Raw genomic sequence first — 55957 nt, 5'->3', positions numbered from 1 at the left:
CTCTTTCTTCAGCGCCTCGAGCTGCGGCGAGACGGTGGTCAGGAGCTGGATGATGATCGAGGCGGAGATATACGGCATGATGTTCAGCGCGAAGATCGCCATGCGGTGGATGCCGCCGCCGGCGAACATGTTGAACATGCCGAGGATGCCGCCCGCCTGGGAGCGGAACACCTGCTCCCAGATGTTGGGATCGATGCCGGGCAGCGGGATGTAGGTCCCGAGCCGATAAACGAGCAGCGCACCCAGGGTGAACCAGATGCGCTTCTTCAGTTCGTCGGCCTTGGCAAACGCGCCGAAATTGAGATTGGCTGCCAGTTGTTCCGCTGCAGAGACCATCTTGGACTTTCTCCCGCCGCCTGTTGCGCCGTCATGCCCGCGGCCGGGCTAGTTTAGCGGACGCCGAACATTATCTGGGGCTCGGCTTCGATAAGTCCACGTCCCGCATGCGTAAAGGCCCGCGCGCCGCGGGCCAATGACGCAGTTGTTACGCCGCCTCGCCTTCTTCCGTAGGCTGGGCGAGGATCTTCACCGAGCCGCCGGCCTTCTCGACCGCGGCGATCGCGGTCTTGCTGGCGCCGTGCACTTCGATGTTGAGCTTGGACTTGAGCTCGCCGCGGCCGAGCAGCCGCAGGCCGGCCTTGGCGCGGCGCAGCACGCCGCCCTTCACCAGGGCCTCGACGTTCACGACGCTGCCGGCGTCGATCTTCTTGGCATCGACCGCGTCCTGGAGCCGGTCGAGATTGATCTCGGCGAACTCGACGCGGAAGATGTTGTTGAAGCCGCGCTTGGGCAGACGGCGATGCATCGGCATCTGGCCGCCTTCGAAACCCTTGATACGCACGCCCGAACGCGCGGTCTGGCCCTTGCCGCCGCGGCCGGACTGCTTGCCCTTGCCGGAACCGATGCCGCGGCCGACGCGCATACGCTTTTTACGCGAGCCGGCGTTGTCGGCGATATCGCTGAGCTTCATCGCCCTTCTCCTTGTGTCTTGCGCACGATCTTCACCGAAAACCGCTTCCCGCTTTTCGGGATCGTGCGCCTTTGCTTACTTCTCGTCGACGATGCGGACGAGATGGTGAACCTTCTCGATCATGCCGCGGACCGCCGGGGTATCCGGCAGTTCGCTGGTACGGCCGATCTTGTTGAGCTTGAGCCCGATCAGGGTCGAGCGCTGCGAGTGATGGCGGCGGATCGCGCTGCCGGTCTGCTCGACCTTGATCGTCTTTGCGGCCTTGGCCATGGGAGTCTACTCCGAAAAGCTTCCGTTAGTCGGCGGCCGCCTCGGCATCGCCGCCGATACGACGGGACTGGAGGGTGGACACCTTGATGTTGCGGCGGGCTGCGACCGAACGCGGCGAATCCTGATGCTTCAGCGCGTCGAAGGTCGCCCGCACCATGTTGTACGGGTTCGACGAGCCGATCGACTTCGCCACCACGTCCTGGACGCCGAGCGTCTCGAACACGGCGCGCATCGGGCCGCCGGCGATGATGCCGGTACCGGCCGGAGCTGCGCGCAGGTAGACACGGCCCGCACCATGACGGCCGGCAATGTCGTGATGGAGCGTGCGGCCCTCGCGCAGCGAGACGCGCGTCAGGTTGCGCTTGGCGGACTCGGTCGCCTTGCGGATCGCCTCAGGCACTTCGCGCGCCTTGCCGTGACCGAAGCCGGCGCGGCCCTTCTGGTCGCCGATCACGACCAGCGCTGCGAAACCGAAGCGCTTGCCGCCCTTGACGACCTTGGCCACGCGGTTGATGTGGACGAGCTTGTCGACGAACTCGCTGTCGCGCTCCTCGCGCTCCCTGCGTTCACGTCCGCCGCCGCGTTGATCGCGTCCACCACGTTGTTCGCGTTCAGCTGCCATGGTTTTTCCAATCCTTCAGAGGCTTACGCCTCAATCCTCAAATTCTGTTAGAAGCTCAGCCCGCTCTCACGCGCCGCGTCGGCAAGAGCCTTGACGCGCCCGTGGTAGAGATAGCTGCCGCGATCGAACACGACTTCCTTGACGCCCTTCTCGGCGGCGCGCTGGGCCAGCAGCTTGCCGACCGCCTTCGCCGCATCGATGTCGGCGCCGGTCTTGCCGCCGTCGCGCATCGCCTTCTCGAGCGAAGAGGCAGAGGCCAGCGTCTCGCCCTTCAGGTCGTCGATGACCTGGGCGTAGATGTGCTTGGACGAGCGGAACACCGACAGACGCGGACGACCACCACCGGAGCGGCGCAGCTTCAGCCGCACACTCCGCTTGCGCCGGGCATTCGTAACCTTGGCTTTGGACATGACCGGCTCCGTTACTTCTTCTTGCCTTCCTTGCGGAAGATGAATTCGCCAACATACTTCACGCCCTTGCCCTTGTAGGGCTCCGGCGGGCGATAGGCGCGGATCTCGGCCGCAACCTGGCCGACGCGCTGGATGTCGCTACCCGACACCGTGATTTCGGTCGGCTTCGGCACGGCGATCGTGATCCCTTCCGGGATCTGGTAGATCACGTCGTGGCTGTAGCCGAGCGCGAGCTGCAGGTTCTTGCCCTGCATCGCGGCGCGGTAACCGACGCCGGTGATCTCGAGCTTCTTCTCGAAGCCCTTGGTGACGCCTTCGACCAGATTCGCGACCTGGGCGCGAGCGGTGCCGTACAGCGCCCGCGCGCGGTTGGTCTCGGCCCGCGGCTTGACCTTGACCTGGCCGTTCTCGAGCTTCACCTCGACGTCGTCGTGGACGATGAACTGAAGCTGGCCCTTCGGACCCTTCATCTTGACGGTCTGGCCGTCGACGGTCGCGGTAACGCCCGACGGCACCGCCACAGGCTTTTTGCCAACACGTGACATGGATCGAAAATCCTTCTCAGAACACCGTGAAGAGGACTTCACCGCCCACATTCGCGTCGCGCGCGCTGTGGTCGGCCATGATCCCCTTCGGCGTCGACAACACCGAAATGCCGAGACCGTTATTCACCCGCGGCAGGTTCTTCACCGAGGCGTAGACGCGGCGCCCAGGCTTGGAAACGCGTTCAATCTCGCGGATGACGGGCTCGCCGTCGAAATACTTCAGCTCGATCTCGATCTCGCTGCGGCCCGAGGGATGCTCGAGCGTGGCGTAACCGCGGATGTAGCCCTCGGTCTTCAGCACCTCGAGCACGTTCTCGCGCATCTTCGAGCCAGGCGTGGAGACCTTGCTCTTGGAGCGCATCTGCGCGTTGCGGATGCGGGTGATCAGATCGCTGATTGGATCGTGCGTAGACATCTAAACGACCCTCCTTACCAGCTGGACTTCACAAGGCCCGGGACCATGCCCTTGGAGCCAAGGTCGCGCAGCGCGATACGGGACAGCTTGTTCTTGCGATAGTTCGAGCGCGGGCGGCCCGACAGCTCGCAGCGCAGGCGGATACGGGTCGCCGACGAGTTGCGCGGCATCTCCGCCAGCTTCAACGTCGCGGCGAACCGCTCTTCCATCGGCAGCGTCTTGTCGGCGATGATCGTCTTCAACCGCTCGCGCTTGGCGGCGGCGTTCCTCACCATCCGCTTGCGCCGGTTGTTCTTCTCGACTGAACTCTTCTTTGCCATGCTTGGCTCCTGGGTATCCGCGTTTGAGAGGCTCTAGGTCAGCGTCTCACTGCCGGAACGGGAAATTGAAAGCGGTCAACAAGGCCCTCGCCTCTTCGTCGGTCTTGGCCGTGGTGCAGACGGTGATGTCCATACCGCGGGCCTCCGCGACCTTGTCGAAGTCGATCTCGGGGAAAATGATGTGCTCCTTGATGCCGAGCGAGTAGTTGCCGCGGCCGTCGAAGCTCTTCGGGTTCAGGCCGCGGAAGTCGCGGACGCGCGGCAGCGCGACATTCACCAGGCGATCGATGAACTCGTACATGCGCGCCTTGCGCAGCGTGACCTTGCAGCCGATCGGCTGGTTCTCACGCAGCTTGAACGTCGCGATCGCGATACGCGAATAGGTCACGATCGCCTTCTGGCCGGCGATCTGGGTCAGCTCGGCAGCGGCAGTCTCGGCCTTCTTGCGGTCGTTGACGGAATCGCCGACGCCCATGTTCAGCACGACCTTGTCCAGGCGCGGAACCTGCATGACGTTCTCATAACCGAACTTTTCGGTCAGAGCCGTGCGGATCTTCGCGTCATATTCCGCGCGCAGGCGCGGCGTGTAAGCAGCCTCAGCCATCGATCTCAGCTCCCGAGCTCTTGGCGATGCGGACCTTCTTGCCGTCCGCCAGAATCTTGAATCCGATGCGAGTCGGCTTTCCGTCCTTGCCGAGATACGCGATGTTGGACAGTTGGATCGGCGCCTCTTTCGAGATGATGCCGCCCTCCTGCGCCTGCGTCTGCTTCTGGTGACGCTTGACCATATTGATGCCGCGCACCAGCGCGGTACCTGCATCGGGGCGAACCTCGAACACTTCACCGGTGCGGCCCTTGTCGCGGCCGGTCAGCACGACGACCTTGTCGCCCTTGCGGATCTTCGCAGCCATCACAGCACCTCCGGCGCGAGCGAGATGATCTTCATGTGGTTCTTGGCGCGCAGCTCGCGCGGCACGGGCCCGAAGATACGGGTGCCGACCGGCTCGGACTGGTTGTTGATCAGAACGGCGGCGTTGCGGTCGAAGCGGATGACCGAACCGTCGGCGCGGCGGATGTCCTTGCGGACGCGCACCACGACGGCCTTCATCACGTCGCCCTTCTTCACCTTGCCACGCGGAATCGCTTCCTTGATCGACACGACGATGATGTCGCCGATCGTGGCGTAGCGGCGCTTGGAGCCCCCGAGCACCTTGATACACATGACACGGCGTGCGCCAGAATTGTCGGCCACGTCGAGGTTGGTCTGCATCTGAATCATTGATGCACCTCGTCCTCTTTCTCTTTGCGCCAGCCCAGCCGGCGCTCAACATTTCCCTGAAGTCAGTCGGCTAAAGCCAACAGATCAGGCGCTTTTCTTGTGTTCGCCCCGGATCACGACCCAGCGCTTCAACTTCGAAATCGGCTTCGTTTCCTCGATCCACACCATGTCGCCCGGCTTGAACTGGTTGCTCTCGTCGTGCGCGTGGTAGTTCTTCGAACGGCGGATCGTCTTCTTGTAGATCGGGTGCGTGAAGCGGCGGTCGACGCGCACCACGATGGTCTTGGCTTGCTTGTCGCTGACGACCACGCCCTGCAAAGTACGTTTCGGCATCTTCGTAAGCCTCTTACTTCTTCTTCGCGCGCGTCTGCGCGGCGACGGTCTTGATCCGGGCGATGTCACGGCGAGCCTCGCGCAGGCGCGAGGTGTTCTCGAGCTGCCCGGTGGCGCGCTGGAAGCGCAGGTTGAAGCGCTCCTTCTTCAGGTTCAGGATGGCATCATCCTGCTGATCGGGGCTCATCGCGCGGATGTCTTCGATCTTCATCTGGGCCATGGCCATTACTCCGCAATGCGCTCGACGAAGCGCGTCTTGATCGGCAGCTTGGCGGCCGCCAGGGTCAGCGCCTCACGCGCCGTCTGGGTGTTGACGCCGTCGATCTCGAACAGCACCCGGCCCGGCTTGACGCGCGCGACCCACAATTCCGGCGAACCCTTGCCGGAGCCCATGCGGACTTCGGCCGGCTTCTTGGACACCGGAACATCGGGGAACACGCGGATCCAGACACGGCCGGCGCGCTTCATGTGACGGGTTAGCGCGCGACGGGCGGCTTCGATCTGGCGCGCGGTGACGCGCTCAGGCTCGGTCGCCTTCAGGCCGAACTGGCCAAACGCCAACGTCGCGCCCGAAGACGCAACGCCGTGGATGCGGCCCTTATGCGCCTTCCGGAACTTCGTTTTCTTAGGTTGCATCATGGCTTTAAGCCCTCAAATTCCTGTGCTGACTCAGGCCGCGGCCGTATCGCGGCGCTGACGGCCACCACGATCGCTACCACCGCCGGTCTCGCCTTCGGCCATTCTCTTGTCCTGGGCCATCGGATCGTGCTCGAGGATCTCGCCCTTGAAGATCCAGACCTTGACGCCGCAGGTGCCGAAGGTCGTGAACGCGGTCGCAACGCCGTAGTCGATGTCGGCACGCAGCGTGTGCAGCGGCACGCGACCTTCGCGGTACCACTCCATGCGCGCGATTTCCGCACCGCCGAGACGCCCCGAGCAGTTGATGCGGATGCCCTCCGCGCCGAGTCGCATCGCCGACTGCACGGCGCGCTTCATGGCACGGCGGAACGCCACGCGGCGCTCGAGCTGTTGCGCGATAGATTCGGCCACCAGCGTCGCATCGAGCTCCGGCTTGCGGATCTCGACGATGTTGATGACGACGTCGGACGAGGTGATGTCCGCGACCTTCTTGCGCAGCTTGTCGATGTCCGCGCCCTTCTTGCCGATCACCACGCCCGGACGGGCCGAGTGGATGGTGACGCGGCACTTCTTGTGCGGACGCTCGATCACGATGCGGGCGACGGCCGCCTGCTTGAGCTCCTTGTGCAGGATCTCACGGATCTTGACGTCCTCGTGCAACAGCTTGCCGTATTCCTGCTTGCCGGCGAACCAGCGGGAATCCCAGGTCCGGTTGATGCCGAGACGCAGACCGATCGGATTGATCTTTTGACCCATCGTGTTCTCCTGCGCCCTTAAGCGGCGGCTTCAGCTTCGACCTGACGAACGATGATCGTCAGCTGCGAAAACGGTTTGTAGACACGGCCCGAGCGGCCGCGGCCGCGAGCGGCAAAGCGCTTCATCACGAGGCCGTTGCCGACGAAGGCCTGCGCCACGACGAGATCGTCGACGTCGAGATCGTGGTTGTTCTCGGCGTTGGCGATAGCCGATTCCAGGCACTTCTTCACGTCGACCGCGATCCGCTTGCGCGAAAACTGCAGGTCGGCGAGCGCGGCAGACGCCTTCCGGCCGCGAATGAGCTGGGCGACCAGGTTGAGCTTCTGCGGGCTCACCCGCAGCATCCGGGCGACCGCCTTGGCCTCGTTGTCGGCGAGGCTCCGTTCGCGCTTAGGTTTGCTCATCGTTTAATCCTCAAGCCTTCTTGGCTTTCTTGTCGCCGGAGTGGCCGTGGAAGGTCCGGGTCGGCGAGAACTCGCCGAACTTGTGACCGACCATTTCCTCGTTGACGGCCACCGGCACGTGCTTCTGACCGTTGTAGACGCCGAAGGTCAGGCCGACGAACTGCGGCAGGATCGTCGAGCGACGGCTCCAGATCTTGATGACGTCGTGACGGCCGGACGCGCGCGCGGCATCTGCCTTCTTGAGCAGAGAACCCTCGACGAACGGGCCTTTCCAGACTGAACGAACCATGTCCGGCGTTCCTTACTTCTTCCGCTTGTGGCGGCTTAGGAGAATGAATTTGTTGGTCGACTTGTTGGTACGGGTCTTCTTGCCCTTGGTCGGCTTGCCCCACGGAGTGACCGGGTGACGACCGCCCGAGGTACGACCTTCACCACCGCCGTGCGGATGGTCGATCGGGTTCATCGCGACACCGCGGTTGTGCGGCCTGCGGCCCATCCAACGCTTGCGACCGGCCTTGCCGATCGAGGTGTTCATGTGATCCGGGTTCGACACCGCGCCGATCGTGCCGCGGCAACGGCCGTGCACCAGGCGCTGCTCGCCCGAGTTCAGGCGGATGATCACGTAGTCCTGGTCGCGACCGACGAGCTGGGCATAGGTGCCGGCGGAACGGGCGAGCTGGCCACCCTTCCCGATCTTGACCTCGATGTTGTGGATGATCGTGCCGACCGGCATGTTGCCGAGCGGCATGACGTTGCCCGGCTTCACGTCGACATAGTTGCCGGCGATGATGGTGTCACCCACGGCCAGGCGCTGCGGCGCCAGGATGTAGGCCTGCTCGCCGTCCTGATACTTGATCAGCGCGATGAAGCCGGTGCGGTTCGGATCATACTCCAGCCGCTCGACGGTCGCGGGAACGTCGATCTTCTCGCGCTTGAAGTCGACGGTGCGCAGCGTCTGCTTGTGACCGCCACCGCGGAAACGCACGGTGATACGGCCGGTGTTGTTGCGGCCGCCCGAGGACTTCTTGCCCTCGGTGAGCGCCTTGAGCGGCTTGCCCTTGTACAGGGCCGAACGATCGACCATGACCAGCTGGCGCTGGCCCGGCGTCGTGGGATTGAATGTCTTCAGTGCCATCGTCGTACGACCTTACAGACCGGTGGTGACGTCGATCCGGTGACCCTCTTCGAGGGTCACGATCGCGCGTTTGCTGTTCGACTGCGAGCCGATGGTGCCGCGGAAGGCCTTGACCTTGCCCTTGCGGACCAGCGTGTTGACGCTCTTGACCTTGACGTCGAACAGCTTCTCGATCGCTTCCTTGATCTGCGGCTTGGTCGCCTTGGCGGCCACCTTGAACAGCACCTTGTTGTGCTCCGAGGCGATCGTCGCCTTTTCGGTCACGACCGGCGACAGGATCACGTCGTAGTGGCGAGGCTCGATGTTCTTGCTCATTTGAAGCGCGCCTCCAGCGCATCGATGGCGGCCTTGGTCAGAACGAGCTTCTGACGGCGCAGGATGTCATAGACGTTGATGCCCTGGATCGGCAGCACGTCCACGTTCGGAATGTTGCGGGCCGCGGCGGCAAAACCGTTGTTGAGCTCGGCGCCGTCGATGATCAGCGCATTGGTGAGCCCGAGGCCCGAGAAGTGACCGAGCAACGCCTTGGTCTTGGCAGTCTCGAGCGCGGCCTTCTCGATCACGACGAGATCGCCGTCCTTGGCTTTGGCCGAGAGCGCATGCTTGAGCGCCAGGGCGCGGACCTTCTTCGGCAGGTCGGTGGCGTGCGAACGCACCACCGGACCGAAGGCGCGGCCGCCGCCACGGAACTGCGGCACGCGAGCCGAGCCGTGACGAGCACCGCCGGTGCCCTTCTGCTTGTACATCTTCTTGCCGGTGCGCCAGATTTCGGCGCGGCCCTTGGCCTTGTGCGTGCCGGCCTGGCGCTTGTTGAGCTGCCACTGCACGCAGCGCGCGATGATGTCCTCGCGCGGTTCCAGGCCGAAAATGGCGTCGGAGAGCTGGACCGAGCCGGCTTCCTTACCTTCGAGAGTGGTGACCTTCAATTCCATCTCACGCCTCCTGCGCAGCCGGAGCGGCTTCCGCATCGCCAGCAACCTTGAACTTGCCGGGCTTCGGGGCTTCCTTCGGCAGCGGCTTCTTGACGGCGTCGCGCACGCGGATCCAGCCGCCCTTGGAACCGGGAACGGCGCCTTCGACGAGGATCAGGCCGCGCTCGACATCGGTCTGGACGACGCGAAGGTTGAGCGTGGTGATGCGATCGACACCCATGTGGCCGGGCATCTTCTTGTTCTTCCAGGTCTTGCCGGGGTCCTGACGGCCACCGGTCGAACCGATCGAGCGGTGCGAGATCGACACACCGTGCGTGGCGCGCAGACCGCCGAAGTTCCAGCGCTTCATGCCGCCGGCGAAGCCCTTACCGACCGAGGTGCCAGTGACGTCGACGAACTGGCCGACGACGAAGTGGTCGGCCTGGATCTCGGCGCCGACCGGGATCATGGCATCCGCGGTGACGCGGAATTCCTCGACCCGGCGCTTCGGCTCGACCTTAGCGACCGCGAACTGGCCGCGCTCGGCCTTGGGCATGTAAACGGTCTTGCGGGTGCCAGAACCGAGCTGGAGCGCGACGTAACCGTTCTTCTCTTCGGTGCGGTGGCCTACGACCTGGCAATTGCCGAGCTTCAGCACGGTCACGGGGATATGTTCGCCGGCCTCCGTGAAGACCCGCGTCATCCCGACCTTTTGTGCGATCACTCCGGAGCGCATCGGCTTGCTTCCTGTTCTCTTTGTCCGCTTTTGGCGAACGGGATCCAAAATCTTAGAGCTTGATCTCGACGTCGACACCGGCGGCCAGGTCGAGCTTCATCAAAGCATCGACGGTCTGCGGGGTCGGATCGACGATGTCGAGCAGGCGCTTGTGAGTGCGCATCTCGAACTGTTCGCGGCTCTTCTTGTCGACGTGGGGCGAACGGTTGACGGTGAACTTCTCGATGCGGGTGGGCAGCGGAATGGGTCCGCGGACCTGCGCGCCGGTGCGCTTCGCCGTGTTCACGATCTCACGGGTCGACGTATCGAGGATACGATGGTCGAACGCCTTGAGACGGATACGAATGTTTTGGCCGTTCATTGCCGTGGTCTCTCTTCAGTGGGTGGCGAATAGCGAATAGCGAATGTCACCATTCGCTACTCGCCGTCCCTTTTCTCGTAATTACTCGATGATCGAGGCGACGACGCCGGCGCCGACGGTGCGGCCGCCTTCGCGGATCGCGAAGCGGAGCTTCTCTTCCATCGCGATCGGCACGATCAGGTGCACTTCCATCGCGATGTTGTCGCCCGGCATCACCATCTCGGTACCTTCCGGCAGGTGCACGACACCGGTCACGTCGGTGGTGCGGAAGTAGAACTGCGGACGGTAGTTGGTGAAGAACGGGGTGTGGCGACCGCCCTCTTCCTTGGTGAGGATGTAGGCCTCAGCCTTGAACTTGGTGTGCGGCTTGACCGAACCCGGCTTGGCCAGAACCTGGCCGCGCTCGACGTCCTCGCGCTTGGTGCCGCGGAGCAGCGCGCCGATGTTGTCGCCGGCCTGGCCCTGGTCGAGCAGCTTGCGGAACATTTCGACGCCGGTGACGGTGGTCTTCTGGGTCGCACGCAGACCGACGATCTCGATTTCCTCGCCGACCTTGACGACGCCGCGCTCGACACGGCCGGTCACGACGGTGCCGCGGCCCGAGATCGAGAACACGTCTTCAACCGGCATCAGGAACGGCTGGTCGATCGGACGCTCCGGCTGCGGGATGTACTCGTCGACGTTGCGCATCAGCTCGAGGATGGCGTCGTGGCCGAGCTTCTTGTCGGAGTCTTCGAGAGCGGCAAGCGCCGAACCCTTGATAATCGGGATCTTGTCGCCGGGGAATTCGTACTTCGAGAGCAGCTCGCGGACTTCGAGCTCGACGAGCTCGAGCAGCTCCGGATCGTCGACCATGTCGCACTTGTTGAGGAACACGACGAGCGCGGGCACGCCGACCTGGCGGGCGAGCAGAATGTGCTCGCGGGTCTGCGGCATCGGGCCGTCAGCGGCCGACACGACCAGGATCGCACCGTCCATCTGGGCGGCGCCGGTGATCATGTTCTTGACGTAGTCGGCGTGGCCGGGGCAGTCGACGTGGGCGTAGTGGCGGTTCGTGGTCTCGTACTCGACGTGCGCGGTCGAGATGGTGATGCCGCGCGCCTTCTCTTCCGGCGCCTTGTCGATCTGATCGTACGCCGTGAACGTCGCACCGCCGGTCTCGGCGAGGATCTTGGTGATCGCCGCAGTCAGCGACGTCTTGCCATGGTCGACGTGACCGATGGTGCCGATGTTGCAGTGCGGCTTGGTACGTTCAAACTTTGCTTTGGCCATTTGACTCTCCGTTCAATCGTCGGTTTGAGACCGACGACAATCAGGCAAACTTCTTCTGGACTTCTGCCGACACGTTGGCCGGCGCTTCTGCGTAGTGATCGAACTGCATGGTGAAGGTCGCGCGCCCCTGGCTCATCGAGCGCAGGTTATTCACGTAACCGAACATGTTCATGAGCGGCACCATCGCGTTGATGACGTTGGCGTTGCCGCGCATGTCCTGACCCTGGATCTGACCGCGCCGGGAATTCAGGTCGCCGATGACCGAGCCGGTGTAGTCTTCCGGGGTCACCACTTCGACCTTCATGATCGGCTCGAGCAGGACGGACTTGCCCATCTGCAGCGCTTCGCGGAAGCAGGCGCGCGAAGCGATTTCGAAGGCGAGCGCCGACGAGTCGACGTCGTGATACTTGCCGTCGACGAGCTGCACCTTGACGTCGACCACGGGGAAGCCCGCGACCACGCCGGACGACAGCACGCTCTCCAGGCCCTTCTCGACGCCGGGGATGTATTCCTTCGGCACCGCACCGCCGACGATCTTCGATTCGAACTCGAAGCCCTTGCCGGGCTCGTTCGGCTCGACGATGAACGACACGGCCGCGAACTGGCCGGTACCGCCGGTCTGCTTCTTGTGGGTGTAGCTGTGCTCCACCCGCTTGGTGATGCGCTCACGGAACGCGACCTGCGGTGCACCGATGTTGGCGTCGACCTTGTAGGTGCGCTTGAGGATGTCGACCTTGATGTCGAGATGGAGTTCGCCCATGCCCTTGAGGATGGTCTGGCCGGACTCATGGTCGGTCGACACGCGGAAGGACGGATCCTCCGCGGCGAGCTTGGCCAGCGCCACACCCAGCTTCTCCTGGTCGGCCTTGGACTTCGGCTCGATCGCGATCTCGATGACCGGCTCGGGGAACTCCATCTTCTCGAGGATGACCTGGTGGTCGGGATCGCACAGCGTGTCACCGGTGCGCGCTTCCTTCAGGCCGGCCAGCGCGACGATGTCGCCGGCATAGGCTTCCTTGATGTCCTCGCGGTTGTTCGCATGCATCAACAGCATGCGCCCGATGCGCTCCTTCTTCTCGCGGGTCGAGTTCACGACGCCGGTACCGCTCTGCAGAACGCCGGAGTAGATGCGGCAGAAGGTGATGGTGCCGACGAACGGGTCGTCCATGATCTTGAACGCGAGCAGCGCCAGCGGCTCCTTGTCGTCCGCCTTGCGCACGACCTCGTTGCCCTTGTCGTCGGTGCCCTTGATCGCGGGCACGTCGAGCGGCGACGGCAAATAGTCGACGACGGCATCGAGCAGCGGCTGCACACCCTTGTTCTTGAAGGCCGAGCCGCACAGCACGGGATAGAACGCGCCGGTCAGCACTGCCTTGCGGATCAGCTTCTTCAGCGTCGCCTCATCCGGCTCCTTGCCATCGAGATAGGCGGCCATGGCGTCGTCGTCGAGCTCGACGGCGGCCTCCACCATCTTCTCGCGGTATTCCTTGGCCTGGTCGACGAGATCTTCCGGAATGTCGACATAGTCGAACTTCGCGCCGAGCGATTCATCGTTCCAGACGACGCCCTTCATCTTCACGAGGTCGACGAGACCCTTGAAGTTGTTCTCGGCACCGATCGGCAGCTGGATCGCGACGGGCTTGGCGCCCAGACGATCGACGATGTCCGACAGACACTTGAAGAAGTCGGCACCGATCTTGTCCATCTTGTTGGCGAAGACGATGCGCGGAACCTTGTACTTGTCGCCCTGGCGCCAGACGGTCTCGGTCTGAGGCTCTACGCCCTGGTTGGAGTCGAGCACGCAGACGGCGCCGTCGAGCACGCGCAAGCTGCGCTCGACCTCGATGGTGAAATCGACGTGGCCGGGGGTGTCGATGATGTTCAGGCGCTTGCCGTTCCAGAAGGCGGTGGTCGCAGCCGAGGTGATCGTGATGCCACGCTCCTGCTCCTGCTCCATCCAGTCCATCGTCGCGGCACCTTCGTGCACTTCGCCGATCTTGTGGCTCTTGCCGGTATAATAGAGGATGCGCTCGGTCGTCGTCGTCTTGCCGGCGTCGATATGCGCCATGATACCGAAGTTACGGTAGTCCTCGATGGCATGTTGGCGGGGCATGAGGTGTTCCTTGCGAGTCCGTTTGTTTCGCCGTTACCAGCGATAGTGCGAGAAGGCGCGGTTGGCTTCCGCCATGCGGTGCACGTCTTCGCGCTTCTTGACGGCGTTTCCCCGGTTGTTCGATGCGTCCAGAAGCTCAGCCGAGAGCCGCTCGGTCATCGTCTTCTCATTGCGCTCGCGCGCAGCCGCGATCAGCCAGCGGATGCCCAAGGCCTGCCGGCGGGTCGAGCGAACCTCGACCGGAACCTGGTAGGTTGCGCCGCCGACGCGGCGGGAGCGAACCTCGATGGTCGGCATGACGTTCTCGAGCGCCTGCTCGAACACGCCGAGCGGGTTCTGCTTGGTCTTGGATTCGATGATGCCGAACGCGCCGTAGACGATACCTTCGGCGACCGACTTCTTGCCGGCGTACATCACCGAGTTCATGAACTTCGTGACGATGATGTTCCCGAACTTCGGATCCGGGAGAACTTCGCGCTTTTCCGCAGAGTGGCGACGAGACATAGGCTTGGTTCCCGCTTACTTCGGACGCTTGGCGCCGTACTTCGAACGACGCTGCTTACGGTTCTTGACGCCCTGGGTATCCAGAACGCCGCGGAGGATGTGATAGCGCACGCCGGGCAAGTCCTTGACGCGGCCGCCGCGGATCATGACGACCGAGTGCTCCTGGAGGTTATGACCCTCGCCGGGGATGTAGCCGATCACCTCGAAGCCGTTGGTCAGGCGCACCTTGGCGACCTTACGAAGTGCCGAGTTCGGCTTCTTCGGAGTCGTGGTGTAGACGCGGGTGCAAACACCACGCTTCTGAGGCGACTGCTGCAGCGCCGGCACCTTCTTGCGCGACTTCTGCACTTCCCGCGGTTGAGCGATCAGCTGGTTGATCGTCGGCATCCTGGCCTTACCCTTTGTTCTGCCGCGGCCCCTTGCGGGCCCGCTGTCTTGCCGCGGCCCGTTGCCGGGACCGCAAATTCTGTTCGGGCCACCCGCCCGACGAGGCCGCCTCAAGCGGAACAATCCGCGCAAAGCGAAATCGCGCCAACCGCTCCATCAACGAGCGGAAAGCGCTTCGACGCCACAGAGGACCGCAGTATTGAGGCCGACCAGCGTAAAGCTGCGGCCCGCGCACCGAGGTCATGCATCCGAGTTTGATCTCAAGAGAACGTGCTCAAGAGAACTAAAATCGCACTGGCATTGCCTAGCTATGATCGACAGCGTTTGAGCGGCATTCGTCGAGGCTGGTGCCCGCCTTTGCGACCCCTTATGGATCTAGTCCTTGGGGATCAACGGGTGGCCCGTTCCGACGCTGGCGATGCTCACCGCCTGTCGTTAAGTGAGGCGCTTTCTATAAGTGAGAATCGGTCAAGTCAAGGTGAAACGACAGACACAAAGCGCTTCAGGCGCCTGCAAAAATAGGCTCTTGGCCGCCTCCCCGCTCCTGCCTGACATGGGAACGAAGCGCTTGGTCGCCAAGTCCGAAAGACAATTGTACCCGGATTAAATGTAGTTTTATTATCAAACTGAGGGCTTTTTTCCCGCCCACGCACAAATCTGCCGGCTGGCGGCGGGCTTTCCAGCGTCCACGGCGCGCTGCATTGCCCGGTCTGGCGGGGCTTTCGATGGTGCGCATCGATTTGCGGGGGCCGATGCGCCGAAGCCAAGTGTCGAAAAAGTCAGAGGCTCCGCGTCGGCCGAGCGCCCTGCGTCAGAGAATCAATGAGTCGGTGCTAGACCGCGCGTGCTTGGGAGACGAGACATGGATCGGCGACGGCGGTTCCTCGGAGCCGAACGCCTCAGGTCACTCCTCCTCGTCGTCATCGTCGCTGTCGTCGTCGGCGTGAGCCGACACGCCATGCGGCTGGTGGATCTGGTCGTTCCACAGCTTGCGATAGGTGCCGTTCTTGGCGAGCAGCTCGGCATGGGAGCCGCGCTCGATCGCCCTGCCCCCTGAAATCACGATGATCTCGTCCATCTCGACCACCGAAGCCAGGCGGTGGGTCGACCAGATCATGGTGCGGCCCTTGGCGACCTTGAGCAGCGTGCGGTTGATCGCGGCCTCCGTGGTCTGGTCGAGCGCCGAGGTGGCCTCGTCCAGCAGCAGCACGGACGGGTTACGGATGATCGCGCGCGCGATCGCGATGCGCTGGCGCTGGCCCCCCGACAGCGTGTCTCCGCGCTCTCCGACCAGCGTGTCGTATCGCTGCGGCAGGCTCATGATGTAGCGGTGGATCTCGGCCTTCTTGGCCGCCTCCTCCACCTCCTCGTCGGTCGCCCCCTCCTTGCCGAGCCGGATGTTCTCGCGGATCGACATGTTGAACAGCATGTTCTCCTGGAACACCACCGCCATGCTCCGGCGCAGCGAATCCAGCGTCACCTTGCGGACATCGACGCCGTCGATGGTGACGCGGCCCTCGTCGGGCACGTAGAGCCGCAGGATCAGATTGAGCAGCGTGCTCTTACCGGAGCCGCTCGGACCGACGATCGCGATGCGCTTGCCGGCATTGAGCTTGAGGCTGAGATTGTCCAGCACCGGCGTCTGACTGCCCTCGTACTGGAAGGTGACGTGATCGAAAGTAATATCGTTGGTGATGCGCGGCAGATCGGGCGCACCGGGGCGATCGGCCGCGCGGGTCGGCTCGTCGAGCAGTTCCTGGATGTGGCGGATCGCGGCGGCCGAGGAGATCGACACCGGGATGAAATGCATCACATGGGCGATGTTGTAGGACACCTCCCAGAACGCGCTCTCGAAGGTGACGAAGGTGCCGATGGTGATCTGGCCCTTGGTCGCCAGATAGGCGCCGATCGCGAGCACCACGAGGTGCAGGAGGAGCACTGAGATGGTGACCGTCCGCTCCACCATGGTCGAGAGGAACGCGGCCGAGGCGATCCTGTTGCGGGTTTCGTCGTTGCGCAAGGTGAAGAAGCCGAACATCTTGCGTTGCAGGCTGAACGCCTTGATCACGGCCTGGGCCGCCACGTTCTCCTGCACCATGCCGAGCAGCGCACTCTCGTTGAGCTTCTGCTCGTAATTGGCCTGCACCGCCTTGGGCGTCAGAATGCGCGGGCCGATCAGTGTGATCGGGAACACCAGCAGCGCAACGACGGCGAGCTGCCAGTTCAGGAACACCATCAGGATGATACCCGCGATCAGTTCCAGGAACGGCAGCGCGGCACTATTGGCAAACGTCTTGACCGAACTTTCGAAGGCCGAGAGGTCGACCGAGAAGCGCGACAGGATCTCGCCGCGCTTGGTACGGCCGAAATAGGCCGCCGGCAGGTCCTGGACGTGCTCGAACAGGCGCTTGCGGACATCGGAGATAATGCAGGCGGCAAGCCGCGCGTCCCAGCGCTCGTACCAGACGGCAACGATCGAGGTGAAGATGCCGGCGGCGGCGAGCGCGCCGAGGATCTTGTAGAGCGCCTGAAAATCCTCCTCGCCGAGCGCGTCGTCGATCAGGAACTTGAGGCTTAGCGGCATGATGACGTTGAACAACGTCTCGACCACAACGCCGAATGCCACGAATGACAGCATCCGCTTGTAGTTGGAGAGATAGGGTTTGACGAACCCGACGATGGTCGCGAGCGCACCGGCAGCTTCACGCGCGGTAAAGACGACGAGGTCCTCGTCCTCATCGTCGTCGTCGAGCTCCAGCTCGTCATCCCCCTGGTCTTTGGCGTCCTCGTCGTCTTCGAGGTCCGGCTTGGCGAGGGCGAGCTTGTCGTCGAGCTCGACCGCCTCTTCCGCGGCGAGCTTCTGTTTGTCGGGCGGGAGGGGCTTGGACGCCATGAAACCAACCGATGCTGACGGCCGGCATGACCGCAGAGAGAAGCACAAATAGCGGCACCCGCTATCGCACCGATTCTATGCGATCAGGACGAATTCGGCAAAACAATTGGCGAATCGGGAGCCGCCCCGCGGCTAGTCCTCGTCCTCGACCTTGTCGAAGAAGGAATAGCGCAGGCTATCGGCGTCCGCGTACCACTGCCCCGGCCCCTTATTGGCGGCGAGCGTCGCCTCCCAGAGCGCATCGGCACAATCCTTGCGGTGCATCGACAGGTCGAAGCCGTTGCCGAAGAACAGTTCGGACCATTCCCACCAGGTGCCGAGCTTCTTGACCCCACGCAGGAGGTCGTAGCGGTCGATCAGGCCCGGCGCCATGTCTGAGGTGATCGAGCCGAACACGAGGCCGGTCTTGACCACGCGGTTGAGCTCGCGGATCGCGCGGACCACCTGCTTCGGGGAAACGTGGCAGAGGCTGGTTTCGAACACGAAGTCGAACGTGCCGTCCTTGAACGGCATGTCGGTGATCGAGCCGAGCTTGTTGTACTTCTTCAGTGCTTTCGGTGTTTTGGCATGGATGGCGCGGTTGTTCTCGATCCCCCATGCATCGATGCCGCGATCGCGCAGCGCGCCGACCAGTTCGCCGCTGGCAGAGCCCGCCACCAGCAGCTTGGCGCCCGCAGCCTTGCCCCAGACGATGCCGATCAGCCTGGTGAGGTAATCGGGATCGGTGAAGTGCCGCCACGCTTCATGATAGGGACCGAGGCCGCGATAGTTCTCGAAATAATCGCGATCGATCTTGTCCGAGAGCGGCTTGTCCTCCTGCGCGCGTTCGCGGCGCAGGCGCATCATCTCGGTCAGGATGATGTCGGTCGCCGCGTCCGAGGAGTCGAGTAGGCCATTCAGCGTCGAATCGAACAGATAGTCGCCGACCACCACGATGCCGGGATGCTCCTTCGGCTCGGGCCGGTGATTGGTCATGACGTCGCGTACGGGCAAGCCACCCGGCAGCCCGTTCACCGACGACAGCCAGCGGTGGATCTTGCCTTCGATGAAATGCAAACGCGCATCGCCGAGAGAAGCCGGCAGCGATTTCAGGGCGGCATCGATCAGCTCCTGGTCCGACAGATTGGCAAAAGCCAGCGCGTCGGAGCCGGGAATGAGCCAGTTCAAAACACCATGCCTGCCGACGTCGTGGCGCGCGCCCTCGTTGTAGACGCAGCAGCCGCCGAAGGCCTCCGACATGAACCAGGCGCCCGGAATCTTCTCGCCCCAGAACGGCTCGTCGAACAGGATCGAGACGCGCAGGTAGTGCGCGGGGCGGTCGAAATAGGCAACGTGCTTGACCATCGACTTGCGCAGCTGCTCGCCCTCCCAGCCGAGGGTGGCGAGCCAGGAATGCGGCAGGCAGACCAGCACGAGGTCGAAGTCGCGGGTCTCCGGTCCCTTGCCGTTCATCATCTTGAGCTGATAGCGGCCGGTCGGCGCCTTGCCGACGGTGAGCACGCGGTGATTGAGCTGGATGTCGGCATTGACCTCCGACTGCAGGCACTCGATCAGCTGCTCGTTGCCGTTCTGGATGGAATAGAGGCCGATATAGCCGTCGACGTCCATCAGATAGTTCTTGAGCGCGTTGAGACCGTTGGTGTTGTGGCTCTCGGTCGCGATGTCGGAGCGCGCCATCACCTTGAAGAATCGCTTTGCCGTCTCGTCCTCGACCTCCTCGTCGAGCACCTGCTCGGCGGTCTTGTAGGCCCAGGGATTCTCATTGTCGTGCGCGCCAACGCCCTCGTAATATTCGATCGGCGACATCACCTCGGTGCAGCGCTTGCGGAACGCCTCGATCGCGGCCGCGGTCTTGGCGCCGTATTTGCGGCGCATGCCCGGCACGTCATTCAGGAGCTCGCCGCCGAAATGTACCTGCTCGGCGTCCATCGGAATGGTCTGGAGGCCGAAATGCTGGATCAGCTCGCGCAGCGGATCGGGTCCGGTCATCGAGTAATCGTAGATTTCGGCAACGCCGGCCTCGTACATCGCGGGCGCAGTATCGAATTTACGCGTGACGATCTTGCCGCCGAGCCGGTCGGAGGCCTCGTAGATGGTGACGCGGCAGAGATCGCCGAGCTTGCGCTTCAGATACCAGGCGCTCATCAGCCCGCCAGGGCCGCCGCCTACGATTGCGAGATCAAGCATGAGAGTTCCGTGGTCTTCCGGCCCTGCCCCTTCACGGGACCCCCGGTCTAAGCTCTCCTAGCAGAAGCACTTTTGCGACTGAAGGAAAGATGAACAAAGGTTATCCCGCATCGCAGCAAGCAATGAAAGCAGCAAAAAAGGCCGGCAAAAGCCGGCCTTTTCATTGTCCCCAGTATTCCTACGGATGAACGGTCATTCCGCAGGCGGCAGCGCCATCGGCTCCGCTTCCGGCGCGGGCGACACGACGGCCGCCTGCTTCTCGCGCTCGTCCAGGATCAGCTTGTCGCGCTTCATGGCGACTTCGCGGATCTTGGCCATGGAGGCGCCGGTGCCCGCCGGGATCAGCCGGCCGACGATGACGTTCTCCTTGAGGCCTTCGAGTGGATCGATCTTGCCGTTGACCGCCGCTTCGGTGAGGACGCGGGTGGTCTCCTGGAACGATGCCGCCGAGAAGAAGGAGCGGGTCTGGAGGCTCGCCTTGGTGATGCCGAGCAGAACCGGCGTTCCCGTGGCGGGCTTCTTGCCCTCCTCCTTGGCCTTCGCGTTCAGCGCGTCGAACTCGATCTTGTCGACCTGCTCGCCGGAGATCATGTCCGTATCGCCCTGGTCGGTGATTTCCACCTTCTGGAGCATCTGACGGACAATCACCTCGATGTGCTTGTCGTTGATGAGCACGCCCTGCAGCCGGTAGACCTCCTGGATCTCGTTAACCAGATAGGCCGCGAGTTCCTCGATGCCCTTCACCGCAAGGATGTCGTGCGGCGCCGGGTTGCCTTCCACGATGAAGTCGCCCTTTTCGACGACGTCGCCGTCCTGAAGGTGGATGTGCTTGCCCTTCGGGATCAGGTACTCGCGCGGCTCGTCGGTCTTGTCCATCGGCTCGATCGAGATGCGACGCTTGTTCTTGTAGTCGCGCCCGAACCGGATGGTGCCCGCGATTTCGGCGATGATCGCCGCATCCTTCGGACGCCGAGCCTCGAACAGTTCCGCCACCCGCGGCAGACCGCCGGTGATGTCACGCGTCTTGGCGCTTTCGGTCGAGACACGGGCGAGGATATCGCCCGGCTGGACCTTGGCTCCGATGTCGACCGAGAGAATCGCGTCGACCGACAGCATGTAGCGGGCATCGCCGCCACGGCCGAGCTTGAGCACCTTGCCGTCCTTGCCCTTGACCACGATGGCCGGACGCAGGTCCGAGCCGCCGCGCGTCGAGCGCCAGTCGATGACCACGCGCTTGGCGATACCGGTGGCTTCGTCGAGCGTTTCCGAGATCGACTGCCCCTCGAGCAGATCCTCGAAGCCGATGGTTCCTTCGACTTCGGTGAGCAGCGGACGGGTGTAGGGATCCCACTCGACGATGCGCTGGCCGCGTTTGACCATGTCGCCCTCGTCGACATGCAGGCGCGAACCGTACTGGATACGGTGCGTCGCACGCTCGGTGCCGTCGGCATCGACGATCGCGACAACCATGTTGCGCACCATCGCGATCAGGTGACCTTCGCTGTTGCGGGCGATGGCCTTGTTCCTGATCACGATCTTGCCGTCGAAGTTGGCTTCGACGAAGGACTGCTCGTTGAGCTGCGCCGCACCGCCGATGTGGAAGGTGCGCATGGTGAGCTGGGTGCCCGGCTCGCCGATCGACTGCGCCGCGATGACGCCGACCGCTTCGCCGTGGTTGACCGGCGTGCCGCGGGCGAGGTCGCGGCCGTAGCACTTGCCGCAGATGCCGTTGACGAGCTCGCAGGTCAGCGCCGAGCGGATCTTCACCTCTTGGATGCCGGCTTGATGGATGGCGTCCACGTGGCTTTCTTCCATCAGCGTGTCGCGCTTGACGATCACCTTGCCCGAGCCGTCACGCACGTCTTCGCAGGCCGTGCGTCCGAGGATGCGCGAGCCGAGCGAGGCTACCACGGTGCCGGCGTCGACGATGGCGCGCATCTTGATGCCGAGCTTGGTGCCGCAGTCGCTCTGCGTGATGATGCAGTCCTGCGCCACGTCGACGAGACGACGGGTCAGGTAGCCCGAGTTCGCGGTCTTCAACGCGGTGTCCGCGAGGCCCTTGCGGGCGCCATGGGTCGAGTTGAAGTACTCGAGCACCGAGAGGCCTTCCTTGAAGTTCGAGATGATCGGCGTCTCGATGATCTCGCCCGACGGCTTGGCCATCAGGCCGCGCATGCCGGCGAGCTGGCGCATCTGGGCCGGCGAACCGCGGGCACCGGAGTGAGCCATCATGTAGATCGAGTTGATGTCGGCGTCGGCTCCGCTCGCCGTCTTCTTGGTGGCGGAGATCTCCTTCATCATCGCCTTGGCGATTTCTTCCGTGGCCTTCGACCAGGCGTCGACGACCTTGTTGTACTTCTCGCCATGCGTGATCAGACCGTCGTTGTACTGCTGCTCGAAATCCTTCGCCAGCGTACGGGTGGTATCGACGATCTTCCACTTGCCGTGCGGCACGACCATGTCGTCCTTGCCGAACGAAATGCCGGCCTTGAACGCGTTGTAGAAGCCGAGCGCCATGATGCGGTCGCAGAAGATCACCGTCTCCTTCTGGCCGCAGTGGCGGTAGACCTGGTCGATGACGCCGGAGATCTCGCGCTTGGTCATCAGCTTGTTGATGATCTCGTACGAGATCCGCGGGTTCTTCGGCAGCAGGTTGCCGAGCATGACGCGGCCGGCGGTGGTCTCGATCCAGCGCTTGGAGACCTTGCCGGTCTCGTCCATGCCTTCCCACCGGTACTTGATCTTGGTGTGGAGGTGGATGACCTTCGCGTGCAGGGCGTGCTCGAGCTCGGCCATGTCGCCGAACACCTTGCCCTCGCCGGGCAGGCCTTCGCGCATGATCGAGACGTAGTACAGACCGAGCACGATGTCCTGCGACGGCACGATGATCGGCTGGCCGTTCGCCGGGTGCAGGATGTTGTTGGTCGACATCATCAGGACGCGCGCTTCCAGCTGCGCTTCGAGCGACAGCGGAACGTGCACGGCCATCTGGTCGCCGTCGAAGTCGGCGTTGAACGCGGAGCAGACCAGCGGGTGGAGTTGGATCGCCTTGCCCTCGATCAGCACGGGCTCGAACGCCTGGATGCCGAGGCGGTGCAGCGTCGGCGCGCGGTTGAGCAGCACCGGATGCTCGCGGATCACCTCGTCCAGGATGTCCCAGACCTCGGGCCGCTCCTTCTCGACCAGCTTCTTGGCCTGCTTCACGGTGGTGGACAGGCCCTTGGCGTCAAGCCGCGAATAGATGAACGGCTTGAACAGCTCGAGCGCCATCTTCTTCGGCAGGCCGCACTGATGCAGGCGCAGCTCGGGACCGACCACGATCACCGAACGGCCCGAATAGTCGACGCGCTTGCCGAGCAGGTTCTGGCGGAAGCGGCCCTGCTTGCCCTTGAGCATGTCGGCGAGCGACTTCAGCGGGCGCTTGTTGGCGCCGGTGATGACGCGGCCGCGCCGACCGTTGTCGAACAGCGCATCGACCGCCTCCTGAAGCATGCGCTTCTCGTTGCGGATGATGATGTCGGGCGCACGCAGCTCCATCAGCCGCTTCAAGCGGTTGTTGCGGTTGATGACGCGGCGGTAGAGGTCGTTGAGGTCCGAGGTCGCGAAGCGGCCGCCGTCCAGCGGCACCAGCGGACGCAGGTCCGGCGGGATCACCGGGACCACGGTCATGATCATCCATTCCGGCTTGTTGCCGGAGTGGCGGAATGCTTCCACGATCTTCAGGCGCTTGGCGAGCTTCTTGTGCTTGATGTCGGAGTCGGTCTCCTGCATCTCGGCACGCAAGGAGGCCTCGAGCTTCTCGAGGTCCATGCCCTTGAGCAGCTCGCGGATCGCTTCGGCGCCGATCATGGCCGTGAAGCTGTCCTGGCCGTACTCGTCCTGCGCCTTCAGATACTCGTCTTCCGACAGCAGCTGACGGTCCTTCAGCGCGGTGAGGCCCGGCTCGAGCACGACGTAATATTCGAAGTAGAGGATCCGCTCGAGATCCTTCAGCGTCATGTCGAGCAGGAGGCCGATGCGCGAGGGCAGCGACTTCAGGAACCAGATGTGGGCGACCGGGGCTGCGAGCTCGATATGGCCCATGCGCTCGCGCCGGACGCGCGACAGCGTGACCTCGACCGAGCACTTCTCGCAGATGATGCCCTTGTACTTCATGCGCTTGTACTTGCCGCACAAGCACTCGTAGTCCTTGATCGGCCCGAAGATGCGGGCGCAGAACAGGCCGTCGCGCTCGGGCTTGAAGGTCCGGTAGTTGATGGTCTCCGGCTTCTTGATCTCGCCGTAGGACCAGGACAGAATCTTCTCTGGAGACGCGATCGAGATCCGGATCTGGTCGAAGACCTGAGCCGGCGTCGTCGGGTTGAAGAGATTCATAACTTCTTGGTTCATCGTGTTCTCCTCGCGTGCCGGTCGCCTCCGGCCGCAAATTCGAAAATCACTCAAGCGGGGCGCCCTGCCCTCAAGGCCTCGGGAGGGGCGCCAATGCCCGGCCGTGAAGGCCGGGCATGACAGGTCGAATTACTCGGCCGCTTCCGACGTCGGCGCCGGTCCCATCTTGGAGTTGTGCAGGTCGACGTTGAGGCCGAGCGAGCGCATTTCCTTGACCAGCACGTTGAAGGATTCCGGAATACCGGCCTCGAACGTGTCGTCGCCGCGCACGATCGCCTCGTACACCTTGGTGCGGCCGGCGACGTCGTCCGACTTCACCGTCAGCATCTCCTGGAGCGTGTACGCCGCGCCGTAAGCCTCGAGCGCCCACACCTCCATTTCGCCGAAGCGCTGACCGCCGAACTGTGCCTTGCCGCCCAGCGGCTGCTGGGTGACGAGCGAGTACGGACCGATCGAACGCGCATGGATCTTGTCGTCGACGAGATGGTGCAGCTTGAGCATGTAGATGTAGCCCACCGTCACCTTGCGATCGAACGGATCGCCGGTGCGGCCGTCATAGACGGTCGACTGACCCGAAGCGTCGAGACCGGCAAGCTTCAGCATCTCCTCGATGTCGGCTTCCTTGGCACCGTCGAACACCGGCGTCGCGATCGGCACGCCGCGGCTGAGGTTATGGCCGAGTTCGAGCAGCTCGTTGTCGTTGAGCGACTTGATCGTCTCGTCCTCGCCGTAGACCTTCTTCAAGGTTTCCTTCAACGGCTTGATGTCCTGCTTCGACAAATAAGCATCGACCGTCTGGCCGATACGCTTGCCGAGACCGGCGCAGGCCCAGCCGAGATGGGTCTCGAGGATCTGTCCGACGTTCATGCGCGAGGGCACGCCGAGCGGATTGAGCACGATGTCGGCATGCGTGCCGTCTTCGAGGAACGGCATGTCCTCGATCGGCACGATCTTCGACACCACGCCCTTGTTGCCGTGGCGGCCGGCCATCTTGTCGCCGGGCTGGATCTTGCGCTTCACCGCGACGAAGACCTTGACCATCTTCATCACGCCGGGCGGCAATTCGTCGCCGCGCTGCAGCTTCTCGACCTTGTCGAGGAAGCGCTGTTCCAGCCCCTTCTTCGACTCGTCGTACTGCTTCCGCATGGCCTCGATCTCGGCCATCAGCTTGTCGTTCGGCGAAGCGAACAGCCACCATTGCGACTTCGGGTACTCCTCGAGCACCGCACGGGTGATCTTGGTGTCCTTCTTGAAGCCCTTCGGACCAGCAATGCCCTGCCGTCCCTCGAGGAGCTCGGCAAGACGGTTGTAGACGTTGCGGTCCAGGATCGCCTGCTCGTCGTCGCGGTCCTTGGCGAGGCGCTCGATCTCTTCCCGCTCGATCGCCAGCGCACGCTCGTCCTTGTCGACGCCGTGGCGGTTGAAGACGCGCACTTCCACGATCGTGCCCTGCACGCCCGGGGGAACGCGCAGCGAGGTATCGCGAACGTCGGAGGCCTTCTCGCCGAAAATGGCGCGCAAGAGCTTCTCTTCCGGCGTCATCGGGCTTTCGCCCTTCGGCGTGATCTTGCCGACCAGGATGTCACCGGCGCGCACTTCCGCACCGATGTAGACGATACCGGCTTCATCGAGGTTCTTCAGCGCTTCTTCCGAAACGTTCGGAATGTCGCGGGTGATTTCCTCAGGTCCGAGCTTGGTGTCGCGGGCCATCACCTCGAACTCCTCGATGTGAATCGAGGTGAAGACGTCTTCCTTCACGATCCGCTCGGAGAGCAGGATCGAGTCTTCGAAGTTGTAGCCATTCCACGGCATGAACGCGACCAGCACGTTCCGGCCGAGCGCGAGCTCGCCGAGATCGGTCGACGGACCGTCGGCGATGATGTCGCCCTTCTTGACGATGTCGCCGACCTTCACCAGCGGACGCTGGTTGATGCAGGTCGACTGGTTGGAGCGCTGGTACTTCATGAGGCGGTAGATATCGACGCCCGACTTGGTCGGATCGAGATCTTCCGTGGCGCGGATGACGACGCGGGTGGCGTCGATCTGGTCGATCACGCCCGAGCGGCGCGCCGCGATCGCGGCGCCCGAGTCACGGGCAACCACGCCCTCCATGCCGGTGCCGACGAACGGCGCCTCGGCGCGAACCAGCGGCACCGCCTGGCGCTGCATGTTCGAGCCCATCAGCGCGCGGTTGGCGTCGTCGTTCTCGAGGAACGGGATCAGCGCCGCGGCGACCGAAACGAGCTGCTTCGGCGACACGTCCATGTAGTCGACCTTGTCGGGCGTCATCGGCACGACGTCGCGGGTCCCGCTCGAACGGCAGACCACGAGGTCTTCGGTGAAGCGGCCCTTGGCATCGACCGGCACGTTGGCCTGGGCCACCGAATAGCGCCCTTCTTCCATCGCCGACAGATACACGACCTCGTCCGTCACGCGGCCGTCCTTCACCTTGCGATACGGCGTCTCGACGAAGCCATACTTGTTCACGCGCGCGAAGGTCGCGAGCGAGTTGATCAGACCGATGTTCGGACCTTCCGGCGTCTCGATCGGGCAGATGCGGCCGTAATGCGTCGGATGCACGTCGCGCACCTCGAAGCCGGCGCGCTCGCGGGTCAGACCGCCCGGTCCGAGCGCCGACAGGCGACGCTTGTGGGTGATCTCGCTGAGCGGGTTGGTCTGGTCCATGAACTGCGAGAGCTGGGAGGAGCCGAAGAACTCGCGCACGGCGGCAGCCGCAGGCTTCGCGTTGATCAGGTCTTGCGGCATGACCGTGTCGATATCGACCGAGGACATGCGCTCCTTGATCGCGCGCTCCATGCGCAACAGGCCGATGCGGTACTGGTTCTCCATGAGCTCGCCGACCGAGCGCACACGGCGGTTGCCGAGATGGTCGATGTCGTCGATCTCGCCCTTGCCGTCGCGCAGATCCACCAGCGTCTTGATGACGGAGAGAATGTCCTCCTTGCGCAGCGTGCGCTGTGTGTCGGGCGCATCGAGATCGAGACGCATGTTCATCTTGACGCGGCCGACCGCGGAGAGGTCGTAGCGCTCGGCGTCGAAGAACAGCGACTGGAACATGGCCTGCGCCGATTCCAGCGTCGGCGGCTCGCCCGGACGCATCACGCGGTAGATGTCGAACAGCGCGTCCTCACGCGTCATGTTCTTGTCGGCCGACAGCGTATTGCGGATGTAGGGGCCGACATTGACGTGATCGATGTCGAGCAGCGGCAGCTCCTTGTAGCCCTGCTCGTTGAGCGCCTTCATCAGCTTGTCGGTGATTTCCTCACCGGCCTCGGCGTGGATCTCACCGGTCTTCGGGTTGACGAGATCCTCGGCGACGTAGTTACCGACCAGTTCCTCGTCGGCCATGCGCAGCGCCTTCAGCCCCTTCTCCTGGAGCTGGCGGGCGGCGCGGACGGTGAGCTTCTTGCCGGCCTCGAGCACGACCTTGCCGGTGTCGGCATCGATCAGGTCGTTGACGGTCGAGTAGCCGCGGAAACGGTTGGCGTCGAACGGAACGCGCCAGCCTTCCTTGGTCCGCTTGTAGAGGATCTTCTTGTAGAACGTGGACAGGATCGCCTCGCCGTCGAGGCCGAGGGCGAACATCAGCGACGTCACCGGAATCTTGCGGCGACGGTCGATACGCGCATAGACGATGTCCTTGGCGTCGAACTCGATGTCGAGCCAGGAGCCGCGATACGGGATGACGCGGGCGGCGAACAGCAGCTTGCCCGAGGAATGGGTCTTGCCCTTGTCGTGGTCGAAGAACACGCCGGGCGACCGGTGCATCTGCGAGACGATGACGCGCTCGGTGCCGTTGACGATGAAGGTGCCGTTCATCGTCATGAGCGGGATGTCGCCCATGTAGACGTCCTGCTCCTTGATGTCCTTCACCGACTTGGCGCCGGTCTCCTCGTCGATATCGAACACGATGAGGCGCAGCGTCACCTTGAGCGGCGCAGCAAAGGTCATGCCGCGCTGGCGGCACTCGTCGACGTCGTATTTCGGCTGCTCGAACTCGTAGCGGACGAATTCCAGCATCGAGGTGCCCGAGAAGTCGGAAATCGGAAACACCGAGCGGAACACCGCCTGCAGACCCTCGTCGAGACGACCGCCCGGGGGTTCGTCGACCATCAGGAACTGGTCATAGGACGCCTTCTGAACCTCGATGAGGTTCGGCATCTCGGCGACTTCCTTGATGTGTCCGAAGAACTTGCGAACGCGTTTGCGACCGGTGAATGTCTGCTGCGCCATCGTGGCCTCTCATTTTCGTCGCCCGCTCTGGGCGCGCCGTCCGGAACGCGGCTGCCACCGCTTTCCGGGTTGAATTTTTCGAACCCGTCTTGGGGGCCGGAGACGCAGTTTCAGGCGCCGATGTCCTGAATCTGTTCTTCAGACCTTCAAAACGCAAAACGACGCGCGGGGCGCAGATGCGCGCCCGCCCGTCACAACGATCATCTTCACGGACTGCAAAAGCCCGAAATAGCCTGCTCTCCCAACGGCTTACAGGGAAATCCGGCATCCCTGCCCACCGCGCTTTCGTGCTGTCGACCCGATATGGGGCGACAATAGTGCAGATTCGAGGGTTAAACCCTCAAATCCCCACACTTTTTCGTGTTCGGCCTGCGTCGGGACGTTCCGTCGCACGCCTTTTGCATCGGGTCCACCCTCTTGAGGAGCGGACCGGGATCCGGGCCTCGCCGATGCGCGGCCGGGATCCCGCCAGCAAGCGTTGCTTACTTGAGCTCGACCTTGGCGCCAGCCTTCTCGAGCTGGGCCTTGATCTTGTCGGCTTCTTCCTTGTTCACGCCTTCCTTCAGCGGCTTCGGAGCACCCTCGACGAGGTCCTTTGCTTCCTTCAGGCCGAGACCGGTGATGGCGCGGACTTCCTTGATGACCTCGATCTTCTTGTCGCCGGCGCTGGCGAGAACGACCGTGAACTCGGTCTTCTCTTCCGCCGGAGCGGCAGCGCCGCCAGCAGCAGCCGGGCCGGCCACGGCGACAGCCGCGGCAGCCGAAACGCCCCACTTCTCTTCGAGGAGCTTCGCCAGTTCAGCAGCTTCGAGCACGGTGAGGCTCGAGAGGTCGTCAACGATCTTCTGCAAGTCAGCCATTGTTCAGTTTCCTTGAGTGTAAGTCTGGTTCGGGTTTGAGTTTTGCGAAGGGCGTCAGGCCGCTTCGCCCTTTGAGGCATGAGCCTGGATGACGCGCGCGAGCTTGCCCGCAGGCGCATTGGCGAGCTGGGCCAGCTTGGTCGCCGGGGCCACGATGAGGCCGACGATCTTGCCGCGCAGTTCGTCAAGCGACGGCAGCGAGGCAAGCGCCTTCACGCCGTCGACATTCAGGACGGTCTTCCCCATCGATCCGCCGACGATGACGAACTTTTCGTTCGCCTTGGCGAATTCGATGGCGACCTTTGGCGCCGCTACCGGATCGTTCGAAGTGGCGATCACGGTCGGTCCCTTCAGCATGGGGCCGATGGCAACGACGTCAGTGCCTTCAAGAGCAATTTTGGCGAGACGGTTCTTCGAGACCTTCACCGCAGCGCCCGCCTGCTTCATCTGCTGGCGCAGCTTCTGCATCTGGGCGACGGTGAGGCCGGAATATTGAGCAACGACCGCGACGCTCGTGGTCTTGAAGACCTCATTGAGCTGTTCGACCGCTTCTTTTTTTGCCGCTCGTTCCACAGCAAGCTCTCTCCGGTTGGCGGTCATCGCGAGAAGCGGGACCGCCGGGTTGCACCCATCGTCCCGCCCAAACCTGAACCTCCGGGCCAAAACCCTTCGGACACGCCGGGCAAGACGACAATTCAAAGCCTGCCCTCCGAGAGCCCCTTAAGTGGCCCACGGCGTGTCGAGGTCCGAACCAGACCCGTTTCGCAAGGCCAGCCCTTAAAGCTGGGTGCGAAGTGAAATCCGGTCTTCACCCGTCTATGCAGGCCATGCGATTAAGCCGTTGAGAAATCGAAATTTCCCGCGGGCGCCTGCAGTCTTGGACAGGACAAGGTCAGCCGGCGAACCGCCCGACCTCTGCCCGCATCCCAGCCAACCGACGGTTTTCCTTCCTTTTCCGGGCAAATCCTTGCGGACGTCCTGAAAAGGAATGATCTCCTGCCGTCGGGTTTTCGGAATGCGTGCACAGACGCGCCAGCCGAGGCCGGCACGTCCGGAGGCGGTTCTTTAACCGCTCCGGGCCTCCTTGCCAAGAGCAAAATTCACACCAGTTCCAATCGATTGCCGGCCGAGCTTGAGATCGCCCAACAAGGACCGATTCAGGCCGATTTGACCGCGTAAGGCAGCGGCTTGCCCTCGAAGAACGCGGTCAGGTTCGCCAGCACGCAATTCTGCATGGCGACGTGCGAGTCCAGGGTATGGCCGCCGATATGAGGCGCGAACACGACGTTGGGGAGCGCAGTCAAGGCGTCAGGGGCGTGCGGTTCCTTCTCATAGACGTCGAGACTGGCGCCGGCAATGGTCTTGTCGGTGAGCGCCGCGACCAGCGCCTTCTCGTCGATGACCGAGCCGCGGGAGATGTTGACGACGTAGCCGTCCGCGCCGAGGCGCCTCAGGATATCGGCATTGACGACATGCTGGGTCTCCGCCCCTGCCCGGACGGCGATCATCAGCACGCTACACCAGTCGGCCAGCGCCTCCAGCGACGGGAAATATTGATAGGGCAGATCGTATTTGGTGCGGCTGTAATAGCCGACCTCGCTCTCGAACGCCGCGCAGCGTGCCGCGATCTTGCGGCCGATCTCGCCCATGCCATAGACGCCGATGCGGCGGCCGGGCATGCCCGCTTGCGGGCGCATCATCGGCGACTGTTTTGACGCCGCCCAATCGCCGCTGCGGACATATTGGTCGGCCACCAAAATCCGCCGCGTCGTCGCCAGCATCAGGGTCATCGCGATGTCGGCGACCGAGGCGGCGTTGGCGCCCGGACTGTGGCCGACCGCGATGTTGCGGACGGCGGCGGCCTTCAGGTCGACGCCGTCATAGCCGGTACCATAACAGACGATGGCGCCGAGCTTTGGAAGCAGGTCCATCGCCTCCGCGCCGAGCGGGGTGCCACCCGCGGTCAGCATCGCGCGGATGCCGCCGAGCACATCGGCCGAAAACACCTCGCGCGCGGGCTTGCCGCCGGTGTCGAGCAGCTCGAACCGCTCGGCGAAACGCGCCATCATGCTCTTGGGAAAGCGCGAATAGATCAGGACCTTGTCAGCCATTGTTCTTGTTTCCGGAGAGCGCCGCCACAAACGACGAGGGGCGGAATCGGTTGCCCAATTCCGCCCCTCGCCTCATGCAATTTCCAAACCTCAGCCGAGGATGGTGCCCGGCTCGACCTTCACGCCGGGGCCCATCGTCGAGGACACCGCAACGCGCTGGATATAAGTGCCCTTGGAACCGGCCGGCTTCGCCTTGGAGACAGCGTCAGCGAGAGCCTTGATGTTCTCGACCAGCTTCTCCTCGGAGAACGAGGCCTTGCCGACACCGGCCTGCAGGATGCCGGCCTTCTCGACGCGGAACTCGACCGAACCGCCCTTAGCACCCTTCACCGCACCGGTGACGTCCATGGTCACGGTGCCGATCTTCGGGTTCGGCATCAGGCCGCGCGGGCCGAGCACCTTACCGAGACGGCCGACCAGCGGCATCATGTCGGGGGTGGCGATGCAGCGATCGAAATCGATGGTGCCGTTCTGCACCTTCTCGACCAGGTCTTCGGCACCGACGACGTCGGCACCGGCGGCCTTGGCTTCGTCGGCCTTGGCGCCACGGGCGAACACGCCGACGCGGAGCGTACGGCCGGTGCCGTTCGGCAGGGTCACGACGCCGCGGACCATCTGGTCGGCGTGACGCGGATCGACGCCGAGATTGATCGCGACCTCGATGGTCTCGTCGAACTTCGCTTTCGCGCGCTCCTTGACCATCTTGATGGCGTCCGCGAGCGGGTAAAGCTTTTCGCGGTCAATGCCTTCGCGGGCTTTGTTCAAACGCTTTCCGATTGCCATGGCCGCTTACCCCGCAACTTCCAGACCCATCGAGCGGGCGGAGCCCTCGACCATCTTCATGGCCGATTCGATGGTGTCGCAATTCAAGTCCTTCATCTTCTTCTCGGCGATCTCGCGCACCTGCGCCTTGGTCACCTTGCCGGCCTTGTCACGGCCCGGCGCCTTCGAGCCGGACTGGATCTTGGCGGCCTGCTTGAGGAAGTAGGACATCGGCGGCGTCTTCATCTCGAAGGTGAAGGAACGGTCCGCATAGATGGTGATGATCACCGGGATCGGGGTGTTCTTCTCTTCCTTCTGGGTCTGGGCGTTGAACGCCTTGCAGAACTCCATGATGTTGAGACCGCGCTGACCGAGCGCGGGACCGATCGGGGGCGAAGGATTCGCCGCACCGGCCGGGACCTGAAGCTTCAGGTATCCGGTCACTTTCTTTGCCATGTATCACTCCTGTTGTGCCGACGGAGCCGGCGGTTTCAGGTTCGTGGTCGGGATCGATGTGCGGCTGGCAACCGCCCTCGTCCTCCCACGGCCTCTCGTCGCGTGAGGCCAAAGCCTCACGCCTCGTCCGGTCAGACCTTCTCGACCTGACCGAATTCCAGCTCGACCGGCGTGGCACGGCCGAAGATCGACACGGCGACCTTCACGCGCGAGCGCGCCTCGTCGATTTCCTCGACCACACCTGAGAACGAGGCGAACGGGCCGTCGGCCACGCGCACGTTCTCGCCGATCTCGAACGACACCGACGCCTTCGGCCGTTCCACGCCCTCCTGCACCTGGTGCAGGATGCGCATGGCCTCAGCTTCCGAGATCGGCATCGGCTTGTTCTCGGCGCCGAGGAAGCCCGTCACTTTCGGCGTGTTCTTGATCAGATGGAACGCCTCGTCGGTCAGCTTCATCTTCACCAGCACATAGCCCGGGAAGAACTTGCGCTCGGCGTCGATCTTGCGGCCGCGGCGCACTTCCGTGACTTTCTCGGTCGGCACCAGCACCAGCTCGAACAGCTCCTCGAGCCCGCGCTGCTTGGCCTGCTCGCGGATCGATTCGGCGACCTTCTTCTCGAAATTCGAATAGGCGTGGACGATGTACCAGCGCTTGTCGGACAGTTGAGCGGTTGCTGTTGCCATCAGTGAATGCCCAGGAGGAAGGTGATGAGGTAGCGGATGATCTGGTCGGCGGCGAAGAAGAAGATCGAGGCCACGGCGACCATGACGAACACCATGATGGTGGTGATCGTGGTCTCGCGGCGGGTCGGCCAGGTGACCTTGGCAGTCTCCGAGCGCACTTCCTGCAAGAACTTGAACGGGCTGACTGCCATCGTTTGATGTCCAACGTCCGTCGACAGACGCAAAATGAATTTCAGGGATCCGAACAGCCGCCGTTGGCCCAGCCCTCTGTCTCGAAGGATGAGCCGGAAACCGGGCTCGATTGTTCGGGGATTTCAAAGCCGCGCCGGATATCCGCATCTCAACGGGCCGGCTGCGAGTGCGGGGTATCTACTGCGGATGGGGCCAAAGGTCAAGGTATAGAGAGTTCGCGCGGGCCAGCCGCCCTGCCCCGGACGGCCGCGCAGAGGCCATGCGGATCAAGGGGTTATCCACCGCCCGCATGGCGCCATCCTCAGGGAGGCCATCAGCAGCCCTGCACCGTCAGTCGGCCCGGTCGACCATGGAAATTCCCGGCAGCGGCACGACGAACTTTCCGCCCTCGGCGAAATAGCGGGCGTGCTTGGCCCGGATCGGGTCGACATAGCGCCAGGCGAAGACCACGACGAACGCGGGCTTGCGCTCGTAAAGGGCGGCCGGAGGCAGGATCGGAATGTCGTAACCCGGGCCAGCCATCACGTTCCCCTTGTTGGGGTCGTCGTCCACCAGGAAGTCGATCTTGTTCTCCAGGCCGAACTGCGGAAGCAGGGTCGTGGTGCCGACCGAGACGCCGTAACCGGCGACCAGCTGCCCGCGCGCATGGGCGGCATCGGCCATCGCGACCAGTTCCTCGCGAATGGCGGCGATCCTCTTTACATAGGGCACATAATAGGCCGGCTGATCGACGCCGAGCCGGTCCTCCTCGGCGATGAAGCGTGCGACCTCCGCGGACGGCTTCTTCGCACCGCCGGCGCGCTGGACCGTCACGCGGATCGAGCCGCCCTTGGTCCAGATGTGCTGGACGTCAATGACTTCCATGCCAAGCCGGGCAAAGAAGCGCGTCAGCGGCTTGATGTTAAAATACGACAGATGCTCGTGATAGACGGTGTCGAGCAGGTTCTTCTCGGTGACGTCGACGCCGTATTGCGTTTCGAAGACGAACAATCCGTCCGGCGCAAGCACGTCGCGAACCCCGATCACCAGCGGATCGAGATTGTCGACATTGGCGATCATGTTGTTGGCGATCACGACGCTCGCAGCACCGTGGCTCTGCAGGATGCGGCGCCCGATGGCATCGGTGAAGAAATCGCCGATGGTCTCGATCCCCGCTTCCGTCGCACGCCGCGCAATGTCGACGGCAGGATCGACGCCCAGCACCCGCATGCCGCGCTCCCTAAAGAAGCCGAGCAGCGATCCGTCGTTGCTGCCGAGCTCCACGACCAGTGAGCCCGGCGCGATGCCGAAGCGGCTGACGACGTCGTTGGCGTAGCCTGCGAAATGCTCCCGCAGGCCGAGCGAGAGCGAAGTGGTATAGACGTAATTGCGGTACTGGATCTCCGGATTGCCGACATGGAGAATCTGGAGGTGGCCGCAGTCCCTGCACAGATGCAGCGCCATCGGTACCGCAGCCCGGAAGACGGGATCGTCGACGCTGGCGTTCGGCACCTGGAAGTTCGGCGTGCCAATGGGCATGCCTACCATCGGGACGACCAGCTCTTGCTTCTCCGAATGACAGAGGCGGCAGGTATGGCGGACGTAGAACAGGTTTTTCATCGTGCAACCGAAAAACGAGAAACGCGATCGGGTGAGCAACCCACCCCGTGACGACCAGACCCCCTTCAGGATGCCGGATACTCCGCACGACCGATCACGAGGTCGATCGCGGCCATCATCCAGAACTGGTGCGTGGTCTCGACAATGTTGTAGCTGCGGCTGTCGACGAAGAAATTGACGTCGCCGAGATCGCGCAGGGGATTGTCGGCACTCATCCCCGACAGCGTGATGACGTCGAGCTTCATCGTCCGCGCCTGCGCAACCGCATTGAGGATGTTCTTCGAGCGCCCCGACGAGCTGATCGCGACAAGGCAATCGCCGGCACACGCATTCAGCCGCACGGCGTGCGCGATCCAGTCATCGAAGCCGTAATCGTTGGCGAGGCACGACATCATGCTCGCATCGCTGAAGCAGAGCGCGGGCACCGCGGCGTTCTTCGAAAGATCGATCGCCAGATGCGAGGCGATGCCGGACGAACCGCCGTTGCCGATGAAGATGACGCGGCCGCCCTGCTCGCGCGTGCGCAACCAAAGGGCGCGGGTGGCGGAGATCCCAGCAAGAACGTCGTCGTCAAGCGCCGTCGCGCGATGCAGGCGCCCCACGTAATCGTCGAGGAAAGCCTTGGGATCGGGGTCGACGGACTCGACGGGAATCGGCTGGCGACTCGGCTGCAACATGATGCTTGGATATCGGCTATCACCAGGGATTGCAAAGGTATAATCCTTGCGAAGTCGGCGAGCGGCTGATAGTCGGCGTTCGGGTTTGACGTAACATTGGCGGGCCTATTTCGCTGGGCACTCGCATCACGGATGTTCCCCATGAAATGCATTGTCACTGGTGGCGCAGGTTTCATCGGAAGTCACCTCGTCGACCGCCTTCTCGATGATGGCCACGAGGTCATCGCGCTCGACAATTTCGTCATTGGTCGCCCCGAAAATCTGGCCTCACGCGCCGATTCGAGCCAGTTGAAGGTCGTGCGGGCTGATGTCACCGACCTCAAATCGATCAAACCGTATTTCCACGGTATCAACTGGGTCTTTCACCTCGCGGCGCTGGCCGATATCGTTCCCTCGATTGAGTCGCCGCTCCCGTATCATCGCGCCAATGTCGACGGCACCGTCAATGTCCTCGAAGCGGCAAGGCACGCGGGCGTCGAGCGTTTCGTCTACGCCGCCTCGTCATCCTGCTACGGCATTCCCGACGTCTATCCGACGCCAGAGAGCGCCGGGATCCGGCCGATGTACCCCTATGCGCTTACCAAGAATCTCGGCGAGCAGTGCGTCATGCATTGGTGCCAGGTCTACAAGCTGCCCGCGGTCGCGCTGCGCCTGTTCAACGTATACGGGCCGCGGCATCGCACCACCGGCACCTACGGTGCCGTGTTCGGCGTGTTCATGGCGCAGAAGCTCGCCGGCAAACCTTTCACGGTGGTCGGCGACGGCGAGCAGACGCGCGACTTTACCTTCGTCAGCGACGTCGCGGATGCCTTCGTGACCGCCGCGCGCTCCGATATCTCGCACGAGATATTCAACGTCGGCTCGGACAACACCTACAGCGTCAACCGCCTGGTCGAGCTTCTCGGCGGCGACAAGGTCCACATTCCCAAACGTCCGGGCGAGCCCGATTGCACCTACGCCGACATCACCAAGATCAAGCGGGTCCTGAACTGGACGCCGAAGGTGAAATTCGAGGACGGCGTTGCGACCATACTGAAATCGATGGATCAGTACAAGGACGCGCCCCTGTGGACGGTCGACAAGATCGCCGACGCCACCCAGGATTGGTTCAAATATCTCGGTGACGACAAGGGCTCGCCGCAGAAGGCAAGCTCTTGAACAGGTTCGCCTGATATCGTTGCTGCGAATCGATCAATTTCGGGCTGGCCATTTGAGACCTCCCGGCGCTTTGGGCAATTCACATGGGTAACGCTCCGACAGACAAGGCGACTGTCCATCCGGCACCGCACGACAAGATCAAGACCATCGAGGGGCTGGGTGAGGTCGCGCGCGCCGCGCGGGCAAAGGGCCTGACCGTCGCGCTGTGCCACGGCGTGTTCGATCTCGTGCATCTCGGCCACGTCCGCCACATCCTGGCGGCGCGCAACGAGGCCGACGTGGTCATCGTGACCATCACCGCCGACCGTTTCGTCAACAAGGGCCCGGGACGCCCGATCTTTCCGGAGAACATGCGCGCGGAGATGCTGGCCGCGCTCGGCACGGTCGACTGGGTCGGCATCAACCAGGCCTCCAGCGCCGAGCCGGTCCTCAATACCGTGAGCCCCGACATCTACGTGAAGGGCTCGGACTACGAGAATCCCGAGGACGACGTCACCGGCAAGATCGCCATCGAGCGCGAGGCGGTCGAACGTCATGGCGGACGAATCGTCTTCACGCGCGACGTGACCTTCAGCTCGTCGTCGCTACTGAACCGCTACTTCGACATCTACGATCCCCCCTTGCGCGACTACCTGCAGAAGGTCCGCGAAGGCGGCGGCGCCGAGCGCCTGCTGAAGCTGGTCGACAAGATCCAGGACATGCACGTCGTGCTGGTCGGCGATACCATCATTGACGAATACAAGTACGTCACGGCGCTCGGAAAGGCCTCCAAGGAGAACATCGTCGCCACCCAGTTCAAGAACGGCGAGCAGTTTGCCGGCGGTGTCATTGCCGCGGCCAATCACGTCGCGAGCTTCTGTAAATCGGTCGAGATCGTCACGACGCTCGGCGGCAACGACTACCCCGAAGAGTTCATTCGCGCGCATGTCCGCCCGAACGTCACGCTCACGCCGATCCGCGTCCAGGGCCGCCCGACCACCCGCAAGCTGCGCTACGTCGAAATGGGCTATCTGCACAAGCTGTTCGAAGTCTACACGATGGACGACACGCCGCTCGACGAGACCGAGCGCAAGGAAATCGACCGCCTCACCGCAGAGCGCGTGCGCGGCGCGGACGTGGTCATCGTCACCGATTTCGGTCACGGCATGATCGCATCCAGCACGATCGACACGTTGATCGCGAAAGCCAAGTTTCTGGCGGTCAACGCCCAGAGCAACAGCGGCAACCACGGCTACAATCTGATCACCAAGTATCCGCGGGCCGACTACATCTGCATCGACGCGCCGGAAGCGCGCCTGGCGGCCACCGACAAGTTCAACGACATCGCATCGGTGATCGAGGACGGCCTGCACCGCAAGATCGATTGCGACAACATGATCATCACGCACGGCTCCTTCGGCTGCTACCCCTTCTCGTCGAAGACCGGCGTCGCGCGCGTACCCGCCTTCACCAAGACCGTCATCGACACCGTCGGTGCGGGCGATGCCTTCCTGACGATTACGGCGCCGCTGGTGGCCGCCGGCGGCAATATCGAGGATGTCGCCTTTATCGGCAATGCGGCGGGCGCGATCAAGGTCGGCATCGTCGGTCACCGCAGCTCGGTCGAAAAAGCCCCGCTAGTCAAATTCGTCACCGCATTGTTGAAATAGCGCAAAAGAGAAATTCCGGAGAGCGACAGTGATTGGTCAGAAATGGAATGTGATGGTCACCGGTGGCGCCGGCTATGTCGGCAGCGTGCTGGTTCCTCAGTTGCTGGCGGCGGGCCACAAGGTCACCGTGCTCGACTTGTTCATGTATGGCGAGGACGTCTTCGACGCCGTCCGTGACAATCCCAACCTGCGCCTGATCAAGGGCGACATCCGCGATGAGGCCGCGGTCAACGAGGCCCTGCGCGGCAACAACGCGGTGATCCACCTCGCCTGCATCTCCAACGACCCCTCATTCGAATTGGATCCGGCGCTCGGCAAATCGATCAACTACGACTGCTTCCGGCCGATGGTGCGCGCCGCCAAGAAGGCCGGCATCAAGCGCTTCATCTATGCATCCTCCTCGAGCGTCTATGGCATCAAGGACGAGGCCGAGGTGACCGAGGAATTGTCCTGCGAGCCGCTCACGGACTACTCGAAATTCAAGGCGATGTGCGAGACCGATCTTGCCGACGAGGCCGCGTCCGGCTTCGTCACCTGCACGGTTCGTCCCGCCACCGTCTGCGGCTACGCACCGCGGCAGCGGCTCGACGTCGTCGTCAACATCCTGACCAATCTGGCGGTCAACACGGGCCGCATCCGTGTGTTCGGCGGAACGCAGAAGCGGCCCAACCTGCACATCGAGGACATGTCCGCGGCCTATCTGTTCCTGCTTCAGCAGGATGACGCGAAGATCGACGGCAAGACCTACAACATCGGCTACGAAAACCACTCGTTGATGAAGATCGCCGACATCGTCAAATCGGTGGTCGGAAGCAATGTCGACGTGGCCGTCGAGCCGACTGACGATCTCCGCTCCTACCACGTGTCCTCGGAGAAGATCCGCCGTGAGCTCGGATTTGCGCCGACGCACACGATCGAACAGGCCGTGTCGGGCCTCGTGAATGCCTTCAAGGCCGGCCGCCTGCCGAACTCGCTCATCGATCCCCGGTATTTCAACATCAAGATGATGCAGAACATCAGCCTGAAGTGAGCGGCATGCGGATCGGCATCGATTTCGACAATACGATCATCTGCTACGACAAGGTCTTTGCCGCAGCCGCGCGCCAGCGTGGGCTGGTGCCGGAGAGCTGGGACGGGCTGAAGACCGAGTTGCGGGATCTGTTGCGGTCCCGCGCCGGCGGTGAACTCGCCTGGCAGGGACTGCAAGGCTTCGTCTACGGCAAGGGCGTCTGCGGCGCCGAGATCTATCCCGGCGTCCGCGAGTTTCTGACAGCGTGCCGGAAGGCCGGCGCGAGCGTCTACATCGTCAGCCACAAGACCCGGTTCGGCCATCAGGATCCCGAGCGCGTCGACTTGCGAGAGGCTGCGCGCGGCTGGTTGAGGGGCGCAGGACTCATCGACGCCGCCGACGCGGCGCTGACGGTGGGCAACGTCTATTTCGAGGATACGCTGGCGGCCAAGGTCGAACGGCTCGCGAGACTTGAGCTCGATATCTTCATCGACGATCTCGTCGACGTCTTCGAGCAGCCGCTTTTTCCGAAGGCGACGCGATCAATCCTGTTCACGCAATCGCGGCCACCGCATCCGGCTCATTGCGAGCCGCTCGCGACCTGGGCGGATATTAGCCGCGGAGTGTTCGCATAATGAGCGAGCCCAAGCTGAGCACGCAGGAGGCGACGACGATCGGCAGCCGCCTGGCCGGCGCAGCGGTCGCGTCCGCCCAGCCGGCACGGTCCGGCGGCAACAACAGGGTGTTTCGGCTGGAGATGGCGCATCGCCCGCCCCTCGCTCTCAAGCACTATCCGTCCGACGGGCGCGATCGCCTCGGACAGGAATATGACGCGCTCACATTTCTGTCGCGCCACGGCATCACATCAACGCCGCGGCCGATCGCAAAGGATGCCGAAGCGTCCTGCGCGCTCTATCAATGGTTCGACGGTGACGCGGCAATCCTGCACCCCCAGGAGGACGATGCCGATCAACTGGCCGATTTCCTGATCGAGTTGCAGAAGCTGCGCGACGCCGATGATGCGCAGACCTTGCGGAACGCATCGGCGAGCATCTTTTCGCCCGAAGAAGCCATCGTCCAGTATGAGCAGCGCCTCGACGGACTGCGGCGCGCTTCGGATGATCATCCCGACCTGCGTGCGTTCATCGACGACAGCCTTGTTCCCAGCACAGCCGCCGCGATTCGGCGGCTGCGTCGGCGCTATGCGGAACTGGGGCGTGATCCCGCGGCGGATCTCTTGCCTGCGCATCGCGCATTGAGCCCGTCAGATTTCGGACTTCATAACGCGCTGCGCGGCGAAGACGGCCGGCTGCGCTTCATCGACTTCGAATATTTCGGCTGGGACGACCCGGTCAAGCTCGTGTCCGATACGGCGATTCACCCGGGCAGCGATCTGCCCGAGCCCAGCGCGAATCGGTTGATTGAACGAGTCTCGCGCGCGTTCGAGGCTGGGGATGACGCCTTTGCGATCCGCCTGGACGTCCTGTATCCTGTGTTCGGGGCGATTTGGTGCCTGATAGTCCTGAATGCGTATTTGCCGGAAAGCCGCTCCCGGCGCGCCATTGCAGTAGAAGATGGTGATCTGACGGTCCGCCTTGCCGGCCAGCTCGATAAAGCCCGCCGGCTTCACCAAGCGATTTGCCAACGTGATCCAGATCTCGCCCCACGCTGAAGCTGCCCTCACCTGCACGCTGGACGAGCGCAGTCTTTACTTGCGCCGCCTGGTGCTCGGTTCTGTCCGCTCCGCAGGACGCGGCCATGTCGGTCCTGCGCTGTCGCTGATCGAGATGGTTCGCGTGCTTTACGACGACGTGCTGCGGATCGATCCGACCAACCCGCGCGATCCGAATCGAGACCGCGCCATCCTCAGCAAGGGACACGGTTGTCTGGCGCTCTATGTACTGCTGGCCGATCGCGGCTTCTTCCCGCTGTCGGAGCTCGACGGCTTTTGCGGCCCCGACAGCATTTTGGGCGGGCATCCCGAATATGGCATGGTGCCTGGCGTCGAGGCCTCGACCGGCGCGCTCGGACACGGCCTGTCGATCGGCGTCGGCCTTGCCCTCGCCGCCCGCATGCGCGAACGCAGCTACCGGACCTTCGTCCTGCTCGGCGACGGCGAGATCAACGAGGGATCGGTGTGGGAAGCTGCGATGGGGGCGGCCAAGCACGGGCTCGACAACCTCGTCGCGATCATTGACTACAACAAGCTCCAGAGCTACGGGCCCACCGACTACGTGCTGCCGCTGGAGCCGCTTGCGGACAAGTGGCGCAGCTTCGGCTTCGCCGTGCAGGAGCTCAACGGCCACGACGTCGGCGCCCTGCGCACCGTGCTGAAGCAGGTCCCGGCCGTTCCGGGCAAGCCCACCGCGATCATCTGCCATACCGTCAAGGGTAAGGGTCTGCCGGCCGCAGAATCCAACGCCGATTGGCATCACAAGAACAAGCTGACCGACAGCGAGCTCGACGCCATTCGCGTTGCCGTCGGTGATTTTTGATCGGCTCCCCATGCGCAACACCGCGATGAACATGGTCCACAAGCTCGCCGCGCGCGACGAGCGGGTGCTTTACATCGGCTCCGATCCCGGCGCGGGCACCTTGCGTGCAATGAGCAAGGAGTTTCCCAAGCGCCATCTGATCGAGGGCATCTCGGAAGCGCATATCATCGGCATGTCGGCTGGTCTCGCGATGGAGGGCTTACTGCCCTACGTCAACACCATCGCGACCTTCCTCACGCGCCGCTGCTACGAGCAGGTGGCGGTCGATCTCTGCCTGCACAATCTGCCGGTGCGACTGATCGCCAATGGCGGCGGCCTCGTCTACGCGCCGCTCGGTCCCACCCATCAGGCGATCGAGGACATCGCGATCATGCGGGCGCTGCCGAACATGACGGTGATCTGCCCATGCGACGCCGACGAGGCAGCGCGCATGATGGAGCAGACGCTGGACTGGAAGGGTCCGATCTACATCCGGCTCGGCAAGGGCGGTGACGCCATCGTCTCCAAGGCCGAGCACGGCTTTGAGATCGGCAAGGCCATCCTGATGCGCCCGCAGGGCGACGTCCTCATGGTGACCACCGGCATCATGCTCCAGCGCGCGTTCGCGGCGGCCGACCTGCTGGCTGCGCAAGGCGTGCGCGCGGGCATCCTGCACATGCATACCGTGAAACCGCTCGACACCGCTGCGCTGTTACACGCGATCCGCGGCGTCAAGCTCGTGGCAACGCTGGAGGAGCACGTGCCTTCAGGTGGCCTCGGCAGTGCGATTGCCGAAGCTCTGATCGACAAGCTCGGTGCGGGCCTGCCGGCGATGCTGCGGCTGTCGCTGCCGGACCGCTTCATGCACAATTACGGCTCGCAGGATTCGCTGCTGAAGAAGCACGGCCTTTCCGCCGACGCCATTGCGACGTCGATCGAACATGCGCTTGCGGCATCGCGCACCTCCGCTCCTCAACTTCATCCCACCTGACGGGTCACATGTACGACGTTCGATACTCCTATCTGCTCGAGCAATTCTCCGACCCCGCCCCGATCCTGGCCGAGATCGGCCGGCTGGTTGCGACCGGTGACTTCACCCTTGGCAAGCCCGTTGCCGAATTCGAGAAGCGCTTTGCCGAGCTGATTGGCGTGCGTCACGCCATCGGCGTCGGATCGGGCACCGATGCGCTCAAGCTGCCGCTCAAGGCGCTCGGCATCGGCCACGGCGACGAGGTCATCACCGCCGCCAACACCTTCATCGCCACCGTCGGCGCGATCGCGGAGACGGGCGCGACGCCCGTGCTGGTCGACTGCGACGACTCCTTTTGCATGAACGTCGACTATGTCGAGGCCGCGATCACTGAGAAGACCAAGGCGATCATGCCGGTTCAGCTCACCGGCGAGGTCACCGACATGGGCAAGCTGATGGCGATCGCCCAGCGCCACAACATTCCGGTGGTCGAGGATGCCTGCCAGGGCATCCTGTCGGAGTTTGCCGGAAAACGCTCCGGCACCCACGGCATCGCGGCCGGCTTCTCCCTGCATCCGCTCAAGAACCTCAACGTCTGGGGCGATGCCGGCGTCGTCGTCACCAATGACGACGGCATGAATGAGAAGCTCCGGCTGATCCGCAACCACGGCATGAAGAACCGCGACGAGATCGCGATCCTCGGCTGCAATTCGCGGCTCGATTCCCTTCAAGCGGTGGTTGGCAACTGGCTGATCGGCCAGACCAGCGAGATCACGCGCCGCCGGATCGAGAATGCGGCCTATTACGATGCGGGTCTCGCCGGCCTGCCCGGCCTGCGCGTCCCGCCGCGCCGGCCCAACGTAAAGCACGTCTACCATCTCTACATGGTGTTCGCCGAGCGCCGTGACGAACTCTACAAATACTGCCTGGACAACGGCATCGAGGCCAAGATCCACTATCCGATCCCGCTGTATCAGCAGGAAGGCCTCAAGCATCTCGGTTACGCGCCGGGCACGTTCCCAGTGACAGACCGTCATGCCAAGGAAGTCATCAGCTTCCCCGTCGACCAGCATCTGACGCGCGCGCAGCAGGACCGCGTCATCGAGACCGTTCGGAAGTTCTGCCATGGACGCTGACACCGGCCGCCGGCGCATCGGTTACGTCAACCTTCCCGCGCAGTTCGAGGAAGAACGCGCCGAGCTCATGCAGGCGGTCGAGGGCGTATTCCAGCGCGGCGATTTCATCGGCGGGGCAGCGGTTGCCAAGCTCGAGGAGGAATTGTCCGCCTATCTCGGCTCGCCGCATGTCGTGACGCTGAATTCCGGCACCGACGCGCTGATCCTCGCCATGCGGGCACTCAACATCGGCCCCGGCGACGAGGTGATCACCCCGCCGAATTCGTTCATGGCATCGACCGCCGCGATCATCGCGGTCGGCGCCACACCGGTGTTTGCGGACGTGCTGCCGGACCAGAACATCGATCCGGCCGCGGTCGAGGCCGCCATCACCCCGCGCACCAAGGCCATCATGCCGGTGCATCTGACCGGGCGCATGGCCGACATGACCCCGCTGATGGCGATCGCCGCCAAGCACGCGCTCGCTGTGATCGAGGACAGCGCCCAGGCGATCGGCTCGACCTATGACGGCCGGATGAGCGGCACGATCGGAACGTTCGGCTGCTTCTCCGCCCATCCCTTGAAGAATCTCAACGCCGCCGGCGATGCCGGCTTCCTCGTCACCGCCGACGCCGAGCTCGCCGCCAGGATCCGCCGGCTCCGCAATCACGGCCTGATCAACCGCAGCGAAGTCCATGAATGGGGCATCGTGTCTCGGCTCGACACGCTGCAGGCCGAAGTGCTGCGCATTCGCCTGCGCCACCTACCGTCGGTGATCGAACGCCGGCGGCGCAACGCCGCGCAATACCGCGCCGAGCTCGCCGGCCTGCCTCTGTTCATCCCGCCCTGCCGGAACATCGAGTTCAACACCTTCCACACGTTCGTCGTGCAGACCGACCGTCGCAACGACTTCCAGAAATATCTTGCCGACAAGGGCATCGAGACCGCGATCCACTATCCGGTCCCGATCCACCTGCAGCCGGCAGCGGCGCATCTGGGCCATGGCCGCGGCGCGTTCCCGGTGACGGAACGGCAGGCAGACCAGATTCTCACGCTTCCCATCAACCAGTTCCTCTCGGCCTCCGACATCAGCTATATTTGCGCGACCGCCCGGGAGTATTTTGCATGACGGATACGGACTTCCTGCACGCCGATGAGCAGGCACTGGCGCAGCGCTTCATCGACGATGGCTTCGTCACCACGCCGGCTGACGATCGCGCCGGGCTCGATCGGATCCAGCGTCGTGCCGCCGAACTCGCGGCGGACTATCTGAAGCTGCCGCACAGCAACGATCCCTATGCGATGCTCGACACCATCCACACGCGGGTGAGTGTGGATGATCTCAACGCCCTGCGGCTGCACGTCTTCAACGGCCTCAACGCCGAGCCGTGGTTCCGGCCGACCTACTTCCGTCTGGCGCGCTCGACGATCGAGACCATCGTCGGCAACGAGCTCTGCATGCAGCGCCGCGTCAATCTCAGCATCCAGCTTCCCGGCGACAGCTCGTCACTGCTCGCCACCCATTCCGACGTGTGGTCGGGCGACTCGCCGTTCGAGGTCGTGGTGTGGGTGCCACTGGTCGACGTCCACCGCACCAAGTCGATGTATCTGCTGCCGCCGTCCGTGAACGGCGAGATGCAGGACCGCATGGCCAGCCTGCGCAGCGCCGAAGAGCTCTACAAGACGATCAAGCCGCACGCGACCTTCATCGAGATCCCCTACGGTCACGTGATGCTGTTCAACCAGACGCTGATGCACGGCAATCGCGTCAACGAGGAAGCCGGCACGCGCTGGAGCATGAACTGCCGCTTCAAGAGCATCATGTCGCCCTACGCGGACAAGCGCTTCGGCGAGTTCTTCGAGCCGATCCTGCTGCGCCCGGCGACCCGGGTCGGCATGCAATACAAGCTGCCGGGAGGCTTCCATGGCTGAACGAGCCGGCCATCGCGGCTATATCGGTGCCCGGCCGCTGAACGGCAGCCGCACCCCCCAGCACGTCCAGAACATCGTGATCCGCGACTATGCGCGGCGCAAGAACCTGCACTATTTGCTGAGCGCGGCCGAGCACACCATGCCCGGCAGCTACATGGTGCTCGAGGACATCCTGGACGAGCTGCCGCAGCTGCAGGGCCTGATTCTCTACAGCATCTTCATGCTGCCGCCCGACGAGGCACGGCGGCGGCAGATCTACGACCGCGTGCTGCGCGAGGGCTGCGACCTCCACGCAGCGGTCGAGGAGATCACGCTGGCGTCGCAGAAAGACATCCAGGCCGTCGAGGACATCCTGCTCGTCAACAAGTTCGCGACGATCCTGTGATGATGCTGCGGACCGGTTGGGCCCCATGACCGAGATCAACCTGCTCCAGCCGATGCATGCATCGACAAAGCGGAACTACGTCCAGCGCGTGGTCGAGCACGACAAGGCTGAATCCGCCACCGTCGCGCGGCAATGGGGACGCGACTACTGGGATGGCGACCGGCGCTACGGCTACGGCGGCTATCGCTACGACGGGCGCTGGCGTCCGCTGGCCCAGACGCTGATCGATCGCTACGGCATCAAGCCGGGGATGAGCGTGCTCGACGTCGGTTGCGGCAAGGGCTATTTGCTCTACGAGTTCACCCAGCTCGTCCCCGATCTCACAATCGCCGGCATCGACATCTCCGACTATGGCATCGCCAATGCCAAGGAAGAGCTGCGGCCACAGCTGAAGGTCGGCAGCGCCGTCGAGCTCCCCTATCCCGATCACAGTTTCGATCTCGTTGTGTCGCTCGGTGTGCTGCACAACCTTCCGCTCGAGGACGTCTTCCGCGCAGTGCCCGAGATCGAGCGGGTCGGACGCGGCACCTCGAAGTATCTGATGGTGGAATCCTTTCGCAACGAGCGCGAGAAGGCCAATCTGCTCTACTGGCAGCTCACCTGCCTGAGCTTCCACGGCCCGGAAACCTGGGCGTGGATCTATGACAAATGCGGCTATCGGGGCGACCATGGGTTCATCTTCTTCGAATGAGGCCACGGGCCAGCGCCGGCCGACGTCGCTGCGGGCGCAGAATCCGGAAGTCTATTATTCCGACGACGCCATCGTCACGGCGGACGACGCCACGATCGCGGAGCTGAAACGCATCGCCGCCGGCAACCCGCGCCTGCGCAGCCGGCTGTGTACGCACCCCGATCCCTCGTCCGGCCTGCACGAGATGCTGATCGTGCATCATCGCGAGGCCTATGTGCGGCCCCACAAGCACCTCGGCAAACCTGAATCGGTTCACGTGATCGAGGGCACCGCCCACGTCGTGATCTTCGAGGATGAGGGCCGTATTCGCGACGTGCTCGAGATGGCGCCCTACGGCCAGGGCAAGCGCTGCTATTACCGGATGCCGGAGAAGGTCTTTCACTCGATCCTGATCACCTCGGAATGGCTGGTGTTCCACGAAACCACTAGCGGTCCGTTCGATCCGGCTCGCACCGCGTTTCCCGATTGGGCGCCTGATGGCAGCGATGCGGCCGCGGTGCAGGACTACGTCACAAGGACCGGTGTGCTCGCGGCGAAGCATCTGACGGGACCGTAGATCGAGTGCTCTTGCTATTCAGATTGTCACGCTACGAATGTTCGAGGACAACCAACCGATGATGCCGATGTCGTTCTACTCTTGCAATGAGCCAAACCCGTGACCGACAATTGCCGCCTTTGCCATTCGACCAAGCTGCGTCCGGTCATCGATCTCGGAATGATGCCGATTGCGCATCGGCTTCGGCATAGCCGACACGAGCAGGAGGAACGCTATCCATTCAATGTGCTCGCCTGCGGCGATTGCGGTCTGCCTCAGATCGTCAAGCCGATCGATCCCGAGATTTTGTACCGCCAGTTCAACTACAATTTCAGCAGCTGGAAGCCGGAGCCGCATCAGGCGGACGAGCTCGACACCATCGCGAAATTCTCCAGGCATCAGTCCGTGTTCGAGATCGGATGCAACGATGGCCTGTTCATGGACAGGCTGCGCGAACGCGGCGCCAAGACCCTGGTGGGCGTGGAGCCCAACCCAGCCTCAGGCAAGATCGCCCGCGAGCGCGGCATCAAGGTCTATGCCGAGATGATCAGCCCGGCGCTGTGTCACGACGCGGTCGCGGAGGCCGGCAAGTTCGACCTCGTGGTCTCGCGCCAGGTGCTGGAGCACATCGTCGATTTCGAGAATTTCTTTGATTGCGTCAAGATCGCGCTCAGCGACCACGGGCTGCTGTTCATCGACGTGCCCGATTTCGTCCCCGGCTCGGCGGTGGGAGACCTCTCCGTGCTCTGGGAAGAGCATGTCAGCTATTTCACCGAACCGACCCTGCTCGCGCTCCTGGCACGGCACGGCTTCGAGGCGGTGTCGGTGAAGACATACAATTTCAGCGGCGGCAGCCTCGCGATCGCAGCGCGCCGTGCCGCAGACGTTGTGACGCCGCCACCCGCGCCATCCGGCGTTGGCGAGACATTCGGGCGACGCGCAAGGGAGTATGGCGCGCGTCTCCGGCCGATTCTGGCGAAGGCCCGCGCCGACGGCGCCGAGATTGCCATCTACGGCGCCGGCTGCCGCGCCTGCACCTTCACCAACGCGCACGAGCTGGCGGATCTCGTCGACCTCTCGGTCGACGACCAGAAGGAGCGTCAGGGGCTGTTCCTGCCCGGCACCGGCATTCCGATCCGTGCGCCCGAGGAACTCGCCGGCAAGTCGGGGCCGCTCGTCTGTCTGTTGGCCGTCAACCAGGAGAACGAGGCCAAGGTCAGCAGCCGGCTGCGCGAGAACGTGAAGCGTCCGCTGCAGATCGTCTCGATCTTCGCGCCATCCGACATCTGGAGCGAGCTCGATCGTCTCGAGGCGGCGCTAAGGTCGCAGCATGGCTGAGGACAAGCTCTTCAACTATTACGAACGTCAGGACGTCCTGCCGACGTTCGGGAATTTCAAATCGTCCACCGAGCTCGACGCCTATGCCAGCCAGCGCAGCGAGCTGTTTTCGGATAAGCTAGTGTTACCGCCCAGGCTGTTCCGCGATGCCGAGGTGCTCGAGTTCGGCCCCGACTCCGGCGAGAATGCGCTGGTGTTCGCCGGCTGGGGCGCGAACATGACGCTTGCCGAGCCGAACCGCCTCGCGCACCCGAAAATCGAGGCCTACTTCGCGCGTTTCGGCCTCGCCGCGCGTCTTCGCGAGCTCGCGCTAGCCGATGTCGAAGGCTTCCGCAGCGATCGCCGTTTCGCCCTCATCGATGCCGAAGGCTTCATCTACACCGTGCAGCCGAGCGCGACCTGGCTCGGCATCTTCCACCGCCTGCTCAATCCAGACGGTTACGCGGTCGTGTCCTATTACGAGCGCTACGGCGGCTTCTTCGAACTCGCGCTCAAGGCAATCCATTCGGCCGGCAAGGCATTGACCGGGGGCGCCGCGCTCGAAACGGCGAAACTGCTGTTCGAGTCGAAATGGAACAGCATCCCGCACACGCGCAGCTTCGAGTCCTGGCTGATGGACGTGCTGCAAAATCCGTTCGTCCGGCATCGCTATTTCCTGGACGCGACCGCGTTGTGCACGGCCGCGCACGCACAGGGATTCGATCTCCATTCGGCCTGGCCGGCCTACCGAGACAGCCTGGAAATCTACTGGCACAAGAGAGTCCTGTCCGGTGACGACAAGCTGCATCGAACGACACGCCATCTCGATCGCAGCCGCCTGAGCTTCCTCGGCGGACGAAAGCTCTATCTGGTCGGCAAGGCCGATGCCGTACAGGCGATCTCGGCATCGATCGCGGCGCTCGTTCGCGACATCGATGGAATGATCGACGATCCCTTCGGCGAAACCCTGCCGCGCGTCGTCGGTGGCCTCGCGGCCCTGCGAGAGACGATCCGCACCGCAGACATCCTTGCCGACGATGCTGTGGACATTGATGCCATGATCGCGACGCTCGACAGTTTCCATCGCATCTTTGCCGCGATCGGGCGGCGGGACGCGACCGCGCTCGCCGCCCTCACCCAATCGGATCCGGCATTCATCAATATGTGGGGACAGCCGGCGCATTTCCTCGTCATCAGCAAGCGGTGAGGGATCGGAGTCAGTGAGACCAGGCATTGGCATCATCGGAACGGGCATGGTCGGCCAGATGTGCCACCTCGCCAATTTCGCTGCCAATCCTGCCTGCCGCGTCGTCGCAATCGCCGATCTCCGGCCGGACCTCGCGGCCGCCGCCGCGCAGAAATTCGGCATCTCCCGAGTCTACGGCTCGCACCGGGAGCTGCTCGCGGATAGCGAAGTATCCGCCGTCGTGATCGTCACCAAGCGTCGTGCGACCGGTCCGATCGTGCTCGACGCGCTGAACAGCGGCCGGCACGTGCTGTCGGAAAAGCCGATGGCCTACACGACGGCTCAGGCCATGTCGCTGGTCGAAGCCGCGCGGCAGCACAATCTCGTCTACAGCATTGGCTATATGAAGCGTCACGATTCCGGCGTTGCGCGGGCGCTCCAGGCGCTGACCCGCTTGCGCCAGGACCGGTCGCTCGGACGGATCGTGCAGGCCAAGGGCTGGTGCTTCGGCGGCGACACGGGCCGCTCGCACGATAATTTCGTGATGACCGGCGAAGCGCGGCCGGACGGGCTCGAGCTCTGGCAGGATGCTCCCGACTGGATGCCGCGGGCGATGCGGCCGGGCTACGACACCTTCCTGAACGTCTTCAGCCATATCATCAATCTATCGCGCTACCTGCTCGGATCGTCGCCGACGGTCTCCGAAAGCGCGATCGAGGCTTCGGGTGCCGGGCGCCTTAGGCTCGATTTCGACGGCATCGCCTGCACGCTGGATCTCGTGAACGGGTCAGACGGTGCCTGGCGCGAGGGACTGACGATCGAGTTTGAGCGCGGCGCATTGACTTTGGAACTGCCTCCACCCTTTGCCGAGCAGGAGGCGGTTGTCATTGTCGATCGCGATGGTCAACGCCAGCAGCTGGCGAGTGCAGCGAGCTGGGCATTTCGGCGTCAGGTCGAAGCTTTCGTTTCTGATGTCGCCGCGCGCGGCACGCCGCTGGCCTCCGGCGCGGACTCAGTCACCGACATCGCGCTTGCGGAAGCCGTCTGGCAGCGGCGGGTGAGCGGTTAGGCTGAGCCGGGGATACGCCGGCGCGCGGCGATTCGCCCGCGGGACGCTTCGCCCTGTATCTGCCAGCACCTAGCTTAAGTATTTGATTTTACTGGCAGGAGTGGCAGGGCTCGAACCTGCGACCCCCGGTTTTGGAGACCGGTGCTCTACCAATTGAGCTACACTCCTACGAACCCGCGTCGCCGCGGATCAGGGGCGCTTTCAAGCACAGAGAGCGGCCGGTTTGCAAGGGTGAACCGCGCCGGCTTCGCTTGTTTGTGCCGGGGTTTCTGGGCCACAGTCCATTGGCCATAACGAAAAACAATCGGGAGTGCCCATGACCGTTACAGCGACCGCCACAGCCGCCCCACAGGCCACGATCGCGCTCCACACCCCGCCTTTGCCGGAAGCCCGCCCCGAGACGCTCGGGCTGTCGCGTCCCCGCCTCCAGGCCATGTCGGATGCCTTCAGCCGCGAGATCGACAAGGGAACCATTCCCGGGGTCACCGTGCTGGTGGCCCGGCGCGGCCAAATCGGCTGGTTCGAGGCGCTCGGCATGCAGAGCCCGGCGGGCGCGGCGCCGATGGCGCGGGATTCGATCTTCCGCATCTTCTCGATGACCAAGCCGATCGTCTCGGTCGGCATCATGGCGCTGATCGAGGACGGCTACCTCCTGCTCAGCGACGCGGTCGCTAAATTCATCCCGGAATTCGCGAGCCAGCGGGTTGGCGTCGTCAGGGACGGCCAGTTGGAGCTGGTGCCGCCGGCTCGGCCCATGACCGTGCAGGACCTGCTCCGCCACACCTCCGGCCTCACCTACGAGCATCAGGGCGACGGTCCCGTGCACAAGCTCTATCAGGAGTCCCGCGTCCGCAGCCGCAAGATCACCAATGCCGAGCACGCCGCGCTGGTAGCGAGCTTCCCGCTGGTCTGCCAGCCCGGCGCGGAGTTCAACTACAGCCGCTCCACCGATATCCTTGGCCGCATCATCGAAGTCGTCAGCGGCAAGTCCCTCGGCACGTTCCTCACCGAGCGCGTGCTCGCCCCGCTCCAGATGGCCGAGACCGGCTTCTCCACACCCGCGGCCAATGCCGGCCGCCTCGCCGAGCCATTCGCGACCGACCCCTGGACCGGCGACAAGGTCGCACTGTTCAACATGCTCGAGCAGCCGGTGATGGAGTCCGGCGGCGGCGGACTGGTCTCGACCACCATGGACTATGCCCGCTTCTGCCTGATGCTGCGCAATGGCGGCACACTCGACGGCAACAGGATCATCGGCCGCAAGACGCTGGAGCTGATGGCCTCCGATCACCTCGGGCCAGGCGTTGCGATCAACGGCACGCTGCTGTCGCCCGGCCACGGCTTCGGTCTCGGCTTTGCCGTGCGCCGCGAGGCCGGCATTGCGCCCTTCCCCGGCAGCGTCGGCCAGTATTTCTGGAGCGGCATTGCCGGCACGTTCTTCTGGATCGATCCGAAGGAGGATCTGTTCGCGGTGTTCATGAGCCAAGGGCCGGGACAACGCGACTACACGCGGACCCTGGTGCGGGATCTGGTTTACGCGGCTGTGGATTAGTCTCGTGCCCCGGACGCGACGCAGCGCGTAGCGGTGCGGCGCAGAGCCGGGACCCATGCCTCTGCACTCTCGCTCTCGGTCTTCTGGGTCCCGGCTCAGCAGTGCGGTACTGCGCACCGCACTGCGTCCGGGACACGAGAGCAACGCCTCAACTAATCGTCGCGCCGCCGTCGATCACCATGGTCTGGCCGGTCATGAAGTCGCCGGCCTTCGACCCCAGGAACACCGCCGCGCCCGCGATCTCGTCGGGGATGCCGATGCGCAAGAGCGGCGAGCGCGAGGTCGAGGCTTTCAGGTTCTCCGGATTGTCCCACAGCGCTTTCGCGAAATCGGTCTTGATCAGGCCGGGCGCGATGCAGTTCACACGGATATTGTGCTTGCCGTATTCGCAGGCGAGATTGCGCGCGAGCTGCATGTCGGCGGCTTTCGAGATTGCGTAGGCACCGAGGATGGTCGAGCCCTTGAGGCCGCCGATCGAGGACACGATGATGATCGAGCCGTCCTTGCGCTCGATCATCTGCGGCACCACCATCGAGATCAGCCAATTGTTGGCGACGATGTTGTTGTCGAGGATTTTCCTGAACTGATCGTCGGAGATACCGGCGAGCGGGCCGTAATACGGATTCGAGGCGGCATTGCAGACCAGCACGTCGATCTTGCCGAAGGCGCGGTTGCTCTCGTCGACAAGGTTCTGCAGATTTTCCTTCGAGGAAATGTTGGCGGCGATCGCGACCGCGGTGCCCTTGCCGAATCTGTCGTTGATGCCCTTCGCCACCTGATCGCAGACGTCGGCCTTACGCGAGGAGATCACCACCTTGGCGCCATGCTCGGCCATGCGCTCGGCGATCGCGAGCCCGATGCCCCGCGTCGAGCCGGTAATGACAGCGACTTTCCCCTTCATGTCGAACAAGGTCATGTTTCTCTCCCAGAGTGTTCTTTATCTTCAACGTCATTCCGGGTCGGTCCGTAGGACCGGACCCGGAATCTCGAGATTCTCAGGTGCTTAACTGCGCACCATAGTGCATCGCCCCGGAATGACAGCCTAACTTAGGCGAGCTTCTTGACCTCCGGTCCTGCCGGCTGGTGCATCGCCGCGTGGGCATCGTCTGCAATCCACGGCTGCTGGTTCACCATCGGCAACCGCCAGACCGTCCGCTCGGGGCTTGCGAAATGGTCGAGCCGCGTCACCGAGCAATTATCGATGTCGAACCACAGTGCCCGCTCCGGCTGACCGCCGAGCGCGAGACCCACCGCCGCCCTGATGGTGCCGCCATGCGCGACCGCGATGATATCCTCTCCGGCCGCCTCGACGTTGATCCGCTCGATGGTGCGGCGGGTGCGGTTGTAGAGATCCATGAAACTTTCGCCGCCGGGCGCGGGCTCGTTGATGTCGGCGAACCAACTGGTGCCGACGGGGCGGCTCGCGATGAATTCGGCGCGGTTCATGCCCTGCCAGCGGCCGAGATTCTGCTCGGCGAGATCCGCTTCCCATTTCATCGACACAGGCTTTGGGAAGCCGGCCGCCCAGATCGCCTCGGCGGTCTGGTGGGTGCGCATCAGATTGCTCGAATACCAGACCGCCTTGCGTGGCAGCACCTTGGCAACAGCATTGAATACATAGGTGTCGCTGGTATCGCAGGCGATGTCGGACTGGCCGTAGATGTTGCCGCCGTCACTGCGCACTGGCGCGTGCCGGACCCACCACCATCGCGTGATGACCACATTCGGCTTGTCTTCGGCTGCCATCGAAACCCTTCCATCCCGTGTGATGTCGCTGTACGTCAGTAACGAACGTGTCTCAAGACACTTTACCGTTTGAAATCTTGTTTGAAATTCCGTCGCGCGGCAAGCGTCGCGCGCGAACAAAAGGGAGAAACGCATGGGCCGCTTGCAAGGCAAATCCGTCATCATCACCGGCGCCGGCAGCGGCATCGGCCGCGCCGCGGCGCTGCTGTTCACCAGGGAAGGCGCCAAGCTGATCGCGGTCGATCGCACCGAGGCGGTGAAGGAGACGGTCGAGGAGGTGAAGAAGGCCGGCGGCATTGCGGAAGCCATGATCGCAGATGCCGGCTCCGAGGCCGACGTTATCGCAGTGATCGACAAGGCGGTGAAGACGCATGGCCGGCTCGACGTGATCTGGGCCAATGCCGGCATCTCTGGCGGGCTCGTGCCGCTCGCCGAGCAGACCGTAGAACACTGGCAGGAGATTTTGCGCGTCAATCTGATCGGACCGTTTCTCGCGGTGAAATACGCGATGCCGCATATGATCAAGCAGCAATCGGGCGCGATCGTGCTGACGGCCTCGGTCGCAGGCCTCAAGGCCGGCGCCAGCGGACATCCCTATGCCGCGAGCAAAGCCGGCGTGATCAGCCTGGTGCAGACCACCGCCTATTCGCTCACCGGCACCGGCGTGCGCATCAACGCGGTGTGCCCCGGCCTGATCGAAACCGGCATGACCAAGCCGATCTTCGACCGCGCCAAGGAGCGCGGCACCGCCGACAAAATCGGTCAGCTCAACCCACTCAAGCGGGCGGGACAGCCGCATGAGCTCGCAGCGATGGGACTGTTCCTGGCGAGCGACGAGGCGTCGTATGTCAACGGGCAAGCGTTCCCGGTGGATGGCGGCTTGACGGCGTCGATGCCATATACGGGCAAGCCGGTTTAGCGCGCATCCTCTCGTGTCCCGGCCGCGACGCAGCGCGCAAGCGGTGCAGCGCAGAGCCGGGATCCAGGAAGCCACCGCACTCGCTGCCAAATGGGCCCCGGCTCTGCAGCGCATCGCTGAAGTAGCGCTGCGCTGCGTCCGGGGCACGAGAGCGGACTTTGTCGCGCACATCTGTCGCCAGATCGTCATTGCGAGCGCAGCGAAGCAATCCAGAAATGCATCCGCGGAAAGACTCTGGATTGCTTCGCTGCGCTCGCAATGACGGAGCGTGTAGTGATGGCGAACGCCTCTCTCGTGTCCCGGACGCGCTGCAACGCTCTTGGCGTTGCGGCGCAGAGCCGGGGCCCAGCACGCCGCGGCACTCGCTGCTGCATGCCCCGGCTCTGCAGCGCATCGTCGAAAAGACGCTGCGCTGCGTCCGGGGCACGAGACCTTCGTTCAACGAAAAGCATGGCTAATCATCCTCGCGGCGGATCTCGTCCGAGCTTTGCTTCCGTCATCTCACCCTCAAATGAAAGAGCAACTGGGGTCGGAGTAGACCGGCGATCAGACGGGCTCAAGGCTGGTGCTGGCGCACCCCCGCCTTCGGCGGCTGACGGCCTTGACCCCGTCTGCACGCCGGTCTTTGGGCTTGGCATGCGCTCGGCCGAGGTCCGAGCGCGCTCGTCAGGTCATCCTGTATCTTTTCGGATCCCAGGTCTCGCCGCGAGCGATCATGGTGTTGAGGATGATGATCAGCTTACGCATGCAGGCGACGATCGCGACCTTTGGCGGCTTGCCCTTCGCAATCAGGCGTTCATAG

The 55957-nt window shown here is 63.5% G+C and carries 59 protein-coding genes, 1 tRNA gene and 1 pseudogene (1 of these 61 cut by a window edge); 18 read left to right on the top strand and 43 right to left on the bottom strand.

Annotated features, from left to right (window positions below):
- From secY to YU9_RS0117775, 39 genes are all read right to left on the bottom strand, one after another.
- Positions 1-336, bottom strand: partial view of a preprotein translocase subunit SecY gene (gene secY, locus YU9_RS0117965; RefSeq protein WP_027574066.1) — the 5' end (the start) only. It extends 996 nt beyond the left edge of the window; the window shows 336 of its 1332 coding nt (coding positions 1-336); it begins with the start codon at positions 334-336; its stop codon lies off the left edge, out of view.
- Positions 337-484: 148 nt separating this feature from the next.
- Positions 485-970 carry a 50S ribosomal protein L15 gene (gene rplO / locus YU9_RS0117960; protein WP_027574065.1) on the bottom strand — a complete coding sequence of 162 codons (486 nt, stop codon included), beginning with the start codon at positions 968-970 and terminating at the stop codon, positions 485-487.
- Positions 971-1045: 75 nt separating this feature from the next.
- Positions 1046-1240, bottom strand: a complete 195-nt coding sequence (gene rpmD, locus YU9_RS0117955; protein WP_027574064.1) for a 50S ribosomal protein L30 — start codon at positions 1238-1240, stop codon at positions 1046-1048.
- Between the two features lie 25 nt (positions 1241-1265).
- A complete protein-coding gene (gene rpsE / locus YU9_RS0117950; RefSeq protein ID WP_014494507.1) occupies positions 1266-1862 on the bottom strand; it encodes a 30S ribosomal protein S5 in 597 nt (198 codons plus the stop codon).
- 47 nt (positions 1863-1909) lie between these two features.
- Entirely contained in the window at positions 1910-2272 is a 363-nt protein-coding gene (gene rplR / locus YU9_RS0117945) for a 50S ribosomal protein L18 (protein ID WP_027574063.1), read from the bottom strand.
- Positions 2273-2283: 11 nt separating this feature from the next.
- Positions 2284-2817 carry a 50S ribosomal protein L6 gene (gene rplF, locus YU9_RS0117940; RefSeq protein WP_027574062.1) on the bottom strand — a complete coding sequence of 178 codons (534 nt, stop codon included), beginning with the start codon at positions 2815-2817 and terminating at the stop codon, positions 2284-2286.
- Between the two features lie 16 nt (positions 2818-2833).
- Complete coding sequence (gene rpsH, locus YU9_RS0117935) at positions 2834-3232, bottom strand: 30S ribosomal protein S8 (protein WP_027574061.1); 399 nt, start codon at positions 3230-3232, stop codon at positions 2834-2836.
- A gap of 14 nt (positions 3233-3246) precedes the next feature.
- Complete coding sequence (gene rpsN, locus YU9_RS0117930) at positions 3247-3552, bottom strand: 30S ribosomal protein S14 (protein ID WP_027574060.1); 306 nt, start codon at positions 3550-3552, stop codon at positions 3247-3249.
- A 46-nt stretch (positions 3553-3598) separates the two neighbouring features.
- Positions 3599-4156 carry a 50S ribosomal protein L5 gene (rplE, locus tag YU9_RS0117925; protein WP_036017455.1) on the bottom strand — a complete coding sequence of 186 codons (558 nt, stop codon included), beginning with the start codon at positions 4154-4156 and terminating at the stop codon, positions 3599-3601.
- Positions 4149-4463 (bottom strand): 50S ribosomal protein L24, encoded by a 315-nt coding sequence (rplX, locus tag YU9_RS0117920; protein WP_027574058.1) that lies wholly within the window; start codon positions 4461-4463, stop codon positions 4149-4151. The genes rplE and rplX overlap by 8 nt, the downstream gene beginning before the upstream one ends.
- Positions 4463-4831 (bottom strand): 50S ribosomal protein L14, encoded by a 369-nt coding sequence (rplN, locus tag YU9_RS0117915; protein ID WP_007603030.1) that lies wholly within the window; start codon positions 4829-4831, stop codon positions 4463-4465. Before rplN ends, rplX begins: the two co-directional genes overlap by 1 nt.
- An 84-nt stretch (positions 4832-4915) precedes the next feature.
- The gene (gene rpsQ / locus YU9_RS0117910; RefSeq protein WP_024342452.1) at positions 4916-5164 is read right to left on the bottom strand and encodes a 30S ribosomal protein S17; all 249 of its coding nucleotides are present in this window, start codon (positions 5162-5164) and stop codon (positions 4916-4918) included.
- A 13-nt stretch (positions 5165-5177) separates the two neighbouring features.
- Positions 5178-5384: a 50S ribosomal protein L29 gene (rpmC, locus tag YU9_RS0117905; protein WP_011088144.1), complete on the bottom strand. Its 207-nt coding sequence runs from the start codon at positions 5382-5384 to the stop codon at positions 5178-5180.
- A 5-nt stretch (positions 5385-5389) separates the two neighbouring features.
- The gene (rplP, locus tag YU9_RS0117900) at positions 5390-5803 is read right to left on the bottom strand and encodes a 50S ribosomal protein L16 (RefSeq protein WP_008136349.1); all 414 of its coding nucleotides are present in this window, start codon (positions 5801-5803) and stop codon (positions 5390-5392) included.
- A gap of 30 nt (positions 5804-5833) precedes the next feature.
- Positions 5834-6559, bottom strand: a complete 726-nt coding sequence (gene rpsC / locus YU9_RS0117895) for a 30S ribosomal protein S3 (RefSeq protein WP_027574057.1) — start codon at positions 6557-6559, stop codon at positions 5834-5836.
- A 17-nt stretch (positions 6560-6576) separates the two neighbouring features.
- Positions 6577-6963, bottom strand: coding sequence for a 50S ribosomal protein L22 (rplV, locus tag YU9_RS0117890; protein ID WP_008549264.1), 387 nt, complete (start codon positions 6961-6963; stop codon positions 6577-6579).
- Between the two features lie 10 nt (positions 6964-6973).
- Positions 6974-7252: a 30S ribosomal protein S19 gene (gene rpsS / locus YU9_RS0117885; protein WP_008136357.1), complete on the bottom strand. Its 279-nt coding sequence runs from the start codon at positions 7250-7252 to the stop codon at positions 6974-6976.
- A gap of 12 nt (positions 7253-7264) precedes the next feature.
- On the bottom strand, positions 7265-8098 hold the full coding sequence (gene rplB, locus YU9_RS0117880; protein ID WP_027574056.1) for a 50S ribosomal protein L2: 834 nt from the start codon (positions 8096-8098) through the stop codon (positions 7265-7267).
- A 12-nt stretch (positions 8099-8110) separates the two neighbouring features.
- Positions 8111-8413: a 50S ribosomal protein L23 gene (locus YU9_RS0117875; RefSeq protein WP_025036992.1), complete on the bottom strand. Its 303-nt coding sequence runs from the start codon at positions 8411-8413 to the stop codon at positions 8111-8113.
- Positions 8410-9030 (bottom strand): 50S ribosomal protein L4, encoded by a 621-nt coding sequence (rplD, locus tag YU9_RS0117870; RefSeq protein WP_027574055.1) that lies wholly within the window; start codon positions 9028-9030, stop codon positions 8410-8412. The genes YU9_RS0117875 and rplD overlap by 4 nt, the downstream gene beginning before the upstream one ends.
- Before the next feature lies 1 nt (position 9031).
- Complete coding sequence (gene rplC, locus YU9_RS0117865) at positions 9032-9745, bottom strand: 50S ribosomal protein L3 (protein ID WP_027574054.1); 714 nt, start codon at positions 9743-9745, stop codon at positions 9032-9034.
- 52 nt (positions 9746-9797) lie between these two features.
- Positions 9798-10106, bottom strand: coding sequence for a 30S ribosomal protein S10 (gene rpsJ / locus YU9_RS0117860; RefSeq protein ID WP_002712302.1), 309 nt, complete (start codon positions 10104-10106; stop codon positions 9798-9800).
- 81 nt (positions 10107-10187) lie between these two features.
- Positions 10188-11378 carry an elongation factor Tu gene (gene tuf, locus YU9_RS0117855; RefSeq protein ID WP_027574053.1) on the bottom strand — a complete coding sequence of 397 codons (1191 nt, stop codon included), beginning with the start codon at positions 11376-11378 and terminating at the stop codon, positions 10188-10190.
- Positions 11379-11418: 40 nt separating this feature from the next.
- Positions 11419-13491, bottom strand: a complete 2073-nt coding sequence (gene fusA / locus YU9_RS0117850) for an elongation factor G (RefSeq protein WP_027574052.1) — start codon at positions 13489-13491, stop codon at positions 11419-11421.
- Between the two features lie 33 nt (positions 13492-13524).
- Positions 13525-13995, bottom strand: coding sequence for a 30S ribosomal protein S7 (gene rpsG / locus YU9_RS0117845; protein WP_018647239.1), 471 nt, complete (start codon positions 13993-13995; stop codon positions 13525-13527).
- Positions 13996-14010: 15 nt separating this feature from the next.
- Positions 14011-14382, bottom strand: coding sequence for a 30S ribosomal protein S12 (gene rpsL, locus YU9_RS0117840; protein WP_007603006.1), 372 nt, complete (start codon positions 14380-14382; stop codon positions 14011-14013).
- A gap of 904 nt (positions 14383-15286) precedes the next feature.
- Positions 15287-17275, bottom strand: coding sequence for an ABC transporter ATP-binding protein (locus YU9_RS0117835; protein WP_027574051.1), 1989 nt, complete (start codon positions 17273-17275; stop codon positions 15287-15289).
- 132 nt (positions 17276-17407) lie between these two features.
- Positions 17408-19462, bottom strand: coding sequence for an FAD-dependent oxidoreductase (locus YU9_RS0117830; RefSeq protein WP_027574050.1), 2055 nt, complete (start codon positions 19460-19462; stop codon positions 17408-17410).
- A gap of 192 nt (positions 19463-19654) precedes the next feature.
- On the bottom strand, positions 19655-23851 hold the full coding sequence (rpoC, locus tag YU9_RS0117825; RefSeq protein ID WP_027574049.1) for a DNA-directed RNA polymerase subunit beta': 4197 nt from the start codon (positions 23849-23851) through the stop codon (positions 19655-19657).
- 129 nt (positions 23852-23980) lie between these two features.
- Positions 23981-28105 (bottom strand): DNA-directed RNA polymerase subunit beta, encoded by a 4125-nt coding sequence (rpoB, locus tag YU9_RS0117820; RefSeq protein WP_027574048.1) that lies wholly within the window; start codon positions 28103-28105, stop codon positions 23981-23983.
- 482 nt (positions 28106-28587) lie between these two features.
- A complete protein-coding gene (rplL, locus tag YU9_RS0117815) occupies positions 28588-28965 on the bottom strand; it encodes a 50S ribosomal protein L7/L12 (protein WP_027574047.1) in 378 nt (125 codons plus the stop codon).
- A 54-nt stretch (positions 28966-29019) separates the two neighbouring features.
- Entirely contained in the window at positions 29020-29538 is a 519-nt protein-coding gene (rplJ, locus tag YU9_RS0117810; RefSeq protein WP_025037001.1) for a 50S ribosomal protein L10, read from the bottom strand.
- A 584-nt stretch (positions 29539-30122) separates the two neighbouring features.
- Positions 30123-31076, bottom strand: coding sequence for a 2-hydroxyacid dehydrogenase (locus YU9_RS0117805; RefSeq protein WP_027574046.1), 954 nt, complete (start codon positions 31074-31076; stop codon positions 30123-30125).
- Between the two features lie 90 nt (positions 31077-31166).
- Positions 31167-31859 (bottom strand): 50S ribosomal protein L1, encoded by a 693-nt coding sequence (gene rplA / locus YU9_RS0117800; protein ID WP_025037003.1) that lies wholly within the window; start codon positions 31857-31859, stop codon positions 31167-31169.
- A gap of 6 nt (positions 31860-31865) precedes the next feature.
- Complete coding sequence (gene rplK / locus YU9_RS0117795) at positions 31866-32294, bottom strand: 50S ribosomal protein L11 (protein ID WP_011088164.1); 429 nt, start codon at positions 32292-32294, stop codon at positions 31866-31868.
- A 131-nt stretch (positions 32295-32425) separates the two neighbouring features.
- A complete protein-coding gene (gene nusG / locus YU9_RS0117790; RefSeq protein ID WP_007602985.1) occupies positions 32426-32980 on the bottom strand; it encodes a transcription termination/antitermination protein NusG in 555 nt (184 codons plus the stop codon).
- The gene (gene secE, locus YU9_RS0117785; RefSeq protein ID WP_007611620.1) at positions 32980-33171 is read right to left on the bottom strand and encodes a preprotein translocase subunit SecE; all 192 of its coding nucleotides are present in this window, start codon (positions 33169-33171) and stop codon (positions 32980-32982) included. Before secE ends, nusG begins: the two co-directional genes overlap by 1 nt.
- Positions 33172-33502: 331 nt before the next feature.
- Positions 33503-34771, bottom strand: coding sequence for a class I SAM-dependent methyltransferase (locus YU9_RS0117780; RefSeq protein ID WP_027574045.1), 1269 nt, complete (start codon positions 34769-34771; stop codon positions 33503-33505).
- Positions 34772-34836: 65 nt separating this feature from the next.
- Positions 34837-35448, bottom strand: coding sequence for an SIS domain-containing protein (locus YU9_RS0117775; RefSeq protein ID WP_027574044.1), 612 nt, complete (start codon positions 35446-35448; stop codon positions 34837-34839).
- Positions 35449-35589: 141 nt separating this feature from the next.
- On the opposite strand from YU9_RS0117775, the gene YU9_RS0117770 reads away from it, so the two are divergent.
- The 16 genes from YU9_RS0117770 (at position 35590) to YU9_RS0117695 (ending at position 50938) form a co-directional block, all read left to right on the top strand.
- Positions 35590-36606, top strand: a complete 1017-nt coding sequence (locus YU9_RS0117770; protein ID WP_027574043.1) for an SDR family oxidoreductase — start codon at positions 35590-35592, stop codon at positions 36604-36606.
- A gap of 83 nt (positions 36607-36689) precedes the next feature.
- Entirely contained in the window at positions 36690-38255 is a 1566-nt protein-coding gene (locus YU9_RS0117765; protein WP_027574042.1) for a PfkB family carbohydrate kinase, read from the top strand.
- A gap of 28 nt (positions 38256-38283) precedes the next feature.
- Positions 38284-39285 (top strand): NAD(P)-dependent oxidoreductase, encoded by a 1002-nt coding sequence (locus tag YU9_RS0117760; RefSeq protein WP_027574041.1) that lies wholly within the window; start codon positions 38284-38286, stop codon positions 39283-39285.
- 5 nt (positions 39286-39290) lie between these two features.
- Complete coding sequence (locus YU9_RS0117755) at positions 39291-39899, top strand: hypothetical protein (protein WP_245266428.1); 609 nt, start codon at positions 39291-39293, stop codon at positions 39897-39899.
- Positions 39899-40936, top strand: a complete 1038-nt coding sequence (locus YU9_RS0117750; protein ID WP_027574039.1) for an aminoglycoside phosphotransferase family protein — start codon at positions 39899-39901, stop codon at positions 40934-40936. Before YU9_RS0117755 ends, YU9_RS0117750 begins: the two co-directional genes overlap by 1 nt.
- Positions 40911-41759, top strand: coding sequence for a transketolase (locus tag YU9_RS0117745; protein ID WP_084298986.1), 849 nt, complete (start codon positions 40911-40913; stop codon positions 41757-41759). The genes YU9_RS0117750 and YU9_RS0117745 overlap by 26 nt, the downstream gene beginning before the upstream one ends.
- A gap of 10 nt (positions 41760-41769) precedes the next feature.
- Positions 41770-42729, top strand: a complete 960-nt coding sequence (locus YU9_RS0117740; protein WP_027574037.1) for a transketolase family protein — start codon at positions 41770-41772, stop codon at positions 42727-42729.
- An 8-nt stretch (positions 42730-42737) separates the two neighbouring features.
- On the top strand, positions 42738-43844 hold the full coding sequence (locus YU9_RS0117735) for a DegT/DnrJ/EryC1/StrS aminotransferase family protein (RefSeq protein WP_027574036.1): 1107 nt from the start codon (positions 42738-42740) through the stop codon (positions 43842-43844).
- On the top strand, positions 43834-44952 hold the full coding sequence (locus tag YU9_RS0117730; protein ID WP_027574035.1) for a DegT/DnrJ/EryC1/StrS aminotransferase family protein: 1119 nt from the start codon (positions 43834-43836) through the stop codon (positions 44950-44952). Before YU9_RS0117735 ends, YU9_RS0117730 begins: the two co-directional genes overlap by 11 nt.
- The gene (locus YU9_RS0117725; RefSeq protein WP_027574034.1) at positions 44949-45755 is read left to right on the top strand and encodes a sporadic carbohydrate cluster 2OG-Fe(II) oxygenase; all 807 of its coding nucleotides are present in this window, start codon (positions 44949-44951) and stop codon (positions 45753-45755) included. The genes YU9_RS0117730 and YU9_RS0117725 overlap by 4 nt, the downstream gene beginning before the upstream one ends.
- Positions 45748-46140: an LIC12192 family sporadic carbohydrate cluster protein gene (locus YU9_RS0117720; RefSeq protein WP_027574033.1), complete on the top strand. Its 393-nt coding sequence runs from the start codon at positions 45748-45750 to the stop codon at positions 46138-46140. The genes YU9_RS0117725 and YU9_RS0117720 overlap by 8 nt, the downstream gene beginning before the upstream one ends.
- A 25-nt stretch (positions 46141-46165) precedes the next feature.
- The gene (locus YU9_RS0117715; RefSeq protein WP_027574032.1) at positions 46166-46831 is read left to right on the top strand and encodes a class I SAM-dependent methyltransferase; all 666 of its coding nucleotides are present in this window, start codon (positions 46166-46168) and stop codon (positions 46829-46831) included.
- Positions 46809-47387, top strand: a complete 579-nt coding sequence (locus YU9_RS0117710) for a WbuC family cupin fold metalloprotein (protein WP_027574031.1) — start codon at positions 46809-46811, stop codon at positions 47385-47387. The genes YU9_RS0117715 and YU9_RS0117710 overlap by 23 nt, the downstream gene beginning before the upstream one ends.
- Positions 47388-47486: 99 nt before the next feature.
- On the top strand, positions 47487-48704 hold the full coding sequence (locus YU9_RS0117705) for a class I SAM-dependent methyltransferase (RefSeq protein ID WP_027574030.1): 1218 nt from the start codon (positions 47487-47489) through the stop codon (positions 48702-48704).
- Positions 48697-49890: a class I SAM-dependent methyltransferase gene (locus YU9_RS0117700; RefSeq protein ID WP_027574029.1), complete on the top strand. Its 1194-nt coding sequence runs from the start codon at positions 48697-48699 to the stop codon at positions 49888-49890. The genes YU9_RS0117705 and YU9_RS0117700 overlap by 8 nt, the downstream gene beginning before the upstream one ends.
- 13 nt (positions 49891-49903) lie before the next feature.
- The gene (locus tag YU9_RS0117695; RefSeq protein ID WP_027574028.1) at positions 49904-50938 is read left to right on the top strand and encodes a Gfo/Idh/MocA family protein; all 1035 of its coding nucleotides are present in this window, start codon (positions 49904-49906) and stop codon (positions 50936-50938) included.
- A 92-nt stretch (positions 50939-51030) separates the two neighbouring features.
- Here YU9_RS0117695 and YU9_RS0117690 read toward each other — a convergent pair.
- A tRNA-Trp gene (locus tag YU9_RS0117690) sits at positions 51031-51106 on the bottom strand.
- Between the two features lie 148 nt (positions 51107-51254).
- Between YU9_RS0117690 and YU9_RS0117685 the strand changes: the two genes are divergently transcribed.
- Positions 51255-52490 carry a serine hydrolase gene (locus tag YU9_RS0117685; protein ID WP_027574027.1) on the top strand — a complete coding sequence of 412 codons (1236 nt, stop codon included), beginning with the start codon at positions 51255-51257 and terminating at the stop codon, positions 52488-52490.
- Between the two features lie 148 nt (positions 52491-52638).
- On the opposite strand, the gene YU9_RS0117680 is transcribed toward YU9_RS0117685, so the two are convergent.
- A complete protein-coding gene (locus YU9_RS0117680) occupies positions 52639-53406 on the bottom strand; it encodes an SDR family NAD(P)-dependent oxidoreductase (RefSeq protein WP_027574026.1) in 768 nt (255 codons plus the stop codon).
- A gap of 131 nt (positions 53407-53537) precedes the next feature.
- The gene (locus tag YU9_RS0117675) at positions 53538-54236 is read right to left on the bottom strand and encodes a histidine phosphatase family protein (protein WP_027574025.1); all 699 of its coding nucleotides are present in this window, start codon (positions 54234-54236) and stop codon (positions 53538-53540) included.
- Between the two features lie 133 nt (positions 54237-54369).
- Between YU9_RS0117675 and YU9_RS0117670 the strand changes: the two genes are divergently transcribed.
- On the top strand, positions 54370-55155 hold the full coding sequence (locus tag YU9_RS0117670; RefSeq protein ID WP_027574024.1) for an SDR family NAD(P)-dependent oxidoreductase: 786 nt from the start codon (positions 54370-54372) through the stop codon (positions 55153-55155).
- A gap of 666 nt (positions 55156-55821) precedes the next feature.
- Here YU9_RS0117670 and YU9_RS47835 read toward each other — a convergent pair.
- Positions 55822-55957: pseudogene (locus YU9_RS47835) on the bottom strand (IS110 family transposase); the annotation flags it as partial.

The organism is Bradyrhizobium sp. WSM1743 (assembly GCF_000473065.1).
Lineage (GTDB): Bacteria > Pseudomonadota > Alphaproteobacteria > Rhizobiales > Xanthobacteraceae > Bradyrhizobium.
This window is presented reverse-complemented; position numbering and strand designations above follow the sequence as displayed.

Excerpts from the sequence above, each read along its gene's own strand:
- nusG (WP_007602985.1), bottom strand. The coding sequence starts at position 32,980 with ATGGCAACAGCAACCGCTCAACTGTCCGACAAGCGCTGGTACATCGTC.
- rplN (WP_007603030.1), bottom strand. The coding sequence starts at position 4,831 with ATGATTCAGATGCAGACCAACCTCGACGTGGCCGACAATTCTGGCGCA.
- rpsC (WP_027574057.1), bottom strand. The coding sequence starts at position 6,559 with ATGGGTCAAAAGATCAATCCGATCGGTCTGCGTCTCGGCATCAACCGG.
- YU9_RS0117830 (WP_027574050.1), bottom strand. The coding sequence starts at position 19,462 with ATGCTTGATCTCGCAATCGTAGGCGGCGGCCCTGGCGGGCTGATGAGC.
- YU9_RS0117770 (WP_027574043.1), top strand. The coding sequence starts at position 35,590 with ATGAAATGCATTGTCACTGGTGGCGCAGGTTTCATCGGAAGTCACCTC.
- YU9_RS0117805 (WP_027574046.1), bottom strand. The coding sequence starts at position 31,076 with ATGGCTGACAAGGTCCTGATCTATTCGCGCTTTCCCAAGAGCATGATG.
- YU9_RS0117670 (WP_027574024.1), top strand. The coding sequence starts at position 54,370 with ATGGGCCGCTTGCAAGGCAAATCCGTCATCATCACCGGCGCCGGCAGC.
- tuf (WP_027574053.1), bottom strand. The coding sequence starts at position 11,378 with ATGGCCAAAGCAAAGTTTGAACGTACCAAGCCGCACTGCAACATCGGC.
- rplA (WP_025037003.1), bottom strand. The coding sequence starts at position 31,859 with ATGGCAATCGGAAAGCGTTTGAACAAAGCCCGCGAAGGCATTGACCGC.
- YU9_RS0117735 (WP_027574036.1), top strand. The coding sequence starts at position 42,738 with ATGTACGACGTTCGATACTCCTATCTGCTCGAGCAATTCTCCGACCCC.
- rpsQ (WP_024342452.1), bottom strand. The coding sequence starts at position 5,164 with ATGCCGAAACGTACTTTGCAGGGCGTGGTCGTCAGCGACAAGCAAGCC.
- rplP (WP_008136349.1), bottom strand. The coding sequence starts at position 5,803 with ATGATGCAACCTAAGAAAACGAAGTTCCGGAAGGCGCATAAGGGCCGC.
- rplE (WP_036017455.1), bottom strand. The coding sequence starts at position 4,156 with ATGGCTGAGGCTGCTTACACGCCGCGCCTGCGCGCGGAATATGACGCG.
- YU9_RS0117710 (WP_027574031.1), top strand. The coding sequence starts at position 46,809 with ATGGGTTCATCTTCTTCGAATGAGGCCACGGGCCAGCGCCGGCCGACG.
- rplL (WP_027574047.1), bottom strand. The coding sequence starts at position 28,965 with ATGGCTGACTTGCAGAAGATCGTTGACGACCTCTCGAGCCTCACCGTG.
- rplV (WP_008549264.1), bottom strand. The coding sequence starts at position 6,963 with ATGAGCAAACCTAAGCGCGAACGGAGCCTCGCCGACAACGAGGCCAAG.
- YU9_RS0117700 (WP_027574029.1), top strand. The coding sequence starts at position 48,697 with ATGGCTGAGGACAAGCTCTTCAACTATTACGAACGTCAGGACGTCCTG.
- rplO (WP_027574065.1), bottom strand. The coding sequence starts at position 970 with ATGAAGCTCAGCGATATCGCCGACAACGCCGGCTCGCGTAAAAAGCGT.
- YU9_RS0117715 (WP_027574032.1), top strand. The coding sequence starts at position 46,166 with ATGACCGAGATCAACCTGCTCCAGCCGATGCATGCATCGACAAAGCGG.
- YU9_RS0117835 (WP_027574051.1), bottom strand. The coding sequence starts at position 17,275 with ATGGCGTCCAAGCCCCTCCCGCCCGACAAACAGAAGCTCGCCGCGGAA.
- YU9_RS0117730 (WP_027574035.1), top strand. The coding sequence starts at position 43,834 with ATGGACGCTGACACCGGCCGCCGGCGCATCGGTTACGTCAACCTTCCC.
- YU9_RS0117675 (WP_027574025.1), bottom strand. The coding sequence starts at position 54,236 with ATGGCAGCCGAAGACAAGCCGAATGTGGTCATCACGCGATGGTGGTGG.
- YU9_RS0117875 (WP_025036992.1), bottom strand. The coding sequence starts at position 8,413 with ATGAGCAAGAACATCGAGCCTCGCCACTACGACGTGATCCTGTCGCCG.
- rpsL (WP_007603006.1), bottom strand. The coding sequence starts at position 14,382 with ATGCCGACGATCAACCAGCTGATCGCTCAACCGCGGGAAGTGCAGAAG.
- rpsG (WP_018647239.1), bottom strand. The coding sequence starts at position 13,995 with ATGTCTCGTCGCCACTCTGCGGAAAAGCGCGAAGTTCTCCCGGATCCG.
- secE (WP_007611620.1), bottom strand. The coding sequence starts at position 33,171 with ATGGCAGTCAGCCCGTTCAAGTTCTTGCAGGAAGTGCGCTCGGAGACT.
- YU9_RS0117740 (WP_027574037.1), top strand. The coding sequence starts at position 41,770 with ATGCGCAACACCGCGATGAACATGGTCCACAAGCTCGCCGCGCGCGAC.
- YU9_RS0117755 (WP_245266428.1), top strand. The coding sequence starts at position 39,291 with ATGCGGATCGGCATCGATTTCGACAATACGATCATCTGCTACGACAAG.
- YU9_RS0117720 (WP_027574033.1), top strand. The coding sequence starts at position 45,748 with ATGGCTGAACGAGCCGGCCATCGCGGCTATATCGGTGCCCGGCCGCTG.
- rpsN (WP_027574060.1), bottom strand. The coding sequence starts at position 3,552 with ATGGCAAAGAAGAGTTCAGTCGAGAAGAACAACCGGCGCAAGCGGATG.
- rpsH (WP_027574061.1), bottom strand. The coding sequence starts at position 3,232 with ATGTCTACGCACGATCCAATCAGCGATCTGATCACCCGCATCCGCAAC.
- rpsE (WP_014494507.1), bottom strand. The coding sequence starts at position 1,862 with ATGGCAGCTGAACGCGAACAACGTGGTGGACGCGATCAACGCGGCGGC.
- rplR (WP_027574063.1), bottom strand. The coding sequence starts at position 2,272 with ATGTCCAAAGCCAAGGTTACGAATGCCCGGCGCAAGCGGAGTGTGCGG.
- YU9_RS0117780 (WP_027574045.1), bottom strand. The coding sequence starts at position 34,771 with ATGAAAAACCTGTTCTACGTCCGCCATACCTGCCGCCTCTGTCATTCG.
- rplF (WP_027574062.1), bottom strand. The coding sequence starts at position 2,817 with ATGTCACGTGTTGGCAAAAAGCCTGTGGCGGTGCCGTCGGGCGTTACC.
- rplC (WP_027574054.1), bottom strand. The coding sequence starts at position 9,745 with ATGCGCTCCGGAGTGATCGCACAAAAGGTCGGGATGACGCGGGTCTTC.
- YU9_RS0117765 (WP_027574042.1), top strand. The coding sequence starts at position 36,690 with ATGGGTAACGCTCCGACAGACAAGGCGACTGTCCATCCGGCACCGCAC.
- rplX (WP_027574058.1), bottom strand. The coding sequence starts at position 4,463 with ATGGCTGCGAAGATCCGCAAGGGCGACAAGGTCGTCGTGCTGACCGGC.
- YU9_RS0117685 (WP_027574027.1), top strand. The coding sequence starts at position 51,255 with ATGACCGTTACAGCGACCGCCACAGCCGCCCCACAGGCCACGATCGCG.
- rplB (WP_027574056.1), bottom strand. The coding sequence starts at position 8,098 with ATGGCACTGAAGACATTCAATCCCACGACGCCGGGCCAGCGCCAGCTG.
- rpsJ (WP_002712302.1), bottom strand. The coding sequence starts at position 10,106 with ATGAACGGCCAAAACATTCGTATCCGTCTCAAGGCGTTCGACCATCGT.
- YU9_RS0117680 (WP_027574026.1), bottom strand. The coding sequence starts at position 53,406 with ATGACCTTGTTCGACATGAAGGGGAAAGTCGCTGTCATTACCGGCTCG.
- rpmD (WP_027574064.1), bottom strand. The coding sequence starts at position 1,240 with ATGGCCAAGGCCGCAAAGACGATCAAGGTCGAGCAGACCGGCAGCGCG.
- YU9_RS0117725 (WP_027574034.1), top strand. The coding sequence starts at position 44,949 with ATGACGGATACGGACTTCCTGCACGCCGATGAGCAGGCACTGGCGCAG.
- rplK (WP_011088164.1), bottom strand. The coding sequence starts at position 32,294 with ATGGCAAAGAAAGTGACCGGATACCTGAAGCTTCAGGTCCCGGCCGGT.
- rplD (WP_027574055.1), bottom strand. The coding sequence starts at position 9,030 with ATGGAATTGAAGGTCACCACTCTCGAAGGTAAGGAAGCCGGCTCGGTC.
- fusA (WP_027574052.1), bottom strand. The coding sequence starts at position 13,491 with ATGCCCCGCCAACATGCCATCGAGGACTACCGTAACTTCGGTATCATG.
- rpoC (WP_027574049.1), bottom strand. The coding sequence starts at position 23,851 with ATGAACCAAGAAGTTATGAATCTCTTCAACCCGACGACGCCGGCTCAG.
- rpsS (WP_008136357.1), bottom strand. The coding sequence starts at position 7,252 with ATGGTTCGTTCAGTCTGGAAAGGCCCGTTCGTCGAGGGTTCTCTGCTC.
- rpoB (WP_027574048.1), bottom strand. The coding sequence starts at position 28,105 with ATGGCGCAGCAGACATTCACCGGTCGCAAACGCGTTCGCAAGTTCTTC.
- YU9_RS0117750 (WP_027574039.1), top strand. The coding sequence starts at position 39,899 with ATGAGCGAGCCCAAGCTGAGCACGCAGGAGGCGACGACGATCGGCAGC.
- rpmC (WP_011088144.1), bottom strand. The coding sequence starts at position 5,384 with ATGGCCCAGATGAAGATCGAAGACATCCGCGCGATGAGCCCCGATCAG.
- YU9_RS0117775 (WP_027574044.1), bottom strand. The coding sequence starts at position 35,448 with ATGTTGCAGCCGAGTCGCCAGCCGATTCCCGTCGAGTCCGTCGACCCC.